The 57,671-nt window shown below is 61.5% G+C and carries 54 protein-coding genes (1 of these 54 only partly in view); 11 read left to right on the top strand and 43 right to left on the bottom strand.

Going from position 1 to position 57,671, the window contains the following annotated elements:
- Positions 1–480, top strand: partial view of a 2-dehydropantoate 2-reductase gene (locus HDE80_RS15895; protein ID WP_184672490.1) — the 3' end only. It extends 537 nt beyond the left edge of the window; 480 of the gene's 1,017 nt are visible here — the last part of the coding sequence; its start codon lies beyond the left edge, outside the window; the stop codon is at positions 478–480.
- Between the two features lie 288 nt (positions 481–768).
- Here the strand turns inward: HDE80_RS15895 and HDE80_RS15890 are convergent, their stop codons facing one another.
- Positions 769–1,956, bottom strand: a complete 1,188-nt coding sequence (locus tag HDE80_RS15890) for an alpha/beta hydrolase (protein WP_184672488.1) — start codon at positions 1,954–1,956, stop codon at positions 769–771.
- A gap of 436 nt (positions 1,957–2,392) precedes the next feature.
- On the opposite strand from HDE80_RS15890, the gene HDE80_RS15885 reads away from it, so the two are divergent.
- The 4 genes from HDE80_RS15885 to HDE80_RS15870 all read left to right on the top strand — a co-directional run bounded on the left by HDE80_RS15885 (position 2,393) and on the right by HDE80_RS15870 (position 5,224).
- On the top strand, positions 2,393–3,910 hold the full coding sequence (locus HDE80_RS15885; protein WP_255483838.1) for a serine hydrolase domain-containing protein: 1,518 nt from the start codon (positions 2,393–2,395) through the stop codon (positions 3,908–3,910).
- Positions 3,911–3,973: 63 nt separating this feature from the next.
- A complete protein-coding gene (locus HDE80_RS15880) occupies positions 3,974–4,336 on the top strand; it encodes a DUF6249 domain-containing protein (RefSeq protein WP_184602842.1) in 363 nt (120 codons plus the stop codon).
- Positions 4,329–4,904, top strand: a complete 576-nt coding sequence (locus HDE80_RS15875; RefSeq protein ID WP_184672486.1) for an RNA polymerase sigma factor — start codon at positions 4,329–4,331, stop codon at positions 4,902–4,904. Before HDE80_RS15880 ends, HDE80_RS15875 begins: the two co-directional genes overlap by 8 nt.
- A complete protein-coding gene (locus tag HDE80_RS15870; protein ID WP_184672484.1) occupies positions 4,901–5,224 on the top strand; it encodes a hypothetical protein in 324 nt (107 codons plus the stop codon). Before HDE80_RS15875 ends, HDE80_RS15870 begins: the two co-directional genes overlap by 4 nt.
- Positions 5,225–5,455: 231 nt before the next feature.
- Here HDE80_RS15870 and HDE80_RS15865 read toward each other — a convergent pair whose 3' ends face one another.
- On the bottom strand, positions 5,456–6,424 hold the full coding sequence (locus HDE80_RS15865) for a zinc-binding alcohol dehydrogenase family protein (RefSeq protein ID WP_184672482.1): 969 nt from the start codon (positions 6,422–6,424) through the stop codon (positions 5,456–5,458).
- A gap of 31 nt (positions 6,425–6,455) precedes the next feature.
- Positions 6,456–6,617, bottom strand: a complete 162-nt coding sequence (locus HDE80_RS15860; RefSeq protein ID WP_184672480.1) for a DUF1427 family protein — start codon at positions 6,615–6,617, stop codon at positions 6,456–6,458.
- Positions 6,618–6,716: 99 nt separating this feature from the next.
- On the opposite strand from HDE80_RS15860, the gene HDE80_RS15855 reads away from it, so the two are divergent.
- A complete protein-coding gene (locus HDE80_RS15855) occupies positions 6,717–7,496 on the top strand; it encodes a helix-turn-helix transcriptional regulator (RefSeq protein ID WP_184672478.1) in 780 nt (259 codons plus the stop codon).
- Positions 7,497–7,646: 150 nt separating this feature from the next.
- On the opposite strand, the gene HDE80_RS15850 is transcribed toward HDE80_RS15855, so the two are convergent.
- From HDE80_RS15850 to HDE80_RS15835, 4 genes are all read right to left on the bottom strand, one after another.
- Positions 7,647–8,012 carry a hypothetical protein gene (locus HDE80_RS15850; protein ID WP_221437622.1) on the bottom strand — a complete coding sequence of 122 codons (366 nt, stop codon included), beginning with the start codon at positions 8,010–8,012 and terminating at the stop codon, positions 7,647–7,649.
- A gap of 268 nt (positions 8,013–8,280) precedes the next feature.
- Positions 8,281–9,570, bottom strand: a complete 1,290-nt coding sequence (locus HDE80_RS15845; RefSeq protein WP_184672474.1) for an MFS transporter — start codon at positions 9,568–9,570, stop codon at positions 8,281–8,283.
- A 156-nt stretch (positions 9,571–9,726) separates the two neighbouring features.
- A complete protein-coding gene (gene zapE, locus HDE80_RS15840; protein WP_184672472.1) occupies positions 9,727–10,845 on the bottom strand; it encodes a cell division protein ZapE in 1,119 nt (372 codons plus the stop codon).
- A gap of 69 nt (positions 10,846–10,914) precedes the next feature.
- Entirely contained in the window at positions 10,915–11,598 is a 684-nt protein-coding gene (locus HDE80_RS15835; protein ID WP_184672470.1) for an alpha/beta fold hydrolase, read from the bottom strand.
- Positions 11,599–11,713: 115 nt separating this feature from the next.
- Here HDE80_RS15835 and HDE80_RS15830 point away from each other — a divergent pair, with 115 nt between their 5' ends.
- Entirely contained in the window at positions 11,714–12,304 is a 591-nt protein-coding gene (locus HDE80_RS15830; RefSeq protein ID WP_184672468.1) for a DNA-3-methyladenine glycosylase I, read from the top strand.
- A 69-nt stretch (positions 12,305–12,373) separates the two neighbouring features.
- Here the strand turns inward: HDE80_RS15830 and efeB are convergent, their stop codons facing one another.
- The 5 genes from efeB to HDE80_RS15805 all read right to left on the bottom strand — a co-directional run bounded on the left by efeB (position 12,374) and on the right by HDE80_RS15805 (position 19,008).
- Positions 12,374–13,660, bottom strand: coding sequence for an iron uptake transporter deferrochelatase/peroxidase subunit (gene efeB, locus HDE80_RS15825; protein WP_184672466.1), 1,287 nt, complete (start codon positions 13,658–13,660; stop codon positions 12,374–12,376).
- A complete protein-coding gene (locus HDE80_RS15820; RefSeq protein ID WP_221437621.1) occupies positions 13,657–14,826 on the bottom strand; it encodes a hypothetical protein in 1,170 nt (389 codons plus the stop codon). The genes efeB and HDE80_RS15820 overlap by 4 nt, the downstream gene beginning before the upstream one ends.
- A 23-nt stretch (positions 14,827–14,849) precedes the next feature.
- Positions 14,850–16,298 (bottom strand): carbohydrate porin, encoded by a 1,449-nt coding sequence (locus tag HDE80_RS15815; protein WP_221437620.1) that lies wholly within the window; start codon positions 16,296–16,298, stop codon positions 14,850–14,852.
- Between the two features lie 590 nt (positions 16,299–16,888).
- The gene (locus HDE80_RS15810; protein ID WP_184672462.1) at positions 16,889–18,334 is read right to left on the bottom strand and encodes a histidine kinase dimerization/phospho-acceptor domain-containing protein; all 1,446 of its coding nucleotides are present in this window, start codon (positions 18,332–18,334) and stop codon (positions 16,889–16,891) included.
- 8 nt (positions 18,335–18,342) lie between these two features.
- On the bottom strand, positions 18,343–19,008 hold the full coding sequence (locus tag HDE80_RS15805) for a response regulator transcription factor (protein ID WP_184672460.1): 666 nt from the start codon (positions 19,006–19,008) through the stop codon (positions 18,343–18,345).
- A 507-nt stretch (positions 19,009–19,515) separates the two neighbouring features.
- On the opposite strand from HDE80_RS15805, the gene HDE80_RS15800 reads away from it, so the two are divergent.
- Positions 19,516–20,490 carry a glycosyltransferase family 9 protein gene (locus HDE80_RS15800; protein ID WP_221437618.1) on the top strand — a complete coding sequence of 325 codons (975 nt, stop codon included), beginning with the start codon at positions 19,516–19,518 and terminating at the stop codon, positions 20,488–20,490.
- A 27-nt stretch (positions 20,491–20,517) separates the two neighbouring features.
- On the opposite strand, the gene HDE80_RS15795 is transcribed toward HDE80_RS15800, so the two are convergent.
- The 6 genes from HDE80_RS15795 to bioB all read right to left on the bottom strand — a co-directional run bounded on the left by HDE80_RS15795 (position 20,518) and on the right by bioB (position 27,265).
- Positions 20,518–22,143, bottom strand: coding sequence for a glucosyltransferase domain-containing protein (locus HDE80_RS15795; protein ID WP_184672458.1), 1,626 nt, complete (start codon positions 22,141–22,143; stop codon positions 20,518–20,520).
- A gap of 425 nt (positions 22,144–22,568) precedes the next feature.
- Positions 22,569–23,447, bottom strand: a complete 879-nt coding sequence (bioC, locus tag HDE80_RS15790; RefSeq protein ID WP_184602816.1) for a malonyl-ACP O-methyltransferase BioC — start codon at positions 23,445–23,447, stop codon at positions 22,569–22,571.
- Positions 23,444–24,244, bottom strand: a complete 801-nt coding sequence (bioH, locus tag HDE80_RS15785; protein ID WP_255483833.1) for a pimeloyl-ACP methyl ester esterase BioH — start codon at positions 24,242–24,244, stop codon at positions 23,444–23,446. Before bioH ends, bioC begins: the two co-directional genes overlap by 4 nt.
- Positions 24,241–24,984, bottom strand: coding sequence for a sulfurtransferase (locus HDE80_RS15780; protein WP_184672456.1), 744 nt, complete (start codon positions 24,982–24,984; stop codon positions 24,241–24,243). Before HDE80_RS15780 ends, bioH begins: the two co-directional genes overlap by 4 nt.
- A gap of 60 nt (positions 24,985–25,044) precedes the next feature.
- Complete coding sequence (gene bioF / locus HDE80_RS15775; protein ID WP_345776466.1) at positions 25,045–26,238, bottom strand: 8-amino-7-oxononanoate synthase; 1,194 nt, start codon at positions 26,236–26,238, stop codon at positions 25,045–25,047.
- Positions 26,216–27,265 carry a biotin synthase BioB gene (gene bioB / locus HDE80_RS15770; protein WP_184672454.1) on the bottom strand — a complete coding sequence of 350 codons (1,050 nt, stop codon included), beginning with the start codon at positions 27,263–27,265 and terminating at the stop codon, positions 26,216–26,218. Before bioB ends, bioF begins: the two co-directional genes overlap by 23 nt.
- A 59-nt stretch (positions 27,266–27,324) precedes the next feature.
- Between bioB and HDE80_RS22230 the strand changes: the two genes are divergently transcribed.
- Both HDE80_RS22230 and HDE80_RS15765 read left to right on the top strand, forming a co-directional pair.
- Entirely contained in the window at positions 27,325–27,456 is a 132-nt protein-coding gene (locus HDE80_RS22230) for a hypothetical protein (RefSeq protein ID WP_255483832.1), read from the top strand.
- A gap of 17 nt (positions 27,457–27,473) precedes the next feature.
- Complete coding sequence (locus HDE80_RS15765; RefSeq protein ID WP_184672452.1) at positions 27,474–28,202, top strand: ComF family protein; 729 nt, start codon at positions 27,474–27,476, stop codon at positions 28,200–28,202.
- Between the two features lie 24 nt (positions 28,203–28,226).
- On the opposite strand, the gene HDE80_RS15760 is transcribed toward HDE80_RS15765, so the two are convergent.
- The 19 genes from HDE80_RS15760 to HDE80_RS15670 all read right to left on the bottom strand — a co-directional run bounded on the left by HDE80_RS15760 (position 28,227) and on the right by HDE80_RS15670 (position 49,309).
- A complete protein-coding gene (locus HDE80_RS15760; RefSeq protein ID WP_184672451.1) occupies positions 28,227–29,483 on the bottom strand; it encodes a histidine-type phosphatase in 1,257 nt (418 codons plus the stop codon).
- 75 nt (positions 29,484–29,558) lie between these two features.
- The gene (locus HDE80_RS15755; protein ID WP_184672449.1) at positions 29,559–32,072 is read right to left on the bottom strand and encodes a TonB-dependent receptor; all 2,514 of its coding nucleotides are present in this window, start codon (positions 32,070–32,072) and stop codon (positions 29,559–29,561) included.
- A gap of 130 nt (positions 32,073–32,202) precedes the next feature.
- Positions 32,203–33,354: a FecR domain-containing protein gene (locus HDE80_RS15750; RefSeq protein WP_184672447.1), complete on the bottom strand. Its 1,152-nt coding sequence runs from the start codon at positions 33,352–33,354 to the stop codon at positions 32,203–32,205.
- Entirely contained in the window at positions 33,347–33,865 is a 519-nt protein-coding gene (locus tag HDE80_RS15745; protein ID WP_345776465.1) for a sigma-70 family RNA polymerase sigma factor, read from the bottom strand. Before HDE80_RS15745 ends, HDE80_RS15750 begins: the two co-directional genes overlap by 8 nt.
- 137 nt (positions 33,866–34,002) lie before the next feature.
- Positions 34,003–35,031, bottom strand: a complete 1,029-nt coding sequence (ubiA, locus tag HDE80_RS15740; protein ID WP_184672445.1) for a 4-hydroxybenzoate octaprenyltransferase — start codon at positions 35,029–35,031, stop codon at positions 34,003–34,005.
- A gap of 137 nt (positions 35,032–35,168) precedes the next feature.
- Positions 35,169–35,321 carry a hypothetical protein gene (locus HDE80_RS15735; protein ID WP_184672443.1) on the bottom strand — a complete coding sequence of 51 codons (153 nt, stop codon included), beginning with the start codon at positions 35,319–35,321 and terminating at the stop codon, positions 35,169–35,171.
- A 102-nt stretch (positions 35,322–35,423) separates the two neighbouring features.
- Positions 35,424–36,998 (bottom strand): threonine ammonia-lyase, biosynthetic, encoded by a 1,575-nt coding sequence (gene ilvA / locus HDE80_RS15730; protein WP_221437653.1) that lies wholly within the window; start codon positions 36,996–36,998, stop codon positions 35,424–35,426.
- Between the two features lie 26 nt (positions 36,999–37,024).
- On the bottom strand, positions 37,025–37,306 hold the full coding sequence (ilvN, locus tag HDE80_RS15725) for an acetolactate synthase small subunit (protein ID WP_184602796.1): 282 nt from the start codon (positions 37,304–37,306) through the stop codon (positions 37,025–37,027).
- 10 nt (positions 37,307–37,316) lie between these two features.
- Positions 37,317–39,119, bottom strand: a complete 1,803-nt coding sequence (ilvB, locus tag HDE80_RS15720) for a biosynthetic-type acetolactate synthase large subunit (RefSeq protein ID WP_184672623.1) — start codon at positions 39,117–39,119, stop codon at positions 37,317–37,319.
- Positions 39,120–39,302: 183 nt separating this feature from the next.
- The gene (locus HDE80_RS15715) at positions 39,303–39,659 is read right to left on the bottom strand and encodes a hypothetical protein (protein ID WP_184672439.1); all 357 of its coding nucleotides are present in this window, start codon (positions 39,657–39,659) and stop codon (positions 39,303–39,305) included.
- Between the two features lie 96 nt (positions 39,660–39,755).
- Positions 39,756–40,778 carry a ketol-acid reductoisomerase gene (ilvC, locus tag HDE80_RS15710; protein ID WP_184672437.1) on the bottom strand — a complete coding sequence of 341 codons (1,023 nt, stop codon included), beginning with the start codon at positions 40,776–40,778 and terminating at the stop codon, positions 39,756–39,758.
- Positions 40,775–42,511 (bottom strand): dihydroxy-acid dehydratase, encoded by a 1,737-nt coding sequence (ilvD, locus tag HDE80_RS15705; protein WP_184672435.1) that lies wholly within the window; start codon positions 42,509–42,511, stop codon positions 40,775–40,777. The genes ilvC and ilvD overlap by 4 nt, the downstream gene beginning before the upstream one ends.
- A 123-nt stretch (positions 42,512–42,634) precedes the next feature.
- Positions 42,635–43,726 carry a 3-isopropylmalate dehydrogenase gene (leuB, locus tag HDE80_RS15700; RefSeq protein WP_184672433.1) on the bottom strand — a complete coding sequence of 364 codons (1,092 nt, stop codon included), beginning with the start codon at positions 43,724–43,726 and terminating at the stop codon, positions 42,635–42,637.
- Positions 43,723–44,310, bottom strand: a complete 588-nt coding sequence (gene leuD / locus HDE80_RS15695; protein WP_184672431.1) for a 3-isopropylmalate dehydratase small subunit — start codon at positions 44,308–44,310, stop codon at positions 43,723–43,725. Before leuD ends, leuB begins: the two co-directional genes overlap by 4 nt.
- Positions 44,307–45,716 (bottom strand): 3-isopropylmalate dehydratase large subunit, encoded by a 1,410-nt coding sequence (gene leuC, locus HDE80_RS15690; RefSeq protein WP_184672429.1) that lies wholly within the window; start codon positions 45,714–45,716, stop codon positions 44,307–44,309. The genes leuD and leuC overlap by 4 nt, the downstream gene beginning before the upstream one ends.
- On the bottom strand, positions 45,713–46,714 hold the full coding sequence (locus HDE80_RS15685) for a branched-chain amino acid transaminase (RefSeq protein WP_184602783.1): 1,002 nt from the start codon (positions 46,712–46,714) through the stop codon (positions 45,713–45,715). Before HDE80_RS15685 ends, leuC begins: the two co-directional genes overlap by 4 nt.
- A gap of 35 nt (positions 46,715–46,749) precedes the next feature.
- Entirely contained in the window at positions 46,750–48,342 is a 1,593-nt protein-coding gene (locus HDE80_RS15680; protein WP_184602781.1) for a 2-isopropylmalate synthase, read from the bottom strand.
- Positions 48,343–48,450: 108 nt separating this feature from the next.
- Positions 48,451–48,588 (bottom strand): hypothetical protein, encoded by a 138-nt coding sequence (locus HDE80_RS15675; protein WP_184672427.1) that lies wholly within the window; start codon positions 48,586–48,588, stop codon positions 48,451–48,453.
- Between the two features lie 136 nt (positions 48,589–48,724).
- The gene (locus tag HDE80_RS15670) at positions 48,725–49,309 is read right to left on the bottom strand and encodes a TetR/AcrR family transcriptional regulator (protein WP_184672425.1); all 585 of its coding nucleotides are present in this window, start codon (positions 49,307–49,309) and stop codon (positions 48,725–48,727) included.
- 91 nt (positions 49,310–49,400) lie between these two features.
- Between HDE80_RS15670 and HDE80_RS15665 the strand changes: the two genes are divergently transcribed.
- On the top strand, positions 49,401–49,976 hold the full coding sequence (locus HDE80_RS15665; protein ID WP_184672423.1) for a hydrolase: 576 nt from the start codon (positions 49,401–49,403) through the stop codon (positions 49,974–49,976).
- An 84-nt stretch (positions 49,977–50,060) separates the two neighbouring features.
- On the opposite strand, the gene thrC is transcribed toward HDE80_RS15665, so the two are convergent.
- The 6 genes from thrC to HDE80_RS15635 all read right to left on the bottom strand — a co-directional run bounded on the left by thrC (position 50,061) and on the right by HDE80_RS15635 (position 57,423).
- Positions 50,061–51,356 (bottom strand): threonine synthase, encoded by a 1,296-nt coding sequence (gene thrC, locus HDE80_RS15660; protein WP_184672621.1) that lies wholly within the window; start codon positions 51,354–51,356, stop codon positions 50,061–50,063.
- Positions 51,357–51,394: 38 nt separating this feature from the next.
- Positions 51,395–52,384: a homoserine kinase gene (locus HDE80_RS15655; protein ID WP_184672619.1), complete on the bottom strand. Its 990-nt coding sequence runs from the start codon at positions 52,382–52,384 to the stop codon at positions 51,395–51,397.
- A gap of 53 nt (positions 52,385–52,437) precedes the next feature.
- Complete coding sequence (locus tag HDE80_RS15650; RefSeq protein ID WP_221437651.1) at positions 52,438–53,529, bottom strand: homoserine dehydrogenase; 1,092 nt, start codon at positions 53,527–53,529, stop codon at positions 52,438–52,440.
- Between the two features lie 153 nt (positions 53,530–53,682).
- Positions 53,683–53,844 (bottom strand): hypothetical protein, encoded by a 162-nt coding sequence (locus HDE80_RS15645; RefSeq protein WP_184672419.1) that lies wholly within the window; start codon positions 53,842–53,844, stop codon positions 53,683–53,685.
- A gap of 153 nt (positions 53,845–53,997) precedes the next feature.
- The gene (locus HDE80_RS15640; RefSeq protein WP_184672417.1) at positions 53,998–54,858 is read right to left on the bottom strand and encodes an energy transducer TonB; all 861 of its coding nucleotides are present in this window, start codon (positions 54,856–54,858) and stop codon (positions 53,998–54,000) included.
- Between the two features lie 360 nt (positions 54,859–55,218).
- Positions 55,219–57,423: a TonB-dependent receptor gene (locus HDE80_RS15635; RefSeq protein ID WP_184672415.1), complete on the bottom strand. Its 2,205-nt coding sequence runs from the start codon at positions 57,421–57,423 to the stop codon at positions 55,219–55,221.
- Positions 57,424–57,671: the final 248 nt, after the last annotated feature.

Genomic DNA, 57,671 nt, shown 5'->3' with positions numbered 1-57,671 from the left:
ATGGCCGCCGTGCAGCGCGCCAAGTTGTTGCTCAACCTCAACAACGCGATCAACGCGCTGTCCGATCTGCCGTTGCGCGATGAGTTGTCACAGCGTGGCTGGCGCCATTGTCTCGCACTGGCACAACGCGAGGCGCTCGATGTCTTTCGGATCGCCCGATTGCCGATCGCCAAGCTGACGCCACTACCGCCGACATGGATGCCACGTGTGCTGGCATTGCCCGACGCGTTGTTCAGTCGTATCGCCTCGCGCATGCTGGCGATCGATCCACTGGCCCGCTCATCGACCTGGGATGACCTGAAAGCCGGCAAGCGCACGGAGGTCGACTACATCAATGGCGAAGTCGTGAAATTGGCCGAAGCACAGAATCGACAGGCGCCGGTCAACGCGAAGCTATGCGCCTTGATTCACGAGGCAGAAGAAACGCCACGATCATGGACGGATGCGGCGCTGCTGGCGGAACTGCGTACGGCGATATAGCAAGCTATGAGCGACGCGTCGCTCGTCGCATGCGTTGCGAAGTGTTCGTTGTGTCCATACCACGATAACGCACGTTACGAGATTGCCGTTTGGCCGTCCTCGATGCAATGCCTGTTGTCAGCAAGAAGTGGGCATTAGCGCAGGAAGAACAGAAGAGTGCCCGCATGGGCCCTGGCGAACTGATCGCCCAAACAACTTGGCAAGCACGGACTTTTCTGCACTCCACATGCCGAAGATGGATACAGCAGTCGTGATGTTCGTGGACGTGCAAGCACAGCCCGCGCTGTGTTAGTGATCGCGGGTGATTTCCGTTGGCGCTGCGTCCCCTACATTCTGTGCGAACGGCAAGACATCGGTCACCAGATGCATCAAGAACCGGCCCGGTTGTTCCTGCATGATCATGTGGGCCGAGTCGGCAAACCTCACCAGTCGCTTCGAAGGTGCCTGTATATCGCCGAACCACTTTTCCGTCAGCTCGTGCGCCGTGGTGTAGTCGTGCTGCCCCATGAACACGATCACCGGGCAATCGAAATGTGTGGTGTTGTCGAAATCGACCGCCAACAGCGGCTGCAGCAGATGATTCAGCGAAAACAGGCTGCCCTTGCTGATCGCGGCGAGGTCCGCTTTGCTGTAATCGGGCGACAACGATTCAGCATCGTCTTCGAACTGGTAATCCTGGCGACCATAGGCGAGACCGCCGTAATACATCTCCCATTTGCTGCGCATGCCGATGTTGTCGAGGGTCAGTTTCGGGCCAGGGTAGGGTGCCATGGCTTTTAGTTCGCGCACGGCCTGAGCATTGCCTTGCGCTGTCGCTTCGCGGAGGGCGAAGGCGTACCCGACCTCTTCGTTGTGGCGCCCGTTCACGACCTGGCCTACCGAGATATAGGCGTAGAACCAGTCCGGATGCAGCTGGGCCAAGTGAACGCCCAGCACCGTGCCCCAGGAATGTCCCAGCAGGAATATTTTCTGCTTGCCATAGTGCTGACGCAGGTACTCAGTCACCTGTGCGGCATCGTCCGTCATACCTTCGATGGTCATTCGCGACACCATCGCCTGCTCGGAGTTGGCCGCATAGGTTTTGCCAGCGCCACGCTGATCCCACTGCACCACGGTGAAGTAGTCCTCCCAGGGTGTCTGGAATGTATAGGCTTCAGGCATCGCCGGAGAGGCAGGGCCACCATGCAGGAACAGCAGGATAGGATTGCGTCGATCCTTGCCGCGAATCGACAGCCATTGGTCGATGCCACCGATACGTACTTTGACCATCTCGTCGATGCCATCGGGTGAGACGATCTTGCGATTACTCGCGAGGATCCGGGTGATCTCGTCACGCGACATCAGTGGTGATTTGTCCTGCGCTGGAGTGGTTGCCGCGCTGGATGCGCCAGCCGGCGTCGCCGCCGAGGAAACATGGATCGCAGCCATTCCAACGGCCAGTGCCAACATGAAAGAAAGAATGGTTGTGCGAAACATAGTCAGCAAAGCTCCTGATACGGATATTTGGTAATCCACTGTGCTCAACGAGCCAAGCGAAGTGCGAAAGGCTGCAGTCTGTGGACGGAAGCGAACGCGGCAGTTGTATTCGGACACAGCAAACCCTGTGCCAGCGGGAGATTCACGGCTGAAGCAAGTCAATTCAAGAGTTTGCTGGCCGGCGGTGGATACGTGTCACCGTCCGCGGACAGATTCGCGGACGTTCGGCCAACGCCACGCCAGCAGACGTCGAGTGCCTATTGGGTCGATAGCCACGCCGCGCTTGTTGGCTGCCGACCCATGTTGAATCCATTTACGTCCATCGGCGCATCCAAGCCTCAGACACCGTGAGCACCGCGGTCCAGCAAGGTCTTTCCGAACCGACGAGTCGTCCGTCTGCTATCGAGAGGGGCGGATAGGCACAGGAGCGCAGCCGATGAACCATTCCATCCAGATCGAAAAATACGTAATCCGCAAATGCTTTCTCGTACCCATACTTGTACTTGGCACCCTCCTCTTGGCTTCCACAACAATGGCTGCGTCCACGGCACCGAGCTTGCCGAACACGCCGGTCGGCAAGCTCGGCAGTGAGCTGATCCACCGCATCAATACCGACACTCCCGCACAGATCAGGCAGTGGGCACCCACCATTCTTTCCTTGGCCATCGATGCGGACGACAAGGCGGATTTCGTAACTGACCTGGTTTCGGCGGCTCGTGATAGCGGCGGCCTGGACGTATTCGATGTGCGCACCGATCCGCACCAGCCGGGACTGCTCGAAGTCGCCGTCAAGGGACGTCACAGCTCGCAGGCCGCCCTGTTCTGGCTGACCGCCGACCCGACGCATCCGGAGCTGCTCGCCCAGGCGCACCTGGTCCCGATGGACAATCCGCTTTATGCCGACTGGCCCAAGGGGCTGGTGCCGCATGCGGAGCTGGGAAAAAAGATACACGTCGTACTGGACCGACTGGTAAGCGTGTCCGACTTCTCCGGTTGCGTGACCGTTTTCGATGGCGGCGAGACCGTGTTCGACGAGTGCCGTGGTCTTGCCGAACGTAGCTTCAATGTGCCGGTCGATCAGCAGACGAAGTTCCGCATCGGCTCGGTCGGCAAGATGTTCACCGCGGTCGCCATCGCGCAACTGGTCGAGGCCGGCAAGCTGTCGTGGAACGACACGCTGGCGAAGCTGGTTCCGGAATATCCCGACCAGGCGATGGCGAAGAAGGTCACGGTGTGGGAACTCCTGCACCATACCGCGGGCCTGGGCGACTTCATGGTGCCGGACTATTTCGAGCACTCCGAACGCTACGTCAATCCGGTGGACTATCTGGCGCTGATCGCCCGCCAGCCCAAGGTGGGCGAGCCGGGCAACGGGTTGAGCTACAGCAACGCCGGCTACGTACTACTCGGTCGCATCATCGAGAACGTCTCCGGCGAAAGTTACTTCGACTATATCCAGCACCACGTTTTCGAACCTGTGCAGATGGCATCCAGCGGCTTCGACAGCGAGGACGAGATCGTGCCCGGGCTTGCGGTCGGCTACTACCACGACGATGGGGTGTTCTCCCATACGTGGAAGGCAAACTGGGTGCAGGGCATCTACAAGGGCAGTCCCGCAGGTGGCGGTTATTCCACCAATGCCGATCTGCTGCGGTTCGCCAATGCCTTGCACGGGGGCAAACTGGTCAAGTCCACCACGCTGGCGAAGATGTTCGACGACGAAGTGCCGAACGACGGCCCCGGTGCCATTGGAGCCGGCATCGACGAACGGCTCTCACACGGTCGCCATATTCGAGGCCATCAGGGCGGCATCGAGGGCACGACGTCAGACCTGGAGATGGTTTGGGAAACCGGCGCGGCCGTGGCTCTGACCAGTAACGAAGGGCCGTCGCAACACTGGTTGCTGGCCGAGGAGATTGCCGACTTGCTTGCCGCCGAAGGCGCGAAACCCTGAGGGCTCAACCGGGCATCAGGCTAATCATCCACCATCCGTGTAACTCAACTCTGGAGCAAGATAATGGAACCTGCAGCGCTATTTATTCCCTTCATCGTGATGCTGGCCCCCGTGCTGATCGTCCTGATCACGCTGCGGTATCGCTATCAGCAAACGCAGGCGCGCTATCAAATGCTGTTGCAGCTAGCCGACAAGGGTGTGGATCTTCCCGCGCAGCTGCTTATCGAGCCGCAAGTGGCCTACAGCGAACGTCGCCGGGGACTGGTGCTGATCAGCACCGGCCTTGGGCTGATGGCGATGCTGCTGGCCTTGCCCATACAGCTCGACAACGGCCGGAGCATCGGCGGCTTGTGGGGCCTGGGCCTGTTGCCGCTGATGATCGGCTTGGGTTATCTCGCCAGCTGGTGGCTGAACCGGCGTGGCTGATAGCGCCGTCGAAGCGCGTATTGATCGAGCGCTGGTAGCTCGAGCGTTGCTGGATGGGGATCGCCGCGCGTTCGAACAGTTACTGCGCCGTCATCAAGGCATGGTGCGCGCGCAGTTGCGTCGTCTGCTGCATGGCGATCACGCCATGGCAGACGATCTGGCGCAGGAAGCATTTTTGCTGGCGTGGCGGAAACTGGATCAGTTCCGTGGCGAAGCGCGATTCTCCACCTGGCTTTACCGCATCACCTATTCGTGCTTCCTGCAGGCATGCCGTAAGAAGCCTTGGCCCTCTGGCCATATCGATGACGACGCGGTTGATCAACTGCCAGCACTGCCAGACGCGGTCGATCTACAGCTGGATCTCGAGCGTGCCATGCAGCGCTTGTCTACCGCTGAGCAGACCGTGTTACTGCATTGTGTGCAACTGGGCCTGAGTCAGGAAGAGACGGCCTATGTACTGGTCATGCCGCTGGGTACGGTAAAAACTCATGCGACACGCGGCAAAGCAAAACTGAAAACATGGCTGGCACCTTGGCGTGAAACCGCCGATGAGGAGCGAACATCATGAGTCATCAACACGACGATCCTATCGACGCACTGCTGCAAAAGCAGTTCAAAGGATCGGTGCCCGACGACGGGTTTTCCGAACGCCTTATGCAGCGTTTGCCACCGCGTCGCCACCGCGTCGCTTGGCCGTTGTGGGTCGGTCTCCTGGCAGGAGCGGGGGCGTGCTGGCTAAGTCTCCTGGCCATGCCGCTGCTGCACCTTGGTTGGAGCGACTTGATGGGTGGCGAGCTGTCAGCATCGGCCATCACGCTGTTATTGGCGATAGCGGGCGTTTCGCTACTGACTTGCTGGTGGACCATAACCGAGGCCGATGATCGCTGAAGCGAAGAAGCTATCTGTATGGCCGGCTTCGTAAACCGTGGTCAGCAGTTGCCGAGAGGGCGAAGCAGCACGGGCGTCGTGGATTGCCAGAACAAACGACCCACCATGATGGCTACGCGGCGCACATCGCTTCCCTGAGAAAATCCGGTCAGTGGATTCAACACCGGATGCAATGCTCCAGGGAAGCGAAAAGTCACCGGTGGTGTCTTCCATGTCTTCGTTGTTTCGGCCCTACCCGGAAACCGGCACGATCACCTGCCGGCCGCCTTCACCGTTCGCCACCTGCTGATAGGCGCGGATGGCCTCGCCGAGCGGTACGGTTCGTTGCACCGTCGGCGGATGCAAGGTGGCGTCATCGAATAGCGGCCCCAGCCGATCGAGCAGGTGGGCGGTATCGCCGGCGCCGAGCTTGAGCGAATCCGCGCCGAACAGCTGCGTTTCGTTGTGATAGAAATCGCGCAGGTTGAAGGTCACGTCGCTGGCGCCGACGGCGCTGATCTCTACCAGCCGGCCGCGATGGGCCACGCACTGCAGCGCGGGTGCAAACATCACGCCGCCGACCGCGTCATAGACGACCTCGGCGCCGCGACCGGCGGTGAGTTCACGCACGTGCCTGGGCAGATCATGGTCGGATAACGTCCACGCATCGAAGGTCGCAGCCTCTGCCGCCGAAGGCGCATCGCGTACTACGCCGATCACGCGACACCCGCGCCAGCGAGCGAGTTGGCAAACGGCTTGGCCGACGCTGCCTGCCGCACCGATCACGACCACGGTCTCACCGCTTTGGGCGTTGGCGTAGTCGATCAGGCCGAGCCAGGCAATGGTGAAAGGCACGCCGACGCTGGCCGCAGCGACAAAATCGAGGCTGGCTGGTTTCAGCGCCAGCGCGTCCAGCGGCACCTGCAGGTATTCGGCGTGCGATCCGTCGTGGGTAAACCCGAACTGGCCACCGCTGCCCCAGACTTCCTTCGCCAGCCATTCGGCGGGACCATCAACCACCACACCGGCAAAGTCGCGCCCCGGCGTTCGCGGCAGCCTCGTCTGGCTCATCAGTCCAGCCGCGTTCTTGACGTCACTGGGATTGATTGGTGCGGCACGCACTTCAACCACCGCATGACCGTCACTTGCCAATGGCTTTTCGACATCATCGATAACTAGTTGATCGGGTGTGCCGAAATGCAGGATGCGCAAGGCTTTCATGGATAGTTTCCTCAAGGAGCCTGATGAAAGGTCATAACCATGGCCGGATCAGCGCCACGAGGCGCTCGCCGACGAGCATGGCCGCCAGGCCGAGCAGGGCGATCGGTGGCGGTGCGGGCGACCGCGTGCGCAGTACGCCGTAGAGAATGCCCACAACCAGGCCAATGGTTATCGCTACGATGACATCGCGCATGATCGCTGTTTCCAGTGACGGGGTAGTTCATGATGCGCCCTACGGCGCCTTGGGGTTATCCTCAAATTTGCCATCTTCTTGTGAAATTTTGCCAACGCCATGTTCGGTAAAAGCGAACACCGATCCGACTATCAGCGCACGGCCAGGCCGGTGGTGGCGATGGCGCGCAGGCTGCAACAGGGCGAGCTGACATCGCCGCATCGGCATCGACGTGCACAGCTTATTTACGCCGCCAGCGGCGTGTTATCCGTCGAGGCACAGGACGGTGTTTGGGTGGTGCCACCGGAACGTGCGGTGTGGATACCTGCCATGATGCGGCATGGCTTGCGTGCGGCCAGCAACGTCGAACTGCATAACGTTTACGTCGAGCCCGCGCTGACACAGCGCTTCCCGGCACGTTGCGCGGTGGTAGCCGTTACACCTTTATTGCGCGCCCTGATTGGCGAGGCGGTGATCCTGCCTGCACGGCATGCGCCGGATTCGCGCCATGCACGGGTCATGGCGTTGTTGCTGGAATGCATCGAGGTCAAACCGATTTCGGCGTTGACCTTGCCCATGCCGGAGGATTCGCGTGCCCTGCGCCTCGCCCTGCAAGTGCGTGCCCAGCCCTCGATCAGCCACGGCCTTGCCCAGCATGCTGACCAGACCGGCGCCAGTCGGCGCACGCTCGAACGGCTGTTCCGCGAACAGACCGGCATGCCATTCGGACGCTGGCGACAGCAGGCGCTATTGATGCGCGCGCTTGAACTGCTGGCTATCGGCACGCCGGTGACGCATGTCGCCAGCACCTTAGGCTATGCCGAAGTCGCGGCCTTCAGCAGCATGTTCCAACGAGCCTTGGGTACCGCGCCATCGCGGTATTTTTCTTCGCAGGTCTGACTGGAGCGTGGATGGAACGATGGCTACTGCCTGCGCTGGTTTGGCGTAGTTTGTTGATCTGGATGTCTCCCCGCGCAGCCTGCACTGCTTTATCGGCAGGGAGCGCAAATTTGAAGCGCCCTCCAAGATCAGAAAGCACCGAACATCGACTCAGTGCCTTCCGCTGTCACCACCGCCGCCGCCGACATGGCCTCGACCATCACGCATTTCGTTGCCATGAAAGTTGGCCGCTCGACCAACAGGTCTTGCCGGGTCGCGCCTGTCGCCACGATTCGGAAATGGACCATGAAATCCGTTGCGGCGATCGAAACGGTTGTCGACGTGGCCATTGAACTCCCGTCGTCCATGAAACCACGGCCCGGCACCGATAAACACGTCACCTTCAAACCATTCCGGGCCGTAATAGCCGTAAGGTGCGCAGCTATAGGGCGCGTAATCGTAGTATCCATACGGGCATTCAGGCGCCGCGCCGAAGCCAGCTACGATTTGTGCCTCGGCGCGGGGTATGGCGGCCATGGAGCAAACGCCCATTGCAGCGACCAGAGTCATGCATGCCAACCGGTTCATAAAGCGCCTCGCAACTTTCGGGGACTTGAGCGTATCCCTTGCCTGTCGTTTCCGCGTGACGGGGAGCCGCTGCCGGCTGGCTCCGGATCGCCTTCCAGTACCTCACGCGAATGACTGCAGTTCGGACAAAGTCCACGATAAGGTTTGCTCAGAGGTGTCAAGCATGTCTGCTTTGATCGGGAACACACCTTAGTGAGTGCAAACGAATCGCAGCGACCTACGCCCGATGCATTTCCCGCCGTTTTGGATCGCGATACACGAGCACTGTTGCCATTAGGCCGCATAGTGCTGCAAACGACAGCCACAGTCCCGGCGCGGCGTTGTTGCCGGTGAGGTGGATCAGCCACTGCGAAATCGCCAGGCTCGATCCGCCAAGCGTGGTGGCGAGACTGTAGGCGAGCGAGAAGCCGGCGGTGCGCACGTCCGCAGGCATTATTTCGGTAAGCGCGACCACCAATGCGCCGTTGTAGCTGGCGTAGATGAAGGACAACCATAGTTCTACGCCCAACAGTCGACTGAAACCCGGGTCGGCCACCAGCCAGTGCAGTACGGGATATGCGGTGAGCAACGCGAGCACGGTACATGCGAGCAGCAACGGCCAGCGGCCAATGCGATCGGACAAGGTGCCCATCAACGGCAGCCAGATCAGGTTGGATAGGCCGATACATAGCGTGACGACAAACACATCCGACGACGACAGCTTCAGCACTTCCTTGCCGAAGGTGGGCGTGTACGCGGTGATCAGGTAGAACGACACCGTCGTCATCAACACCATCGCCATGCCGAGTAACACGATGCGCCAGTTGGTGATCATCGAGCGATAGATTTCGCCGGCGGCCAGGCGATGCTTGCGCGCGAGAAAGGCCTCGGTCTCCTGCAGCGAGCGGCGGATCAGGAACACGAACGGCACGATCAAACAGCCGATGATGAAGGGGATGCGCCAGCCCCAGTCGTTCATCGCCTCCGCCGGCATCCAGCGCTGCAGCAGCAGGCCAAGCAGCGCCGCAAACATCACCGCCACTTGCTGGCTGGCCGATTGCCAGGAACAATAGAAACCGCGATGCCCCGGTGTGGCAATTTCCGACAGATACACCGATACACCGCCCAACTCCACGCCCGCCGAAAAGCCCTGCAGCAGCCGACCGCCGAGTACCAGCAGCGGTGCGAGAATACCGATGGTCGCGTAGCCCGGCACTGCGGCCACCAGCAGCGTGCCCACCGCCATCAGCGCCAGCGTGACGATCAAACCCTTGCGGCGGCCGTGATGATCGATATACGCGCCCAGCACGATCGCACCGATCGGCCGCATCACAAAGCCTGCGGCAAACGTCAGCAGCGTCAGCAGCAGCGACGCATACGCGTTGTGGCTGGGGAAATACGTGCGTGCAATGGCCGAGGCGTAATAGCCATAGACCATGAAGTCGTACATCTCCAGAAAATTGCCGCCGACTACGCGAAAGATGGCCTTGACGCTTTCGCTGCGCGAGCGGGGTTCGGTATGAGTCACGGAACGTTGCCTGATTTCTGCAAGGGGATAGAGATTCGACACATGGCACTGGATGCTAGCAGCGTGCAGTGTAGGTTGGTGGTGAGCGCAGCGAACCCCAACATATTGCGCATCAAAAGTTGGAGTTCGCTGCGCTCACCACCAACCTACAAGGGCTTAGTCCGCCCGATGCTCAAGCGCCAGATAATCCTTGCTCTGCATTTCGATCAGGCGGGATTCGGTGCGGCCGAATTCGGCGCGCAGGCGTTCGCCGTCGTAGAGCTCGGTGATCGGTGCGGCAGCGGAAAGCACCAGCTTCACATGGCGGTCGTAGAACTCGTCGACCAGTTGCACGAAGCGCTTGGCCGCGTCGTCGCTATACATGTTGAACTGCGGCACGTTGGCGACGATCACGGTGGGACCGGCCTTGGCCAGCGCGATGTAATCGGCCACGGCACGCGGGCCTTCGCACAGCGCTTCGAATTCGAACCAGAGAACCTTTTCTGCGCGCTTGTGGAAAGCAATGTTGCGCCCGTTGATAACGATGGCGCCATCCTGCTCGATAGTGCCGCTGGCCTGGCTGGCAAAGATGCGCTCCAGCGCGCGATGGGACTCTGCACCGGGTGGTGTGAGATATACCGGTGCTTGCGCCAGCGCACGCAAACGCCAGTCGTGTGACGAGGCCATCTCCACCACGTGGCAGTACTTTTCGATCAGGGCGATGGCGGGCAGAAAGCGCGCGCGCTGCAGGCCGTTCCTGTACAGGTCGGCCGGTGCGGTATTGGAGGTGGTGATCAGAGTGACTCCGCGCGCAAACAACGCGTCGAGCAGGCCGGCGAGAATCATCGCATCGCCAATGTCGTTGACCAGAAACTCGTCCAGGCACAGCACGCGACACCGAGCGGCCAGGCCAGCCGCTACTTCGATCAACGGATTCTGCCGGTTGCCCAGTGCGCGCAGACTTTCGTGCACCTCGCCCATGAAGCGGTGGTAGTGCCGACGCAGCGCCGTGCCTTGCGGCAAGCTGGAAACAAATAGATCCATCAGGAACGTCTTGCCGCGCCCGACGCTACCCCAAAGATAAAGTCCGGGCACAGCCGCTGCGGGCTCATTGCCGAGCAGCGACTTCAGCCGTCCAAACAATCCGCCGCTGGCGTCCGGTTGCACACACAGTGCCGTATGCATGCGATCGAACTCGGGCAGCAGCGCCAACTGCGTGGGATCGGATTCCCAGCGATGCGCGGCGATGCCTTCCTGGTATCGCGCGCCAGGCGCAAGTTGCGGAGATTCACTCATGAAGCGGAAAGTCTTGGTGTGGGTGGATAAGGGCCGAGCGACGGATAGGCAAAGACGGACAAGCGATGCTCAACGCGCCAGTGGGAGCCAGCCGCGTATGGTGTGCTTGATCGCGCCGCGCAGATCCATCAATCGACGATGGAAAAAATGGCTGGTATCCGGCATGCGCACCAGCTCGGGCTTTTTCTCCAGTGCATCGATCCAGTCGAACACCGCCTGCGGCTCCACCACTTCATCAGCCTCGCCCTGCACGACCAGCCACGGACAGGTCGGCACAGTCAGCTCACCAAAGGCCCAGCGGCCCACCGGTGGTGCGATGCTGATCAGCGCATCGGCGTGCAGTTGGGCGGCGCGAGAAATGGTCACGTAGCTGCCGAACGAGAAGCCGGCCAGCCACAGTGCATCGTCGGGACGCATGCGTCGCACCCATGCAACCACGGCAGCCAGATCGTCGCCTTCGCCTCTGCCGTTGTCGTACTCACCGGGCGAATTGCCGGTGCCGCGAAAATTGAAACGCACGGTGTCGAGTCCGGATTCACGCAGCGCGCGCTCGGCCATCGTCACCACCTTGTTGTGCATGGTGCCACCCTGCACCGGGTTGGGGTGGCAGATCACCGCCACGCCGCGGCGTGCGCCGGCGTGCTCGGCGACATCGGTGATGGTTTCGAGCTTGCCGGTTGGGCCATCCAGCATGAAACTGGCGGCCTGGTCCGGAAAACGATCGGGATCGGCGGGGAGCACGGTGGGGTTCATGCCTGCGATGATAACCGGCCTCGGCAGATGCCTGCCGATCGGGTCGGTTTCACCCACTCCGGGCCGACCGCCACCCACCCATCAAACGCAATGCCACGCCCATCGAGGCCAATCCATGACGAAAGCTGCTGAACGCCAACGCTGTCCCTGGGGTGCGACTGATCCGCTGTTGCGGGACTACCACGACACCGAGTGGGGTACGCCGCTACACGACGACCAGCAACTGTTTGAGTTTCTCTGCCTGGAGGGCGCGCAGGCCGGCTTGTCGTGGCGCACCGTGCTGGCCAAACGCGACCACTACCGCCGCGTGTTCCATGATTTCGATATCGCCCGTGTCGCCGCGATGAAAGATCGTGAGCTGGAAAAGCTTCTGCTCGACCCCGGCATCATCCGCAACCGCCTGAAAGTCTTTGCGACACGCGATAACGCGATAACGGCGCTGAGCGTGATCGCAGAGTTCGGCAGTCTGGACAACTACCTGTGGTCCTTCGTCGACGGCAAATCGCTGGTCAATCGCTGGACGGAAAGTGGCAGCGTACCCGCAAGCACGCCCTTGTCCGATGGCATGAGCAAGGCGATGAAAAAGCGCGGCTTCCGCTTCGTCGGAAGCACCATCGTCTACTCGTTGATGCAGGCGACGGGGATGATCAACGATCATCTGCTGGGATGTTTTAGGCACAAGGCGTGCATGGCAAAAAAGACATAAGCGCCGGGAATACGCCGCTTCCAACGCTTGCGCCAACGAGTATCGTTTTTTACTAGCCTGCTTCTGCTGTTAGGCCAGATCAAACAACGGCTGCCCGATAAAGCCACCCTCTTTCGCACCCGGCGGGCAGGCGAACACGCCGCCGCCGACGTGGGTGACGAACTGGTTCATCATGTCGAACTTGGACATCTTGTCGAAGATTTTCACGAAGCCGGTGCGTGGGTCGCGCTGGTAGCTGATGAATAGCAGGCCGGCATCGAACTCCATGCCTTGATGCCACGGTGGCCAGCGTTCGGCGATGTAGCTCAGGCCGTTGTCGTAGGAATACGAACGCCGCAGTATCTGCGCGCCGTCGTTGTTTTCCGGCGCGCCCAGGCGCACGTGGGCATTTTCCGGAATGATCGGGTTGCCGTTGGCGTCGTTCGCATCGAGAGCGAGGCTGTCGTTTTCGTGCTTCTGGCCGAGCGGTGCGCCGGAGTGCTTTTCGCGGCCCATCACCTGTTGCTGGAAGCTGAGCTTCATGCGGTCCCAGTGTTCGAGCGCGATGCGGATCGGCCGTGCAACCATATAGGTGCCGTGCTGCATCCAGCCGCCTTCATCGCCGGCCCAGATGTATTGATTCATGGCGGCCTCGGCGCGAATCGGCACGTTCATGCTGCCGTCCTTGAAGCCCATCAGGTTGCGCGGTGTGCTTTTGTCTTTCTGTGCGGCCATGAAGCCACTTTGCGCCCAGCGGATATTGGCAGCGCCATAGGCGATGCGCGTGAGTTGGCGCACGGCATGAAAAGCCACCTGCGGATTGTCGGCGCAGGCCTGGATGCAAAGATCGCCGCCGGTACGCTCGGGTACCAGCTGGTCGCCGTTGAAGCGGGGCAGGTCGGCCAGCGCGTCGGGGCGGTGTTTGGCCAGGCCGTAGCGATCCTTGCCGTCCTTGGTGAACATCCCCGGTCCGAAGCCGAAGGTGAGCGTGAGTCGGTCGGTCGCCAGCCCTGTCGTTTCGTACGAATCGAGTTCGGGCGTAGCGGGATCGTTGGTCAGCAAATCCGCGGTCTGACCCTGCGTCAAACGCGCAGAGGCCGCCGTCCACGCACGGAGCAGGGCAATGACGTCATCGCGTTTTTCGGCGATGAGATCGAATGCGGCGAAATAGACGTTGGTCTGTGGCGTGGTGGCTACGCCGGCTTGATGGGTGCCGAAGAACGGTTCGCTGTCGCTGCCGGTCTCGCTGGATGCAGACGATGCGCGTGCATGTGCCGTCGCCGCTACAGGCGCCGTGGCAGCAACGACGGCAACGGTCGCCGCCGACGCCAGGAACCGACGCCGGCCGCGCAAGCGCAGATCGTCTGACTCGTTCATTTGCCGGCTCGCATCAAGGTGTTCATGTCGTCTTCGACGTAATAGAAGCCGTCTCCATTGGGCGTCATGGCGATACCGAACAGGTCGCCGTTACCCGGGGGCGACTGCGCCTGGTCGGAGTCGATCCACTGACTGTAGATCTGCTTACCGGTGACAGTATCAACCTCCACCAGCTGGCCGTCCTTGCCGTTGCAGGCGAGCAAATGGCCGGCCGATGTGTAGACCATCGCCAGCGGCCAGTTGAGCAAGCCACCTTGGGTCACCACCTTGCCGGTGCCTGCGCTGGTGGTGCGATCGAGCGCATCGGGTATCGCGGTAATGATGTTGTCCAGGCCGTCGGTTACATACAGCGTGTGGTCCGGGCCAAGCGCCAGGCCCGTCGGCCCGAGCAGGAAGTTGTCGCGGTCGGCGCGCTGCGAAAAGCCATCGCCCACGACCGTCTGGCTGACCAGCACGGGCGGCTTGCCCTGTGGAATCTGCAGCTGCAGACGCAACACGGTGGCCTTCTTGATGCGCACCGGGAACTTGGTCGCCGGATCGATCACGTCTGGGCTCTGCAAGCCAAAACCTGCCATGCTGATGAACAACGTCGCGCTGTCGCCGTTATCGATCACCGCCATGTTGCCCCACGGATCGTTGATGGTCGGCCCGGACCACGCTGCGACCATCTGGCCGTTGGGATCCAGCACCAGCACGCAGCCATCGCCCTTGGTAGCCGTGGTGCCGTCGGTGCTCGGCGTGCTGCCGACGATCACCCAGCCGGACTTCAGCATGGTCATGGCCGTGGTCAGGCCCACGCCACCGGGGCATTGCGCCAGTTTCTGCGGCAACTTGGCAAACAGCGTCGTCTGCTTGGTGGACGGTCGGTAATCCACGATGGTGGTGCCGGTGCCCTGCAGGTTGGAAAGGTTGTTGAAGTTGTCGACCAGCACATCGTCCTTGACGATCTTGCCGGCCGAAACGGGTGCAACGACGATCGCGTAGGGATTGAGATCACCGTTGTCGGTCACGGTGGAGGTCAGCGTCACGTGGCGATGCACGGTTTCGAGAAAGCCGGCCGGTGCCTTGTCGGCAAAGGCGGCGCTCGTGCCGAGAACGGTGATTGTAGCAATGAGCGCTCGAATTAGCTGGCGGCTTCCAGCCTGCTGGCGGTGGGTCTTCATCATGGCATGGCTCATGTAAATCACTATCAGAAAAGGATGTTGGTACGCAGGCCGAGCACCAGCTCGTTGCCGACGCGTCGTGTGGGCTCATTCGGATTGACGATGCCGCCGCCGGGATTAAAAACGTACTGCACGTCAGGTTGCAGCTGCCACCATGGGCGCAGCTGATACTGGTAGGTGGTTTCCACATACGTTTCGGTGTGGCGCACGATGTTGAGGCTGCCGGGGTCCACGATGGCCGCGACGTTTGCGGCATCGCGATCCAGTCCGGAGACGTTGCTGCCGACCTTTACATAACCCATGCCGACGCCGAAGGTGTCGTCGGCGCGATTGCGGAATGGCTCGTGATAGACGAAGCCCGCATTTGCGCTGAAGCGGATGAAGTTGCGATCGTTCTGCGGTGTGCCCATCACGCGTAGGAAGCCGCTTAGCGTATTGTTCGGATCATCCTGATTGCGCCACAGCATCTGGTCAGCCACGGCATATAGCGAGAAATCACCGCGGTGATTCGCCGGTACGCCATTGCTTGCGGGATTGGCCAGCGAGAGGCCGTTGCTGTCGTAGCGTTGATCAGCAAAACTTTCGGTGTCGTACCAGGCGCCGAGCCGATAGGTGCGTGCCAGCGGCGCCGACTCACCCGGGTAGACCATGCTGCCCAGCGCGGGATAGGCGTATTGGACTTCGGCCATGATCAGCCGACCGCCACCGAGCGGGAAGCTGGTGCCCGAAGAATTCTGCTTTTGCGGGTCGCCGGTGTTGTTGCTGGTCGGGCTGCCGTTGAACACCCCGAGCAGCACGTTGATCGAGTCGATGGGTCGATAGCGCAGGCGCACACCGAGCGCCGAGAGGGGATACGCCGGTCCGCCGCCAGGCATATTGTACGAAGGCAGCGCCGGCCAGCCAAACATCGTGTTGACGAAGTAAAGGGCATTGGTGCTGACCATGAACTCCTGGTCGACGCTCTGCTGTCCCACTTTTATGTCGAGCCGGTCTTCCTCCAGAAATTTCTGGTCGTACCAGAGCTCCCACAGGCGTGTCGCGCGATCGGCCTCGATGCCGCTGGCCGTCTGGATCGTGCCCAGATTGTTGGCACTGAAATTCTGCCCGTGGATCTGCAGCGCGCTGGCGTTGAACAGGCCGCCGTAAAGGCCGAAGGCGCGTTGCGTATTGACCTGCAACACGAGCTGGGTCAAGCCGTCGTACTGGGCACCCTTCTGGATTCCGCCGACGGGATTTCCCAGCATCTCGCTGGTCTCCTGTGCCGCGAGGGAAATGCCGTACTTGCTCAGAAATGTGCGTAAGCCGAACAGGTCGCCGAGCAGAAAATTGGTGCGCTTGAGATCCCCGAGAAAGGTGGTCTGGTCGGTCGATTCACCGTTCGGCGATTGCTCCGAACTGATCGGTACCGATAGTGGTGGCGGGGCAGCCAGCGCGGCAGTGGTCACCATCAAACCGGCAATGCATGTAGGCACCATCAAAATACCGCGCCGGTAATTCCAGAGCCGGTGTATTGCTATTCTCATAAATCCCCTTCATTCGATTTGATGGTGCAGACGTCATATCGCAGCACGCTGTGACCAGCCTTGATTCCGAAATATCGTGATGCGAATCATTATCAAATGCAATCACAAAGTGGCGTTGTAGCGTGAGTACGGCGGCGTTCGATCAATGACGCGCCCCGACATTTCGCATTATTTTTCGATGACGGTGAAAGGTCGGCCAGGATTATGCTGATGTTGTCTCGTTTCAGTTTGGATTTGATGGGAGATTCGCAATTTATTGCGCCAATGCATACCATTCAAGACAGGTAATGCGCATGCTCTTCCATTGCGGCAGAGCGTCAAGTTGACGCGTGTGCGACGCATCGATCTGCCCGCCGCTTGAAAGCCAGGTAACGGGGCGAGTCCGCTGTCTGTGTCAGCCGGAAAGTCGGTGTTGTTACATCGACAACGAACTGCCATGCCCGCAGATAACGGCATCGTTTCCGGATCGCCACCTCCCGGTGGGGGGCTCCGATGACGCGGGAAAGCAGCAAGAAAAATGAGTACGCACTGGAAACCGGTTTTCAGGACTCGATGGCGAGATTCTTCGACGATGAGCTGCCAATAGCCTCCAGGTCACTCGGCGTCGGTGCCGAGGTGCTTTTATCGGTACTCACCGCCGCATGGATTTGGCCGTTGTCGAATGTCAGATTCAAACGCATCGACTGGACACTGGCGGCTGCCGTGACCAGCGCCAGGCCGAGTCCGGTGTGCACGCCGGCATCCTGGCCTTTGCGCCAGAACCGCCGATGCATCAGCGCCACATCGTTGCGGTCCAGGTCTGGGGCGTCGTTCTTCAGCCACCAAGTGCCTGATTGGTAACCGAGTGTCAGGCGGCTGCCGGCTGGGGCATATGTCACGGCGTTGCTTACAAGGTTACTCAGCATGACTTCGAGTAGCGTGGGATCGGCTTGCCAGATCAGCGTACCCTGCGTGTAAATGCTTAAATCGAGGTGCTGTTTTTTAATGTCACCGCAATATCGGTCCAGCAGCTTGTGCGTCAACGCGTCGATATCGACCGACTCATATTGCACTTGCTCGATACCCGCTTCGATACGCGTGAGTAACAGCAGCGCGGTAACCAAACGCTCCATTTCGATGCCAATGACACCGAGATCGGCCAACATGGTTCGTGGATTGCGCTCACTGGGGTAACGCAATTCCACTTCGATCATGGTGCGCAATTCGGCCAGCGGTGTGCGCAATTCATGCGCGACGCCGCTGGCGAACTGGCGCTCGCGCATGAGGCCTTCTTCCATGCGCGAAAGCACCTCGTTGAAGCGCATGATCAATGGCCGCAACTCGGCCGCACTGTGGCTATCCAGGCGCCGCTCGGGTGACTCAGGCCCGATGAGTTGTACGGCTTCAGCGAGCCTGGACAGGGGCTGCAAGCCACGCCGGATCAGCAGCGGCGTGAGCAGTACAACGATAAGGATGGCGATCAGGATGCACCAGTAATCGATGCGGTCCATTGATCTCTGGAAACTTCTTACCGCATTGAAATCAACCGCCAGACCGAGGTTGCAGCTGGATTGAGATGAGGCTGGCGCATTGTCGTTTCCGCTTGCACGCGAGGCAGGCAGAAAACTCATGGCTACTCCCCGCAGTTTGGTACCGAGCGAATCCGACATGTTGGCAAAGGCAGGCTTTCCCGCCGTTGGCGTCGGCCACGTCAGCACTGCCGCTGCAGGAGATGAGAGTATGTATTTGCCTTGGCACTGGATTTTGAAATAGATAATTTTGTCATCGGCCAGAAACTCAGGCACATGGTCGAAGCCGAGTGTTGGTTGATCGCCATTTGGCGGCATGCGGAAAATATCGGAGAGCGCCTGAGCGCGCTCGAGCAGATTCGTGTCGGCTTGCAAGGCCACTTCGTTGTCGATACGCGAATCAAGCAGCCAGGTCGCTGCGCCCAACGTAAGCACGATCGTCACTACCAGAAATAGCGTGATACGCAGCCGTATCGACATGACGCGAATCATGGAATGAGATAGCCCGAGCCACGGCGCGTTTCGATCACGTCGGTGAGGCCGGCCTGAGCAAGTTTCCGGCGCAGTCCGAACACGACAACCTCGATACTTTTGTCGGAAGCATCGGACTCCGTGCCCGACAAACGATCCAGGATTTCGGTACGTGTAAAGACCCGGCCGCGATGGCGCAGCAGTAACTCAAGCAGTGAATATTGACGAGGCGTCAGCAGTAGCGGTACCCCGCCAACATCGACCTGACGAGCCTGCGGATTGAGGTTGAGCGTTCCGACCGAAAAGGAAAGCAGTCTCGCTTCCTGCGGGCGCCTGGCCAAGGCGTGCAGTCGTGCCACGAGTTCGTCGAACGCAAACGGCTTGACCAGGTAATCATCTGCGCCCTTGTTCAGCGCACCGATCCGGTCTGATACCTGGTCGCGTGCCGAGAGCACCAGCACGCGCGGGCGCTTGCTGCGATGGCGTAGATGATGGAGCACGGCGAGGCCATCTTTCCGCGGTAAGCCGAGATCGAGAACAACCTGTTCGTAGCCGAAGCTGTCCAGGTGATGGCAAGCCGCCACACCGTCGGCGGCCAGATCGACAGTGAAGCCGGCGGCAGTGAGTCCACGAGCCAGCGAATCACGAAGACGCACCGAGTCTTCAACAATGAGCACGTTCACGATCAATCTCCAGGCTGGTTATGGCGATGCGCGTCGCGCGTCATCGGAGAAAATTACGTCTTGGCCATACCTGGCAAAAATCGAAAGAGCTAAGTGGCGTGGAGTTCCCCTGCAACTCATTGGACGGCGGCCAAAACCTGAGGCCGTCCTAGTGTGTCAAGCCAAGCTAGCAGCAATAAGAAAACAATTTTCGATAAATGTTCCTCAAGTCAAAAATATCCACACGGAAATTCCGTTAACAATTCTTAACTGTATTTACGGTGATTAATGGACGGGCATCAACAAATAAATAACAACTACTAATCATCAGCAAAGTTTTAGGTGTCACACTGAAATCCGAAAAGAAGTCATGATCAGACTTCGATATTCATCGAAATTTGCGCTAGCGCGCCAGCAGCTTCGGGGTTATGTGTGAACTTACTTTCTCCCTGTCACGGGGTTAACGCCATACCCAGGAACGAGATTTATCGCATCCTGGTCTGCCGGCCGAATCATCGGCTCGGGAATATGATTCTTGTCACGCCACTCATTGCCGAGCTCGGACGGCTCTACAAAGGTGCTGAAATCGATATCGTGGCGGAGGGCGATGTCGCCGCTGATATATTTCAAACATTCTCAAGCGTCAGAAATATTTACTGTCTTCCGCGTAGAGGGTTCAAGCACCCTTTCGTTTTTCTTTCAAAAATATTGAAAATACGAAAAACGCACTATGATTTGATAATCGATCCCTGTCTTGGGTCGGGTTTCAGTCGCGCGCTGACGAGAGTATTCAAGGGTCGTCGCAAGTTGGGTTTCGACGATGCCGGCCGTCGTCGCGGAATGACACATCTGGTGCCAAGTTCCATGGCACCGCATCACATGGCGAAACGATCCGTGATGCTTGCACGGTGGTACTCATCGCCACACATGGACGACGTCGAAAATTTCCCGGTCCTCGATATCCGCTTGACGGATGTTGAGAGACAACTGGGTGAGCGGCTGATACGTGACATTGTAGTCACGTCGGAGCAGCTCAATACGGGCGGCGTGATCGGTTTATTCGCCGAGGCCACGGGGAACAAGCGCTACTGCCAGGAGTGGTGGAGCGACTTTGTTTCTGCCGTCAGGCTCGCCAGCCCCGATTGCAGCATTGTTGAAATCATCCCGGTGCATGGCCGTTCGATGCTGGATTCGAAGTGGCCCGGCTACTACTCCACCAGCATTCGACGGATGGCATCTGCGATGGCTGGCGTCGACATGATGATCAGCGCAGATTGCGGTGCCATGCATTTGGCGGTGGCATCGGGTACGCCAACCATCGGCATGTTTTCCGTCACGGACGCCAAGATTTATGGCCCGTATGGATCACACAATGCCCATCTGGTTACTCAGGGCATGACGCCGCAACAAGCGGCAAAACGAGCGGTCGATCTGTATCGTGAGTCGTTCTTTGGCAGCGAAGAATTGCAAATCACTCCTCGTCTGGAAGCGACGCTGCTTTGAAAATGCTCGGCGTAGTCGGCACGTGCATCATTGCTGCTTCGTAGCGTGAGAACGGCCAATGGCCGGACGATTGGCCGCCGCGTACGCCTGCGCAGGGGCTGAGTGGAGTGTAACCACGGCAATATTGTCGACGACTCGCAAACTGTACCCGCTGGTAGCGCGGACGACTGCAGACTGACGGGCCTTGGCCAGAAGGTCGGATTGGGCGTGCAGGTTTGCGGCATCGGTTTGCCGGCCCACGTTGGTGATGCCGTCGACGTAGTACATCAAAAATTCGTTGGTATGAAATCTGTCCGCCGAGGCGATGTACGGTGAGATCAGCTTATTGATCATCGGAAACTCCTCCGCCACGTGACCGGTTATCGGCGAAAACCCGATGTTGCCATCGAGCAGGAAGCCGTGGATGCCTTTGGCGGCTTTCAGATCGGCAAGATCGTCGGCCATGCCGGCAGCGATGTGGTCCTCGTAATTCTTTTGTTCACCCAAGGCGTTGCCATAAGCGCTGGCCAGCGAGCACATGCCAACCGCCAGCATGCATCCCGCCGCAAGCGTCCAGCGTGGAGACCTATGCCACTGCGCCAGCGTTGCCTGCATGACGATCAGTGCGGCAACCAGCAGCGCACCCACACCCATCAACACGCGTGGCTCAAATTCTGGCGTGAGCAAGAGCAACATGGGACCGGCGATACAGAGCAATGCTGCCAGAGGCAATACAAGGCTGATGAGGATCAATGCCGCGTTGATCCATGCTGCATGCGAAGCGCGCCGTGTTGTTGCGTATTGGATACCGATGGCAACGGGAAACACGGCAAGCATGATCAGCAGCGGCAGAAAATAGGTCCACCACTGCTGGTCGAAGCTGTTGCCGATAAGCCGGTAGAAGCCACCAATATTCGTGGCGATCAACGGCAGCTGGCTCAAGTTGTGGATCTTTCCGCTCTCTCGCTCGACCCAGCCATGAATGTGGATGCCTATGATCAGCTGATACAAAAGCATTGCTACACCCACTTGCAGCACGCGCAAGAAGAACTGCTTTATCCAGCTGGGTATTGGCTCGTCATGCAACTGGGCCAGCACAACCTCCAGAAGCATGAAAATCAGATAGACGTTGACCGCCGGCTGATAAAAATTGAGGCTGGCAAACAGTGACAGCACACCCAGCCACCAGCCGCGCCGGTGATTTGCGATGGTGAGAATCGGCAGCAAGGCCAGCAGTATCGCGATGCTCATGCTCAGCGCATCGAACTTGTACGAGAGATTTTCCAGATAGAACGGTTGTGCACCGAGCGGGAATGCGATCAGTGTGGCCATCCACGGTGAACGCAGAGCGTAGCGGCGCGCGATCAGTACACCGGTCCATGCCAGCACCGCAATGGCGCCAATCTGTGTCAGCGGCGAGATGTCGACCAACCCGCTGTCGTAACACTGCAGCAACTTCATCAGCAGCGTGGTCAGCGGACGACCATTGGAATCCCAGCCGGTGTGACCGATGAGTGCGCGCTTCAGATCATCGTTGTAGTAGCGATTCGCCCGCAGGATCGGATACAGGATGAGAAAATACAACGCCAGAAGAATGGTGAAAACCCTGCCTTCGTCACGCCGTGAAAGGTCGCGTGCGTGGTTCGTGTGGCTGTGCGGAATAGAAAAGCTCACGTTTTAAATCTCTGGGATGCGCAGCTAATGTAATGTCAGGCCATCGATCGATCGGGCGAAAGAGCCTGCGCAACATGGCGGCACACCGGGAACGCAAACCTGCCCCTCTGGGATGACCTTGACCTCGAAACGCCTTCTGACCATCCGTATCAGGACCCGAGAAAGTGTGTGTGACCAGCGCCGAAAGTACTAAGCAGCACCCGATGATTGACGATGGCTTTCAGGCGAGTAGCCCACGCAGCAAGACTTGCGCTGATCGCTGTGCGAGCTCGACCCAGGCGTTCCCGGATGAAACTTGAGCGATTCACCAACGGAATTGCTGCGCCACATGCCGTGTTCCCACGATAATGCTCTCACAAACTGATGATTTGCTTACAGCACACATCAGGTGACGCTGTTGGACCGACTCTCACTACCGCAGTTGGCTAGCGCCGGGTGCCGCGCAGACTATCCACCGAAAAGCTGGCGATTTCGCTGCCATCGGTACCGCGTCTTCCCTGACCTTGTGGCGGCCCCCAGGCATGTGCAGTGACGACCTCCCAGGTGGCGGGAATGCGGCCATCGACACGCATTGTCTCGTAGGCGGCGAGCATGCGCTGATAGCGTGCCTTGCCGGTGAGGCCGCGTTCGCGGGTCTGGTCGGCATTGGTAGCACCCAAACCCTGCAGTTCCTCCAGCAGCTTGCGTGGTGCGCTGTAGGTCAGCGTGTAATGGTGCACATCCAATACCGGGTCGCGCAGCCCGGCCGCGAGCATGGCATCACCCACGTCGTGCATGTCGAGAAAGCGGCTGACGTGTGGTTGCTCGTCGGCCTGCGCCCATGACGCGCGCAGCTCCTTCAGCGTATCCGGGCCGAAGGTGGAGAACGCCAGTAGACCGCCGGGCTTCAGCACGCGCACGCATTCGCCGAACAGCGCCTTCAGGTCGTCGATCCACTGGAAGCAGAGGTTGGAGTGCAGCACGTCGACGCTGTGATCGGCCAGCGGCAGGGAAGTGGCTTCAGCGCAGACGCGCTGGAATGGCTTAAGCCAGCTGGAGTGCTGCTTGGCCGCGCGCAGCATCGGCAGCGCCAGATCGACGGCGATTACCTCGGCCTTGGCGTAGCGTTTTTTCAGCAGCGCACTGCCGCGGCCGGTGCCGGCGCCGACATCGATGATGCGGTTGGGCTCGGAAGTGTAGAAGTCCAGGCGCTCGATCAGCGCCGACTGCACTTCCTGTTGCAGGACGTCGTGCTTTTCGTAGCTGGTGGCGGCGCGGCCGAAGTTGTGGCGTACCTGCTGCTTGTCGAGATGGAAATCGCTCATGGCGCCGTATCCTGTGCAAGGCGTTCTTGTGTTTGAGCCAATAGGGGCTGCAGCGCTTCCGCCAGTGCATCGACATGACCGAAGAACGGTGCGTGGCCGGCATGCTCGATTTCGGTGAAGCTGCCGCCGCATTGCCCAGCCGACCACTGCATTGCCATGGGGGGCACCAGCCGATCGCGGCGGCCGGCGATCCACGCGCTGGGCATGGCCAGGTCAAGCAGCGCGGCGCGGCAGTCGCCATCTTCCAGAATGCGGATGCCTTCCTGCAGCACGCGCAGGTCGGGTTCGCCGCGCGCGAATACCAGGGTGCGCAGGTGGCGGAGTTCGGCGCGCGGATCGGGGCTGCCCATCGCTTCCAGTGCCATGAAGCGCTCCAGTGTGGCGTGGTAGTCGGTTTCCAGATCGGTGGCGAGATGGCGCACCTGTGTTGCGTCGCTGCCATAGGGCCAGCTTTCATCACGCACGAATTTCGGCGTGGCGCAGAGCATCGCAAGACCAAGTACCTGCTGTGGGATTTCCAGCGCCGCGGTGAGCGCGATCAACCCGCCCATCGACCAGCCCAGCCACATCGCTGGCGGTGTGGCGGCAGCAATCGCGGCGGCGCTGGTGCTTGGCTCCAGCGGTAGCGGGCAATTGCGCGAATAGCCGTGGCCGGGAAGATCGACCACGTGTATGGTGCAGCGATCCTTCAGCGCATCGACCAGTGGCGACATCACGCCACCATGCATGGCCCAGCCGTGCAGGACGACCAGGGGAATCGGGCCAGTCCCCACAATATCGATATGCAGGTCGGTCAAGGATCGGATCTCGGCGCGGGCGCGAGTGTGGGATCGACGGCGCCGCGCTCGTCAAACACAAAACAATCGCCATGCCAGTGGGCGCCATCGGTTTGTTCGAGATATCTGAGGATGCCGCCGTCGAGCTGGTAGACGTGCGACATGCCGAGGTCCTGCATGTGCAAGGCTGCTTTTTCGCAGCGAATGCCGCCCGTGCAGTACGACACCACGGTCTTGCCCGCGTAGCGCTCGCGATCGGCGGCAATCGCGTCGGGAAATCCGGTGAAGCTGGCGAGCCGGTAATCGACCGCATCGTCGAAAGCGCCAATGGCGGTTTCATATTCGTTACGGGTGTCGAGCATCAAAAGCTCGCGGCCGTCGTCATCGTGGCCTTGTGCCAGCCAGCGCTGCAGCGTGAGCGCGTCAACGGCTGGTGCACGACCGCCTTCAGGGCGCACTGTCGGCAGCCGCATGGTGATGATTTCCTTTTTCAGCCGCACACGCATGCGGCCAAACGGTGGTGCGTCGGACAAGGATTCTTTCGGCACGATATCGGCGAAGCGATGGTCGGCGTGCAGCCATGCCACGAATTCATCGATCGCCATACGGCTACCTGCCAGAAACAGGTTGATACCTTCCGGCGCCAGCAGCACCGTGCCTTTCAGCGCCAGCGCCGTGCAGTGTTCGAGCACGCGCTCGCGCAGCATGGGCAAGTCGTCCAGGCTGATGAATTTGTAGGCGGAAATATTGACGGTCGACATGCGCGGATGGTTGATAAAGCAGCGGACAATTATACGGGGTGGGATGGTGGTGCTCGGCGTTCAGCGGCTGGCAGGCGGCAGATGCAGTGCTTCCAATGCGCTCAGCAGCTTGTCGATGTGTGCTTCTTCATGCGCCGCCGACAGCGTGATACGCAGGCGAGCACTGCCTGCAGGCACGGTCGGTGGACGGATCGCCGTCACCAGCAGACCACGCCATTCCAGTGTGTTGGCAGCGTCCAGCGCTGCCTGTGCATCGCCGAGCACGATCGGCTGGATCGCCGTGGTCGATGATGAAAGCGTGAGGCCGAGCTGCGCGGCGCCATGGCGGAATCGGGCGATCAGTGCCGACAATTTTTCACGTCGCCAGGTGTCGGTCTGAGCCAGCTGCACCCCGACCAGCGCTGCAGCGGCCAGCGCCGGTGGCATGGCTGTGGTGTAGATGTACGGTCGTGCAAATTGGACCAGCCCTTCGATCAGCGAATGCGAGCCAGCGACGAACGCGCCCGCGCAACCGAGTGCCTTGCCCAGTGTGGCCATCAGTACCGGTACATCGTATTGATTCAAGCCGGTGGCCTCGACGCTACCGGCGCCATGGCTGCCGAGCACGCCCAGGCCGTGCGCATCGTCGACCATCAGCATGGCGCTTTCGCGCGCGCACAGCGCTGCCAGCTCGCGCAGTGGTGCGACATCACCGTCCATGCTGAATACGCCGTCGGTAGCCAACAGCAGACCGGCGTTCTCACTGGCCGTCAGTTGACGCGCGGCGGCATCAACATCGGCATGCGGGTAGCGCTTCAGCTCTGCGCCAGAGAGCTTGGCACCATCGAGCAGGCAGGCATGGTTGAGCTTGTCCTGCACGCAGATGTCGCCGCGCGCCAGCAGTGTCTGCAGTACGCCGAGGTTGGCCATGTAACCGGTGGAAAACAACAGGGCGCGCTCACGCCCGGTCCATACGGCCAGTGCTTCTTCCAGCTCCGCATGTTCCGTGCGGTGACCACTGATCAGGTGGGCCGAGGTACTGCCGACACCGCATTCCGATGCCGCGCTGCGCAGCGCGGATATCAGCTGCGGATGTTGCGCCAGACCCAGATAGTCGTTGCTGCAAAACGACAGCAGACGTTTGCCGCCGATCTCCAGCCATGGGCCATCGGCATGATCGATCGTGCGAATACGACGTAGCAGGTTCTCCCGTTCACGATTGGCCGTCTGGACGGCCAATCGTTCCTGCAGGTCAGGCCGCGGCGCTGCAGCCACAGCCTTGTCCACAGCTGGCTGACGCGGTTTCGTTTTCGAGAATGTCGGCGTGCACGGTGTTGTCGGCTTCGACGATCTCCAGCGGATGCAGGTCGAGCCGGCGGAACAGCGCGCGATCCTGCTCGACATCCGGGTTGCCGGTGGTCAGCAGCTTCTCGCCGTAAAAGATCGAGTTGGCGCCGGCAAAAAAGCATAGCGCTTGCACCGCGTCGTCCATCTGCTGGCGGCCGGCCGACAACCGCACCATCGAGGCAGGCATCAGCAGGCGTGCCACGGCAATCGTGCGCACGAATTCGAACGGATCGAGCGCCTCGGTACCGGCCAACGGCGTGCCTTCCACCTGTACCAGCTGGTTGATCGGCACCGACTGCGGATGCTCGGGCAGATTCGCCAGCGTCTGCAGCAGGCCAGCGCGCTGGTCGCGCGACTCACCCATGCCGACGATGCCGCCGCAGCAGGTTTTCATGCCGGCGGCGCGCACGTGTTCGAGCGTATCGAGGCGATCCTGGTACTGGCGTGTGTGGATCACCTCGCCGTAGAACTCTGGCGCGGTGTCGAGGTTGTGGTTGTAGTAGTCCAGCCCGGCGGCCTTCAGCGACTGCGCCTGGGTGTCGCTCAGCATGCCGAGCGTGGCGCAGGTTTCCAGGCCCAGGCCTTTCACCGCGCTGACGATTTCCGCGACCTTGACCACGTCGCGATCCTTCGGGCTGCGCCACGCTGCACCCATGCAGAAGCGGCTGGCGCCAGCGGCCTTGGCGGCTTTCGCGCGCTCCAGCACGGCGTCCACGCTCATCAGCTTTTGTGCCTGCACACCGGTGTCGTAGCGCGCGGCTTGCGGGCAGTAGGCGCAGTCTTCGGGGCAGCCGCCGGTCTTGATCGACAGCAGGGTGGAGACCTGCACCGCGTTGGGATCGTGATGTTCACGATGCACGCTATGCGCGCGGTACATCAGCTCGTTGAACGGCAGCGCAAACAGCGCACTCACTTCGTCGCGGGTCCAGTCGTGGCGGATCACAGCTTCGGCCATGGAAAACTCCCATCAGTAAGCCGGCGAGTGTGTGAGCAGTTTGGTCAGCAGTCAACCAGGTGAGTATATTTTCAGTTGACGTGACCTCGCCAGGTCGCTGCCGCTACCATCGCGTATCCATCCATCTGCTGGGCTGGAGCATCCACATCTGGTCGATCATCGATGCGGCCCTGTTCGAGCTCAGGTCCTGATCTAGGCGAATGTAATCATGAATACGCGCAGGGAAGCGCTTTCCAATCTCGGCACGCGAGTACAGCAGTGGCTGTTGCCGTTGCGTTGCTTGCTTTGCGGCGCATCAGGTGCCGATGGCATGGACCTGTGTGCGGACTGTGCGGCTGAGTTGCCACGCAATCTTTCCTGCTGCGCGCGTTGCGCCCTTCCATTGGCAGTGCCCGCGGCACTGTGCGGCGAATGCCAACGTCGAGCACCGCCGTGGGATGCCGCCTGGGCGCCGTTTCGTTACGCGTGGCCGCTGGACCGGCTGGAGTCACGTTACAAGTTCGGTCGTGATCTGGCTGCTGGGCGGGTACTGAGTTCGTTATGGCAGACCGAGCCGCGCGCCGCAGTCCTGCCTGAACTTATTCTTCCCGTGCCGCTGCACCGCAGCCGCCTGCGCCAACGCGGCTACAACCAGGCGCTGGAACTTGCCAAGCCACTGGCGCGCGCTTTCGACGTTCCGTTGGAGCACGATCTCCTGCAGCGTCAGCGCGCGACCCCAGCGCAAACTGAACTCGATGCCGTTACCCGTCGCCGCAACGTGCGCGGCGCTTTCGTCCTGCGCCCGGGCATCTCGCTGCCGGTTCACGTGGCGATCCTCGACGACGTGATGACTACCGGTGCCACGCTCGCCGAATGCACCCGCGTGCTGAAGCGTGCCGGCGTGCAGCGGGCGGACGTATGGGCACTGGCGCGAGCGCCTTCGCCGGGAAGGCGATAGCACCTCAATGAAAGTGTGATCGGCTTATTGCACCGCCGGCTCGTTACCCGTACCGGAAACGATAGCATTGGCTTGCACGGTCTTTGCCACCAGCGCCTGAAAGGCTGCCAGCGGGCAGGTGTTTGCACCCTGGCAGCCAGGCAGGTGCAGTGATGCAACGTGCATGGCACCGATGGTGCTGACATCGCCGGCGCGTAGCGCGGCTAGTGTGGGCAGGGCGATCTGCAGGCGCACAGCGTAACGGCCGTGTGATTCGATCAGCTGGTAGATCAATGCGCCACCGGGCGGATAGTCATCGGGTTGCTCAGTGTTGTGCCAGTTCAGCCCGAGCAGACCAGCCTGACTGGCGAGGTCGGTGTCGTGACCGAGCAGGATGACGGCCTTGTCGCTGGCCGGTGCCAGCGGCGGCAGCTTCGTGGACTGTCCGGCGGCGGCGGTCAGGGTGGCGGCGATATGGGCCAGCATGTTGCCGCCACGGGCGTTGGCGGCGGCGGATGTCTTTTTGGCCAGCGCGAACTGCAGATTGTGGAGCGTGATGACATGGCCGACGCCGGCCGCATCGAGCCTGCCCCAGCCGACCTGTGCCAGTGGCAGGCCCTGGGCATATTCCAGCATCAGGTTTTCCGACAGCGTGCCGGCGCTTTTCAGCGCCTTGGCTGGCGCCATCCCGAGCAGCACTTTCTTGCCGTTGGCCTGCGCATTTGCCAGACACGCGGCGTCATGACAGTTGAGCAGCACCTGCTGCAGATCGGTCAGTGCAGGCATCGGAGGCGGATGGGTGATGGGCGCGTCGGCATCCTCGTCATCGCTGCCGCGAAACAGTGGGTCCGGCTGATTCGGCGCAAAAGCGAAATAGCGGCGAGGGCATGACGGCGACAGACCAGACTGGAATGCGGCGGCACTGTCGCGGTTGCGCGGTGTGCTGTCGGCGATCAGTTTGATATTGGTTGCTGAGCTGCAGGTGCTAGGCACGATACCGGATGACACCAGCGACTGGCGATACCACGCGCCGAGCGAACGCATCAGCTCGGCACCATGCGGTGTGAGTTGTCCGGGATCGACCGGCCACACTGGCCACAGTTCGGATGCATAGACGGCCAAAGCATCCGGCGCCGCGGTGGGCGAGCGGATGCCGTGACGGATCAGCACGATCTGCTGTACAACCCGCTCGTCCTGCGCAGCGTGCGCTGGATTGGCGCCTATGGCCGACGAGGACAGTACGGCGACCAACGCCAGCGCCACGCAGTACAGACGAGTTGAACGGATATGGCAATGAGGCACGATGATTCCTTGGAAAGCTGCGGTGATCAGGGTGGCGCTGCGAGCAGCATGCGAAAAGTCGAATGACGTCGCACCTTAAAGTTTCATCGATACGTCGAGAAACACGCCGCGTCCCGGCAGGCCGAAATACAACGCATCCCCACTGACCGACTGCGTGCCCGCATAGCCGGTCAGCTTGTGCACGTTGAACAGGTTATTGACGTCCACGCTGATTGAATAGCCCTTGTTCGAAACGCCGCCGTGCGTGGAGCGGAAGCCCAGCGCCGCGTCCACCGCGACATAGCCGCCGAGCCGCGCGCTGTTGGCGAAGACGGTGTTGCCGCTGTCGTCGGTGGTGTTGTCCACCCCGTATTGCTTGCCGATGTACTTGCCCATCAACGAACCGTAGTAGCCGCGCTCGCTGCTGTAGAGCAAGCCAAGCGCCGCGGTGACCTTGGGTGTGGCGGCCACCTGCACGCTGCTGTGCTTGTAGGTGGCTTCGTTGTAGCTGGCGTTGCCGTAGAGGCTCCACTGATGCGTCAACGCATAGGTGCCTTCCACCTCGGCCCCCTGGTAAATCGCGCCACCGCCATTGATGTAGGTCAGCTCGTTACCTTCCGCCGTGGCCACCTCGGTTTCGGTGAGGTAGTTGGTGAAGTCGATGTAGTAAACGTCCGCACCGAAAGTAAGGTTGCGCGAGGCGAAGCTGGTGCCGAGCTGGTAGTTGGTGGTCTGCTCCGGCTTGAGGCCGCGGGAGGCGTTGGTCTCGATCACGTCGATCGGCGGAGCCAGAAAGCCTTTTGCTGCCTGCGCGTAAGCCGCCCATTGATCGCTCAGCTGATCATGCACGCTCAGCGACGGCAGAGTGGAATGGTAAGTTGCCTCGGCATTCAATGGCACCGGCGATGTCTTGTTCAGCTGTGCATCGATCGATCGCGTCACTTCCGAATAGCGTATGCCAGGGCTTACGGTGATCTGGTCGCTGACTTTCCAGTCGTACTGCAGATAGGGCTGCACGGTGTCGGTGCGGTCACTGAACAGGTAATTGTCGAGAAAGCCGTACTTGGTGCCGGTCTGCTGGTCGGTGGTGAGGTCGAGCGGATACTGGTAGCGCGCGTCGATGTTGCGTTCCAGCCACGCACCTGTCTGTAGTGTGCCGGGCCCGAGATCGCGGCTCAGCCGAAGTACGTCACCGAACGCGTGAAAGCCGGAATCGGCCAGTTTACCGGGCACGTCATCGGCGGCCTTGGCGACCTTTTTGCCGGCTGCGTTGTAGAACGTCACGCCGTTGTCGGCCGGGTCGTTGTCACTGGCATCGGTGGTCTTGCGCGCCCAGTGGTCGAAGCTGTTGTAGTAGACCTTGTTGTCGATATCCCAGTCGCCGATGCGGCTGGTGAGACCGAGGTAGTTGAAGCTGGAGTAGTACGCCGCGTTGTTATAGCCGCTGTAGCTCTGCAGCGCGGGATTGTCGGACAGCCCATAGCGCCAGCCGAATTGCGCGATTTCGCTTTTTGTCGCGCCCTGCACGGTGTTCTGGTGTTCTTCGTTGTAGCTGGTGACAAAGGTCAGTGTGGTGTCGGCGTCGAGATCGGTGATCGTCTTCAGGAAGATGTGATTGCGCTGATCGTCGGTGCCCTTGAGATAGGTGTCGCTGGCTTCCTTGGAGACATCGGCGAATACCTGGGTATGCGCACCGAGCTGGCCGTCCGCGCTGACGCCGCCGGCACGTGTGCCCCAGCTACCCAGCGTGAGGTAGGCGGTGACACCCGGCACACTGCTTGGGTCGCGCGAGCGCAGACCCACAGTGCCGCCGAAAGTGGCGTTGCCGATGGTGCTGCCGCCGCCCGGACCGCGGTCGATCTCGGCTTGCCCCAGCACGTGATTGTTGAAGTACGCCGAAGTGGTGTGGTGCAGGTCGCTGGCATCGCCGAACGGAATGCCGTCGAAGGTGATGTTGAACTGGCCATCCTGAAAGCCACGGATGCTGATGCCCTCGTTCTTGCCCAGGCCCGGACCTTCCGGCGAGGTCACTGTCACGCTGGGCGCGTATTTGATGATGTCGTCGAAGTTGGCGTTGAAGCGCAGCCCATCGCGGATGAAACGCTCATCGATCACCGAGGTTGGCTGGATTGCGTCCAACGGTGCTGCACTGGGCGCCAGAGTGTCCACCACATTGGCGCTGACACTGACCGGGGCCAGGTCGTGCGGCACACTGGCCGCTGCTGCAATCGGCGGGATGCCGCGCGAAGTCGGTGTGTCCTTGGCGGGGGCGTTTCCCGCATGTTGGTCCGGCACAATCGTCACCGTGGTGGGTGTGACAAAACGGTAGTTCAGTCCGGTGCCGCGCAGCAACTGCTGCAGCTGCCGCATCGGGCTCAGGCCGGCGGCCGCGCCTGAGCTGCGCACGGTGTTCGCGACGTCGGACTGATAGACCACCTGCAGACCGCTGCGTTGGGCCAGTACATCGAGCGCCTCGGTCAATGGCATCGCGCCGATCGCCTGATCCTGTCGGGAATCTTGCGGCGACGCTGGCGCAGTCTGCGCTGCGGCAATCAGGGGCAGGGCGCCGCCGAGCAGCAGCGCGATGTGGATGGCGAGTTGTTTACGCATGGCGATGACCTGTGATGGTTGGATTCATGGCTGGCGACAGACCCGTGCGGTACGCACGGTTTGCCGCCACATGACCATCTACGAGTGCCCGGCGAGCGAACCGGGTACCGGTCATTTGATGAATTTTTTCTTACAGCCGATGGTGTGCGGGCTTCGATCCGGTCGTCGCGGCGATTACTTGCACGCGGTCATTGCCACGCTGTATTTGCACGCCGGGCAAACTGCCCAGATACGCCACAAACGCATCGACGTCGTGCGCGTGGAACAGGCCGTTGATCCGCTTGGCGGCGATCTGTGGATCGTCGATTGCCAGTGGTGTGGTGGTGTACGCGTTGAAGCGACGCGCGACCTCGCCCACCGTGGTGTTGTGAAACTGGATAATCGAAGGAAGCCAGACAGTGGCCTGGGCGATATCCGCATGCTTGCTTGATGCGGTCACTGCACCGTCCGCGCCGATTATCACCTGCTCGCCGGCGCCAAGATCGGCTACCACGTTGTCGGGCGTGGATGGACGGCCCAGCCGGCGCGTCAGTACATCCAGCCACGGATGCGTCGGCGACAGCACATTGACCCGGCCGCTGACCACGGTCACCTCGTCGCCGGCATTGTCGCGTCGTACCGCGAATACCGTGCCGATATCGCGCAACATGCTTGCGCCAATCTGCACCTGCAGCGGCCGGCCCGGATCCTTGCCGACATCGAACAGGGCGCTGCCGTGCAGTAGCTCGATGCGGCGGAATTGTGCATCAAAGTTCACTGCAATCGCGCTGTCGCGATCCAGTTGGACCAGGCTACCGTCGGGCAGGTTGAGGCTGCGCCCCTCGGTGATGGTCGAGGCATAGACGTCAGAGCGCGGATGGTCCGGCGTGAACAGCAGCGCGCCAGCCGCAAAAAGCCCGATTACGGCGACGCTGGCCGCCGCCAGCCAGAGCCGCGATCGACCGCGTCGAGGTGCCTCGTTGCGCTGCCTTCGCGCAGTGGGAACGAACAGTGCCTCACGCTCGCCATGCAGCGCCACGACGGCGGGCTCGCTCGCCGCCAGGGTGCGTAGCTGTTCGGCACTCATCGTCTCCATTGCGGTCGCGGCTTTGAGATCACCGTGCAGCCGGGCGATGGCGAGGTACTCGCCCACATGCACCGGCGACTGCTTTAGCCAGATCAGAAACGCTTCCTGGTCAGTCGCCGACAATCCTTCGCGCTGGTCGAGATACCAGCTGGCTGCCTGCTCGGTCGCGCGGCGCGCGTCGGCGTTGGAAAAATCCCGGTTCGGTCGATCAGTCATAGCGACCCATTCCCTGGCGGCAGACGGTGAGTGCCTTGACGATGTACTTCTTCACCATGCTGGCGGAAATGAGCAATTGCTCGCTGATCTCGCGATAGCTCAGCTCGTCGCGGTAATGCATCACCAGCACCGCGCGGCACTTGGGCGACAGTCGGCCAATCAGCTGGCCCAGCCGCTGGCGGCGCACCTCGCGATCAACCCCCGCCGCCGCATCGCATGGCGTGGTGAGCCGCTCGATGATTTCCCCCAGACCGTCACTTCCGACAGGTGTATTGCGCCGCATCACGGCGTGCTTCTTCATCAGGTTGGCGGCGATGGTGTAGAGGTAAGCTTCCGGATTACGGATGTCATCCGCACCGTGCTGATCGGCGGCAAGCAGCCGCAGATAGGTTTCCTGCACCAGATCCTGCGCGTCCCAGGCATGCGCGGTCCGCTTCAGGAAATAGCTATTGAGCGGAGCACGCTGCTCGGAAAACAGGCGCAGCAGCCCGTGGGCATGGTCGGGTTTCACTAGCATGTCCACATGGGCGGCGTGCAGCAACGGAAAGTTCTTGAATCCGCGTCCGACTGTAGTCAGCCTTTATGACAGCCCTATGAAATGCCGGCCAAGCTGGGCGACGCGACGCCAGCATTCGCCATAAAACCTGGTTAGCGAACTGCCAGTGCCAGCACGATGCCTATCCAGAGCGTCAGGCCGAGCCAGTTGTTGTGGCGGAAGGCGGTGAGGCAGGCGTCCTTGGCGCGATGGCGGATCAGCCATAGCTGATAGCCGAACAGGGCGGCGGCTATCAGCACCCCGATCCAGTATGGCCAGCCCAGCGTGGCACGTTGGCCAACGAACAGCATGGTCAGCAGAAAGGTGCCCATCAGCACGCCGAGGATCGGCAGATCGGCATCACCGAACAGGATCGCGGTGGACTTGGCGCCGGCCTTGATGTCGTCCTCACGATCGACCATCGCGTACTCGGTGTCGTAGATCACCGACCACAGGATATTGCCGATAAACAACAGCCACGCCACCGGCGGCACGTTGCCCCCAACGGCCGCGAAGGCCATCGGGATCGACCAACCAAATGCCGCACCCAGCACCACCTGCGGCATGTGCGTGTAGCGCTTGCTGAACGGGTATGCCGCTGCCAGCGCTGCGCCGATGAACGACAGTTTGATGGTCAGTGCGTTGGTGAACAGCACCAGCAAGAAGGCGAATACGAGCAGCACGGCGAAGACGATCAGCGCCTCACGTGGCGTCACCCGTCCGCTGGCGATGGGCCGGCCGGCAGTGCGTGCAACCTGCGGATCGAGCTTGCGATCGGCGTAGTCATTGATCGCGCAGCCGGCCGCACGCATCGCGAACACGCCGAGAGTGAAAATAATCAGCGGCTTCCACGGCGGAAAATCACCGGCAGCCAGCCACAGCGCCCACCAGGTCGGCCACAACAGAAGCAGGGCGCCGATCGGGCGATCCATGCGAGTCAGCACGAGATAGTCGAGCGCCTTTTCCCGATAGCGTGGCGGCAGGTTTTGCAGCAGCCAGTCAAGGACTCGGGTTGCGCGGGTGGAACTGTCGGCGGGCCGTCGCGGTTTTTGCTCGGCTACCCTCGGTGCACCGGCACGCGAGCGCCCCGAGGGTGAAGGTGCTGTCTTGCGCGGCTGGCGTTTGCGAGGTGGTGGCGACATGCCACCAGTCTAACGCGAGCCTTCGACCTGTCGATTACATCAAGCCGTTGGCCGCGTCACGTTCCGGTGGATCGGCGTGGTCGATCGCGTTGGCTGTGACCGGGGGCCGAAACATCAAGCTGGTAAACGATCAGGTCTCAGAGCAGGTCGTCGTCGCGATCGGGTTGCAGCGGCTCGGGGTCTGCATCACGCGCGGGATGGGCGTGTCCCGGGCTTTCAATCTCGCGTTCGGGCAGGCCTTTGCCGGGTTCGGCAAACGGCGGTTGCGGGTTCATGGGGTTGGTTGGCATTGGAATGCTCCACGTTTGCTGGTGAGCATCGAGAGTGGCGGCGCAGACGTTAACGGCATGCGATAGCCAGGTGAGGGCGGTGATGACCGCTACATGGGCGAACTATGCATCTACCGAAGCGGAGTCGCTATCGCACAGCAGCAATCGGTAGGCCGGATTATCGCTTTCGTTGGAATGTGGATAACCCAACGTGCCGAGAAACTGCTGGAATATCGCCCGCTCGTGCGGTGGCACCTGGATGCCGACCAGAATGCGGCCGTAGTCGGCGCCGTGATTGCGGTAGTGGAACAGGCTGATGTTCCAGTCCGGGTGCATGTGTTCGAGAAAGCGCAGCAGCGCGCCGGGCCGCTCGGGAAATTCGAAGCGATACAACTGTTCGTCGTGCGCCAGCGTTGATCGTCCGCCGATCATGTGGCGCAGGTGCAGTTTGGCCAGTTCGTCGTCGGTGAGGTCGAGCACGCCGAAGCCTTGCTCCTTGAACGCAGCGAGCAGTGCGTCGCGGTCTTCGCGCTTGGTGATCTGCACGCCCACGAAAATATGTGCGGACGACGCATCGCCGATGCGGTAGTTGAACTCGGTGACACTGTGTTGGCCCAGCGCGGCGCAGAAGCGTTTGAAGCTGCCGCGTTCTTCGGGCACGGTGACCGCAAATACCGCTTCGCGCTGTTCGCCGATGCTGGCGCGCTCGGCAACGAAACGGAGGCGATCAAAATTCATGTTGGCGCCGGATACCACCGCCACCAGTGCGCCCTCGCAGGGACCGTGCACTGCTACATACTGCTTGAGCCCAGCCAGGGCCAGCGCGCCAGAGGGCTCCGCCACGCTGCGGGTGTCCTGATAAATGTCGCGGATCGCTGCGCAGATCGCGTCGGTGTCCACGCGCAGCATGGTGTCGACATGGCGGCGACACAGTTCGAAGGTGTGCACGCCAACCTGTTTTACGGTGGTGCCGTCGGCGAACGGACCCACTTCGTCGAGCGCGACACGTTCGCCGGCTTCCAGCGACTGTGCCATGGCATCGGAGTCCGCCGCCTGCACACCGATCACCTTGACGTTGGGTCGCAGCGCCTTGATGCAGGTTGCGATGCCTGCCAGCAAGCCACCGCCACCCACCGGCACGAAGACGGCATGCAGTGCCTCCGGATGCTGACGAAGGATTTCCAGGCCGACGGTGGCCTGTCCTGCGATCACATCGATATCGTCGAAGGGATGCACAAACACGCTGCCGTGCGTGTGTTGAAGCTGTGCCGCTTCGACCTGCGCATCGCTGTAGGAATCGCCAGTCAGCACGACCTGCACAAAGTCACCGCCGAAGCGGTGCACGGCATCGATCTTCACCTGCGGCGCGGTTACCGGCATCACGATGGTGGTCTGGATACCGAGCTTCGCCGCGGCCAGTGCCACGCCCTGCGCGTGATTGCCGGCAGACGCCGCGATAATGCCGCGCGCGCGCTGTGCGGCATCGAGTTTCACCATGCGGTTGTAGGCACCGCGCAGCTTGAATGAGAACACCGATTGCTGGTCTTCGCGTTTCAGCCAGATATCGCTGCCGAGCTTCGACGACAGCAGCGGTGCGAATTCCAGCGGCGACTCGCGTGCCACGTCATAGACGCGCGAAGACTGTGCGCGCGTCAGGATCTCGGCATCGCTTGGCGTGCCTGCGCTTTCCGCAAGCAGCGACTGCTTCTCATCGACGACGGCATTCACGGCGGTGCAGTCATCGCCACGAGTCGACCCGATTCACTGCCGCTCAGGGACAGCGTGGAAACATCGAGCACGTCGATCAGCTTACGCGTCTGCCGCACGATCTGTTCCAGCGTGGCTTCGTCGCCATGCAACACCAGCGTGAGTTGCGAGATCGCCGGGTCATGCGTGGCGGCCACGGTCAGCGTGTCGATATTGCAGTGGCGCGCGGCGAACATCCCGGCCACGCGCAGCAGCGCGCCGGATTCGTTCTGCAGAAGAATGGAGAGTGTGTGGCGCATAAGTCGGTACTCAGAACATGTCGACGAGGGGAGTGGAGGTCACCGGTGGCGCAGCGCTGGCATCGCGCGCGGCGATGTGATCGCCGGTGATCATCTGCGCGTAGGTGGCACCGGGGCCGACCATCGGATAGACGCCGGCATCGGGGTCGATCATCACTTCGAGAAAAGCCGGTCCGTCGAAGCGGAGAAAATCGGCAATAGTCGCCGCCATGGCTTCCTTGCGGTCCAGCCGCTGGGCGAACTTGAAACCATCGGCCTGCGCCGCCTTGACGAAATCCTTGCTGTGCAGGCTCTTGTCCGACGCGGCGAAGCGACCCTTGAAGTACAGCTTCTGCCACTGCCGGACCATGCCGTCGCCGAGGTTGTTGAACACCACCACTTTCACCGGCAGGTTGTAGGTGGTGCAGGCTTCCATCTCGCCGATGTTCATGCGGATGCTGGCATCGCCGTCGATGTCGATCACCAGCGCGTCGGGCCGGGCGAACTGCGCGCCGATCGCCGCCGGCAGGCCGAAGCCCATCGTGCCCATCGAACCGGAGGTGAGCCACTGCCGCGGCTCGCGGAACGCCGAGTATTGCGCCGCCCACATCTGATGCTGGCCCACGCCGGTGCTGATGATCGCGCGGCCCTGGGTGTGCTTGTTGATTTCCTCGATCACCGCATAAGGCTGGATCAATTCGCTGTCACGGTCGTAGTTCATCGCATGTACACGCTTCAGTTCGGCGATGTGCGTATGCCATGCGTCGAGCTTCGGTCGCTTGCCGTGCGCGATGCCGTACTCGGTCAGTCGCTCCAGCGTACGCACCATCGGACCGCAGTGATGCCACTGGATGGCCTTGACTTTGCCGAATTCGGCCGGGTCGATATCGATCTGCGCAATGAACTTGGCTCGCGGCGCAAACTTGTCCGGCACGCCGGCCACGCGGTCATCGAAGCGCGCACCGAGCGCAAGAATGAAATCGCAATCCTCTACCGCGTAATTGGCGTACGCCGTACCATGCATACCGAGCATGTGCAGCGCCAGTGGATCGCTGGTGTCGAGCGCACCCAGGCCCATCAGTGTGGTGGTGACGGGCAGACGGAACGCATCGACAAAGGTACGCAAGGCATGCGACGCCTCGGCCGCGATCACACCGCCGCCGGCGTAGATCAGCGGACGCTGCGCGGCATCCAGGGCAGCGAAGAACGCGGCGCATTCGGCGTCATCCAGTCGTGCGTCATTCACCGCACGCAGGCGCGCGCGATAGCCGGGAATGGGCAGACGTGACTGGCCGTCGAACCGCAGCGCAGTGTTCTGTACGTTCTTCGGAATATCCACCACCACCGGACCGGGGCGGCCAGTGCGTGCGATCTCGAACGCCGTGCGCAGCGTGGCTTCCAGCATCTCGGCGTCGGTGACCAGGAACACATGCTTGGCGCAGGCGCCCATGATGTTGCTGACCGGTGCTTCCTGGAATGCATCGCTGCCCAGCGAGGTGGTGGCGACCTGGCCGCAGATCACCACCATGGGTGTGGAGTCGGCCATGGCGTCGCGCACCGGCGTGACCATGTTGGTGGCGCCAGGGCCCGATGTGACCACCGCCACGCCAACCTTGCCTGACGCGCGCGCATAGCCCGACGCCATGAAGCCGGCACCCTGCTCATTGGCCGGCACGATCAGCGGCATCGGTTCGGTGCCGTCGGAGCGCGCGTGTTCGGCGTTGTAGCGAAACAGCGCGTCGTACACCGGCAGGATCGCGCCACCGGAATAACCGAACATTACGCTGACGCACTCGTCGGCAAGCACCTGTACCACCACTTCGGCACCGCTCATCGGTGTACCGGTGAGTGGATGCCGTGCATCGTTGATGCTAATGGACGGTGTCGGCTTGTGTGCTTTCAGCAGTTGCGTAGTCACAATGGATGTCCTGGGTTTGCCGCGAGTCGGCTGCTTACGGAATGTCTGGTGATGGCTGGCGCGCCCGCAGGTTGCACCACGCTATTCATATTTGGACGTCTAATTGCGGATTAATTCGACCGCATCCATGTTGATGCCCACCATGGCGTAGGTAGGCTCGCCGTAGATCGACTCGATCAGCGCCTCCTGATCGGTGGCGGAAAAATTCTCCCATTCGATGCCGTTGGCATCCTTGGAGATAGTGAAGCCCTTGGCCTCGTCGTCCTCGAAGCCGATATGGCGAACCTGACCGGCCTGCTCGGGGAGTTCGTTGATCGAGAAGTTCAGTTGTCGGGTGCGCCACAACGCGTACTTGTCCTGAACCACGAGCTGCGGCGACTGGCCAAGGCGCGCGCTGTAGTCGGCGATGGAGTCATCGAGGTTGCGCACAGCCAGAGCGATATGAAAACGTTTCATGAGCATTCTCAGATGAAGTTAACTTGATGAGATGGATCGGTTAGGGTCAATGGCCGCCACGCGGATGGAATCGCGTGGCGGCCATTGGTTCAGGGCTCAGCCCACTTTCTTCAGCGGTTCGGCTGCCGGCGTTGCAGCGGCTTTGCCGGCCTGCAGCCATGGCATGCGCGCGCGCAGCTCCTTGCCGACCTTCTCGATCGGATGATCGAGATCGGCCTGCTTGAACTTTTTGTAGTTCGGCAGGCCGGCCTTGTATTCCGCCGTCCAGTTCTTCGCGAAGGTGCCATCCTGGATATCGGTGAGCACGGCCTTCATGCGCTTCTTGGTCTCGGCATCGACGATGCGCGGACCGCTGACGTAATCGCCGTACTGCGCGGTCTCGGAGACGAACTCCAGCATGCGGGTGATGCCGCCTTCGTAGAACAGGTCGACGATCAGCTTCAGCTCGTGCATCACTTCGTAGTAGGCGATCTCGGGCTGGTAGCCGGCTTCGACCAGCGTCTCGAAGCCCTTGATCACCAGCTCGCTGGCGCCGCCGCACAGCACGGCTTGCTCGCCGAACAGATCGGTCTCGGTTTCTTCCTTGAAGTCGGTCTGGATCAGCATCGCGCGACCGCCACCGATACCGTCGGCATAGGCCTTGGTGGTTGCTTCGGCGTGACCGCTGACATCCTGGTGCACGGCCCAGATGCACGGCACGCCGCGGCCGCGTTCGTATTCGCTGCGCACCAGTGCACCCGGGCCCTTCGGCGCGACCAGGATCACGTCGATGTCGTCGCGCGGGCTGATCTGCTTGAAGTGGATGTTGAAGCCGTGGGCGAACAGCAGCGCAGCACCGGGCTTGATGTTCGGCTCGATCACGTCCTTGTACAGAGTTGGCTGCACCATGTCCGGCGTCAGCACGGCGACCAGATCGGCACCGATCACGGCGTGCGCGGGTTCGACCACGGCGAAGCCGTCGGCCTCGGCCTTTTTCCAGGTCGGGCCGCCGGGACGCAGGCCGATCACCACGTCGAGGCCGGAATCCTTCAGGTTCAGGGCGTGGGCGCGGCCCTGGCTGCCGTAGCCGAGAACGGCGATGCGCGCCTTGGCGAGAGTGTCGTTGGTGGTGTGGCTCATGCGGTGGCTCCTGGGTTCGATTGGGTTTGAGTCGCTTGGGTGGAAGAGTTTTTGGACGTCTGGATGGCTGGACGACCGGATGCATTGATTGGCTGAGTGGTGGCGCCATCGGAGGCGGAACCGACCAGCAGCGCGTATTTGGCTAGCGCGCCGTGGGTGACTTTGGGTGCTGGTGGATGCCAGTCGGCACGGCGGCTGGTCAGGTCGACACTGGTGCGCAGCTCGCGCTTTTCCGCATCGATGATCACGCTGTCGCCTTCGCGCAGCAGGGCGATCGGACCGCCGCGCGCGGCTTCTGGTGCGATGTGGCCGACCATGAATCCGTGGGTAGCGCCGGAAAAGCGACCGTCGGTGATCAGCGCCACGTCGTTGCCCAGGCCGCGACCGATCAGCGCCGCAGTGACGCCGAGCATTTCGCGCATGCCGGGGCCGCCCGCCGGGCCTTCGTTACGGATCACGATGACGTCGCCGGCGTGGATGTGGTCGCCCTGCACGGCGGCGAAGGCTTGCTCCTCGCTCTCGAACACGCGGGCTTTGCCTTCGAACTGACCACTTTCCTTGCCGGCCAGCTTGAGGATGCAGCCGTCCGGCGCGAGGTTGCCGTAAAGGATGGAATAGCCGCCGCGGGGCTTGAGCGGGCGGCTGACCGGATGCACCACGTCCTGCTTGTCGGCACGCGGCGCGGCGGCAGCTTCCTCGAACAGGCTGCGGCCGGTAATGGTGGGTGCGTCATCCAGCATGTCGACCGCAATCAGCTCCTGCGCTACGCGGCCGCTACCGCCCGCACCGAACAACTCGACCGCGGTATAGCGGCCGGCCGGCAGCAGGTCGGCAATCACCGGGGTATGCACCGAGGCCGGCTCGAAATCTTCCAGGTTCCATTCGATATCGGCTTCGCGGGCGATCGCCAGCAGGTGCAACACGGCATTGGTGGAGCCCGCGGTTGCCGCGACCATGCGCGCGGCATTGCGGAACGAGGTGCGGCTGAGCAGGTCGAGCGGCTTGCGGTCCTGTTTGAAGCATTCCATCACCAGTTCGCCGCAGCGAAATGCGGCCTGACCTTTGGCCGGATGCGTGGCCGGAATGTCATTGAAGCCCATTGGCGACAGCCCCAGCGTGGTCAGCACCATCGCCATCGTGTTGGCAGTGAACTGGCCGCCGCAGGCGCCAGCGCCGGGGCAAGCATCTTTTTCCACTGAGGTCAGTTCGGCATCGCTGATCTTGCCCGCACCGTGCGCGCCGACGGCCTCGAACACCTGCTGGATGGTGATCGGGTGATTGTCATGCGTGCCGTGGGCGATGCTGCCGCCATAGAGCGCGACGGCGGGGATATTCAATCGTGCCATCGCCATCGCGGCGGCCGGAATGGTCTTGTCGCAGCCGCACAGCACCACCATCGCATCGAGGCAGTGGCCGTCGACGGCCAGCTCGATCGAGTCGGTGATCACTTCACGGCTGATCAGCGAGGCGCGCATGCCTGGGGTGCCCATGGCGATGCCGTCGGTCACGGCGATGGTGTTGAACTCGATCGGCGTGCCGCCGGCGGCGCGGACGCCAGCGGCAGCATGCTCGGCCAGTTCGCGCAGGTTGAGGTTGCACGGGCTCACGTTGGACCATGTGTGCACGATGGCGACCAGCGGTTTGGCGATGGCTTCATCGTCCAGCCCGGTGGCACGCAGCATCGCGCGAGCAGGGGCCCGATCGGGGCCGGTCTTGATCTGATCACTACGCATGGGGGATTCCAGTAGTTTTGAATGGCACCGGTGTGGAAGGCATCTGCTGAGGCGGCGATATAAAAAAACTGGACGCGTCCCTGTGTCCAATCGGGGAACTGCAAATACGTTGAGGAGCGGGTTTCATGCGCTGGCGCCGGCGAACGAGGTTTCGGCGGCCTCGACGTGACGGTCGATCGCGCGCAGCACCGCATCGCGCACCGCATCGGTGCCGGCGTCGCCGCCGATGTCGCGGGTATGCGGGCCCTCGCGCAACACCTGGTCGACAGCCGCCTCGATCGCGGCGGCTTCGGCATCCAGCTGCAGCGAGTGACGCAGCAGCATCGCGGCGGAAAGGATCGTGCCGATCGGGTTGGCCACGCCCTTGCCCGCGATGTCCGGTGCTGAGCCGTGGATCGGTTCGTACAGTCCTTTGCTGCCATCGCCCAGCGAGGCCGATGGCAGCAGGCCGAGGGAACCGGCAATCGCGGCGGCTTCGTCGGTCAGGATGTCGCCGAACAGGTTCTCGGTCACCACCACGTCGTAATGCGAAGGCTGGGTCAGCAGCAGCATCGCCATCGAATCGACTAGCTGATGCTCGACAGAAATATCCGGATACTCCGGCGCGATGCGCTGCACCGTGCTGCGCCACAGCCGCGAGGTTTCCAGCACGTTGGCCTTGTCCACCGAGGTGAGATGTTTCTTGCGGCCGCGTGCCAGATCAAACGCACGACGCACCACGCGTTCGATCTCGTGCACGGTGTACTTGCACTCGTCGGTGGCGGTGTCCTCGGTGCGCGTCTTGGCGCCGAAGTAGGTGCCGCCGGTGAGTTCGCGCACGAACAGCACATCGACGTTTTTCAGCTTCTCGTTTTTCAGCGGCGACAGGTTGGCCAGTGCGGGATGCACTTGCAACGGGCGCAGGTTCGCGTACACGCCCAGCGCCGCGCGCAACGCCAGCAGCCCCTGCTCGGGGCGAACCTTGGCATTCGGATCAGACCACTTCGGTCCACCGACCGCGCCCAGCAGCACGGCATCGGCGCGTTTGCAGGCCTCCAGCGAGGCGGCCGGCAACGGCTCACCAAAAGCGTCGATGGCGGCACCACCGATCGCCTGTTCTTCAAAAGCGAAAGTATGGCCGCCATGTTTCGCGATGGCGTTGAGTACAGCCACCGCGGCAGCGGTGACTTCCGGGCCGACACCGTCGCCGGGGAGGGTAACGATATGTGCCTTCATGCGGCCTGGTCCTTGTGCTGATGTTCGTAAGCGGTGATCGCGTCGTTCTGCTGCAACAGGTAGCCAAGCTGGTCGACACCGTTGAGCAGACAGTGCTTGGCAAACGGCTCAAGCTCGAAACCGATGCGGCTGCCGTCGGGCACCGCCACGAACTGCTCGCGTACGTCGATGCTCAGCTCGATACCGGGTTGTTCCAGCAGGCGGCGATGCGCATCCGCTGGCACCACGATGGTGAGCAGGCCGTTCTTCAACGAATTGCTGCGGAAGATGTCCGCGATCTCCGACGAGATCACCGCCTGCAGGCCGAAATCCAGCAGCGCCCAAGGTGCGTGTTCGCGCGAAGAGCCGCAGCCGAAGTTGTGGCCAGCCACCAGGATGGCGCAGCCTTTCGTTTCCGGTTTATTGAGCGGGAAGTCCGGGTTGTCGCTGCCGTCGGCGCTGTAGCGCCAGTCGTTGAAGGCGAATCTGCCCAGCCCGGAGCGTTCGGTGGTGGTGAGGAAGCGCGCCGGGATGATGCGGTCAGTGTCGATGTTCTCGAACGGCAGCACGGCGGTGCGCGAGCGGATCTGTGTCAGCGGCTTCATGCGGCCTGCTCCAGAAACGTGGATGGGTCGGTGATCTGGCCGGTGACGGCAGCAACCGCTGCTACCAGCGGGCTGGCCAGCACGGTGCGTGCGCCCTTGCCCTGACGGCCTTCGAAGTTGCGATTGCTGGTGGACACCACCAGCTGGCCCGGCTGGGCGATATCGCCGTTCATGCCGATGCACATCGAGCAGCCGGCTTCGCGCCATTCGGCGCCGGCGGCACGGAACACTTCGTCCAGGCCTTCCGCCTCGGCTTCGCGCTTGATCAGCACCGAGCCGGGCACGATCAGGGCGCGCACGCCGGGCGCGACCTTGCGGCCGCGCATGACATCCGCTGCCTCGCGCAGATCGGACAAGCGCGAATTGGTGCAACTGCCGACGAAGACCACGTCGACCTTCTCTCCGGTCAAGCGCTGGCCGCCGCTGAACTGCATATAGGCCAACGCCTTTTCTTCCTGGGCATCACGGGCAGCGGGAATGGCCGCACCGATAGGCGTGACCATGCCCGGATGGGTGCCGTAGGTGATCGTGGCGCCGATGTCGGTGGCGTCGATAAACACCTCGTTGTCGTACGCCGCCCCGTCGTCGGTGACCAGCGATTTCCAGTGCGTCACGGCGGCGTCCCACGCGGCACCTTGCGGTGCACGCGGACGGCCCTTGAGCCAGGCAAAGGTAGTCTCGTCCGGGGCGATCAGGCCAGCGCGGGCGCCCGCCTCGATCGACATGTTGCACACCGTCATGCGCTGTTCCATCGACAAGGCCTCGATGGCACTACCGCGGTATTCGATCACCTGGCCGGTGCCGCCGCCCACGCCGATTTTTCCGATCACGTGCAGGATCAGATCCTTCGCGCCGACGCCAGGCTTGAGCTTGCCGTTGACGTGGATGGCCAGCGTTTTGGGCTTGCGCTGCAGCAGGCACTGCGTGGCCAGTACGTGACCGACTTCGGTGGTGCCGATGCCGAACGCCAGCGCGCCGAACGCGCCATGCGTGGCGGTGTGGCTGTCGCCGCAGACGATCGTCATGCCCGGCTGCGTAGCACCGTACTCGGGGCCGATCACGTGGACGATGCCACGGTGGTCACTCCCCCAGCCGTTCAACTCGATACCGAATTCGGCGCAGTTCGCTTCCAGCATCGCCACCTGCTGCCCAGCTTCCGGCGTGACATAGGCATAGTTGCCTGCCGCATCGGCCGGGGACGTTGGTGTTGAATGATCCAGCGTTGCCAGCACCTTGTCCGGGCGGCGCACGGGCAGCCCCCGCTGGCGCAGTTCGGTGAAGGCCTGCGGCGTGGTCACTTCGTGGATCAGGTGTAGATCAACGTACAGGGTTGCCGGGGTGTCGTTGGTTTCGGCCACCACCTCGTGGGCGTCCCAGACTTTTTCGAATAGTGTCTTCGCAGTCACGCCGCGATCTCCTTGGTTGACGGCTCTATGTGAGGAGTGCGGCCATGGATGGCCGCTTCTTGATCTTCGCGGTCAGCGATGGGCGCACTCACATAATTCAGCCAACCGCGACTGTCTTCGGTGCGGCCGTCGAACAGGCCAAAGAAGGCTTGCTGGAGCGCGCGGGTGATTGGGCCGGGCTCGCCCTTGCCGACGGGTTTACGGTCGACCGAGCGCACCGGTGTGACTTCGGCCGCGGTGCCGGTCATGAAAATCTCGTCGGCCGAATAAAGCGCCTCGCGCGGCATGTCGCGTTCTTCCACGCGCAGGCCCATGTCCTCGGCCAACGTGATGATGGTGTCGCGGGTGATGCCGGCCAGGATGCCGGCGCTGGTGGGTGGCGTGAACAGCCGGCCCTTGCGCACCAGGAACAGGTTTTCGCCGGCGCCTTCGCTGAGCAGGCCGTTGTGGCCCAACGCGATGCCTTCGTCGTAACCGCCGCGTCGTGCTTCGAACGCAATCAGCTGGCTGTTCAGGTAATTGCCGCCGGCCTTGGCCCAGCTCGGGAAAGTATTGGGCGCAGCGCGGTTCCACGATGACACGCAGACGTCGGCGCCCACCTCCAGTGCATCACCCAGATACGCGCCCCAGTCCAGCGCCATGATCGACACGTCCACCGGCGAGCCATCCTTCGGCAGCACGCCCAGGGCGCCGGCGCCGCGAAACACAATCGGCCGTACATAGGCCGAGGCCATCTGGTTGACGCGGATCAGCTCGATGCAGGCGGCGTTGATTTCGTCTTCGGTGTAACCGACGTCGATCTCGTACATGCTGGCCGATTCGAACAAACGGTGCGTGTGATCGGTCAGGCGGAAATACGCCGGCCCGCGGTGCGTGGCATAGACGCGCTCGCCCTCGAACACTGAGGAGCCGTAATGCAAGGCGTGGGCGCTGACGTGGACGGTGGCTTCGGCCCAGGGCTTGATACTGCCGTTGTGCCAGATGAAAGGTGTGGTCATGACAAGTTCCGAATGAAGTAACGAATGCGTAGTAGTCAGAGATGGGCGACGGCGACGCGCTGCATGGCTGGCGTCTGACGTTCGATGCGGTTGACGATGTCCAGCGCTGCTAGTGCGGTGGCTTCGACGATGTCGGTGCTGACACCGTGGCCGCGCCAGTCGCGTTCGTTGTGGCGCACGGTGAGCTGGGCCTGACCCTGCGCATCGCCGCCTTCGCTGACCGAGCGCACGGCGAAGTCGGTCAGCTTCAGTTCGTTGCCCGCAGCGCGTTCGATTGCGCGCAACACGGCGTCGACCGGGCCGTCGCCGATCGCGGTTTCGCTGGCTTCCTGACCGTCGTCGTGCGCCAGCTTGACCGAGGCCGAGGCGCTGCCGCCCAGGTGCGTGGTGGTGTTGAGCTGCACGATCCGCCACGGGCCAGCGGCATCGGGATCCAGACCCATCGCGATGGCTTCCAGATCCTCGTCGTGGATTTCTCGCTTTTTGTCGGCCAGTGTTTTGAAGCGCGCAAAGATGTCGTCCATCGCGGTCTCGTCGACCTTTTGGCCCAGACTTTCCAGGCGCTGGCGCAGCGCGGCGCGGCCGGAATGCTTGCCCAGCACCATGCGTACCTCGGGAATGCCGACGTCTTCCGAACGCATGATTTCGTAAGTGCCACGATGTTTCAGCATGCCGTGCTGGTGGATGCCCGATTCGTGCGCAAACGCGTTATCGCCGACGATGGCCTTGTTGCGCGGCACGGCCTGGCCGGTGATCTGGGTCAGCAGGCGTGAGGTCGGATGCAGCTTGCGTGTGTCGATGCGGGTATCGACGTCGAAATAGGGCGCGCGCACCTTCAGGGCCATGACGATTTCTTCCAGCGACGCGTTGCCGGCACGCTCGCCGATGCCGTTGATGGTGCACTCGACTTGACGCGCGCCGGCGCTGATCGCGGCCAGGCTGTTGGCCACGGCCATGCCCAGATCGTCGTGGCAATGGCTGGAGAAGATCACCTTGTCGGCGCCTTTGACGTTCTTGCGCAGGTAAGTGAACAGCTCGAAGATTTCCGATGGCGTCGTGTAACCGACCGTATCCGGCGCGTTGACGGTGGTGGCGCCCGCAGCAATGGCGGCGCTGAACACCTCGACCAGAAAGTCTGGTTCCGTCCGTAACGCGTCCTCAGCGGAGAACTCCACTTCATGGCACAGGCCGCGGGCGCGCTCGACGGCCATCACGGTCGTGTCCAGCACTTGTGCCTTGCTCATGCGCAGCTTGTGCTCGCGATGCAGCGGGCTGGTCGACAGAAAGACATGAATGCGCGAATGGTTGGCTTTTTCCAGTGCTCGGCCGGTGGTGTCGATGTCGCCGGTCTGGCAGCGCGCCAGGCCGCAAACGGTGGTGGTCTTCAGCAGCCGGGCGATGTCGGCGACGGCAGCAAAGTCATCCGGCGAGGCTTGCGGAAAGCCGGCCTCGAGCACGTCGACGCCAAGTGCCTCTAGCGCCTGCGCCATGCGCAGCTTGGCGCGGCGGTCCATCGAGAAGCCGGGCGCCTGTTCGCCATCGCGCAAGGTAGTGTCGAAAATACGCACGTGATCGGCCGCTACGTCGCTGATGCCGTCGTCAGATTGCTGGTCTTGGTTTTTCATCATGGCTCCGCTGTGTGTGCGTTGCCGATGGCATTAAAAAACCCCGCTCCGTTGCCGGTGCGGGGTTCTTTGGGAGTCTTCAGGTTTTTCTATCACCCTGGACACATGCCCTCAGCCCGCACCTCCGTTGGTAATAAGGAGTACGAGTACAAGGGTAACGAGAAGCTTGCCGCGCAGCTGCAGCAGGGCATCGACCGAGACGAGGCGGCTGGTCGGAGTACGGCTGCGGTGGCTTGTGCGTTGCGACATGTGGTTGACCGTAAGGCACCTTGGTAAAGCCTGTCAACCTTTTTCTGAAGTAGTTTCCTTGGTAACTTTTTTGTTGCGGGCAAATCCGCATTTGGACGGCTGGCCGTCCAGATGTTCTGCCACGCGTTTGCGCTGGCTATGAAAGGATCGAACGCAGATACAGTTGCAGCGCGCGCTCCAGCTGGGCGAGTGCGTTCTTGCGATCGGGGAGGCCGGGCTCCGCATTTATTGCCAGCGCGGCCTTCATCAGTTGCTGGACGACTATCGTTGCCGCCTGCAATGTGACGAGGGGCATGCTGGGTGACTTCTGTCGCAAGATTGCCTGAAGCTCGGCACGCAAGCGCTTGCGGATGGTGGTGCCATGGCTTGCGGGAAGCGATGCCGATTCCGCAAGCACGGCAAAGGCCGGATAGCGCCGACGAAAGAGCACCAGAAAGCCGATCAGCTGCGTACCGAGCTGATCGATGTCCCATGTTCCGGCTTGTGCGACGAGTGTTGCCAACCTCGCATACAACGCTTCGGTGTATTCGGCCAGCAGCGCCTGTACCAGCGCTTCCCTGCTCGGGAAAAACTGGTAGAGCGAGCCGATCGAGGCGCCTGCGCGGGCAGCAATCTCGGTCAGTGTGACCGCATCGTAACCCTTCTCGACAAAGCAGCTGGCGGCCGCGTTCAACAGCGCGGCGACGCGCTCGTGCCCCCGTTTGCGGGTGGGTTCGCGCATGGCTTGGCTTGCTTTTTGTGAGGTCATCCTCATAAAATCCTAAGTGAGCGTATCCTCACATATATGCTTGAACTATGGTTTGGAGGCTATTGTGGAAAACTTGAATCCGCAGAATACCGCGCTTGTTCTGATTGATCTGCAAAAGGGCATTGCACCCTTTGCCGGCGGGCCGCACAGCTCGTCCGACGTGTTTGCACGGGCTGGCGCGCTGGCATCGCGCTTTCGCGCCTTGAAGGCGCCGGTGGTACTGGTGCGCGTGGGCTGGTCGGCTGATTTTGGCGATGCGCTCAAGCAGCCGGTCGATCGTCCGGCGCCTGTTTCACCGAATGGTTTGCCGGCCAACTGGCTCGAGCTTGCCGATGAACTCGCGACCGAACCGGGCGATATTCTTGTCATGAAACGCCAGTGGGGTGCTTTTTACGGCACCGATCTCGACCTGCAACTGCGCCGTCGCGGCATCACGCAGATCGTGCTGGGCGGCATCTCCACCAACATCGGTGTCGAGTCGACCGCGCGTTCTGCGTGGGAGCATGGCTATGCCGTGATCTTTGCCGAAGACGCGATGAGCGCAGCGAATGCCGAGCAGCACCGCTTCGCGATCGACAACATCTTTCCGCGGCTGGGTCGGGTGCGATCGACGGCTGAGATTCTCGGGATCTTGGCCTGAGATCTGGGTCCGTGGCATCGAATCTGTCATTAGCACGGCTAGACGCTTTTGAAGGCATCCATCATTTGATACGCGTTGGCTATGCTAATGACTGAGCAGCCAGGCCTTGAGCGCTTGGTCATCCGCCGTCAGCGGCTCGGCGATGGCCGGGCGAGCCAGCATGGCGGAGAGTGCGTCCGGTACATCGACAGGGTGTCCGATCAACGGCTCGACCACGCTGTCGAACTTGGCCGGATGGGCGGTGGCAACCACGGTCCATGACGTGGTGTCGCCGGCGGCGCGCAGCTGGTCGAGCCGGTGCACGGCGGTCGCGGTATGTGGGCAGAACACCTCGCCGTGATCGCGGGCGTGGGCGGTGATGGTTGCTTGAATCGCTTCGTCGCTGACGCTGTGCGCTTGCAGTAATTGGCGCATCACGTGCTCATCGGGAAAGGTCCAACGCAGTCGTTCGACGTTGCTCGGCGCGCCTACGTCCATCGCGTTGGCAAGCGTGGTGATCGCCGCGCGCGGCTGGTAGTCGGCACCGGCGAAATAGTCGGATAGGGTGGTGTTGGCGTTGCAGGCGAGCTGCACCTGGCCGATCGGTAAGCCCATTTCGCGCACCCACAGGCAGGCCATCGCGTTGCCGAGGTTGCCGGTGGGCACGATGACATTGAGCGGTTCGCCGTGTTCGCGCCACCAGCCCAGCGCGGCGTGCGCGTAGTAGCTCATCTGCGGCAGCAGGCGCCCGAGGCTGATGCTGTTGGCCGAGGTCAGCGGCACGGTGGCCTGCAGCTTCGTATCGCTGAGCGCCGCCTTGACCATGCGCTGGCAGTCGTCGAAACGGCCGTCTATACGCAATGCGTGCACGTTGTCGCCGAAGCAGCCCAGCTGATGCGCCTGGCGTGGCGACACCTTGCCATCGGGATACAAAATCACCACGCGCAAACCGGACTGGTGGTGGAAAGCCGCGCCCACGGCAGCACCCGTATCGCCAGAGGTAGCGACGAGAATCGTCAGCGGCCGCGCATCGGCACGCGGCAGCCTTCGCATGCAGGCAGCGAGGAAGCGCGCGCCGATATCCTTGAAGGCGGCGGTCGGGCCGTGGAAGAGTTCCAGCACGTGCGCGTTGCCCCGCGGCAGTGCGCGCATCGGCGTGTCTAGATTCAGTGATTCGGCGCAAATCGCAGGTAGTTCATCCGCCAGCGCATCGCCGGCGAAGAACGGCGCCAGAAGGGTGGCGGCGGTATCGGCGAGCGTGCCGTGTGGATCGAACGCGGACGCATCGAGTCGCGGAAGCGCCTCGGGCGCGTATAGGCCACCGTCGGGCGCCAAGCCGGCGGCAATGGCGGCGCTGATCGACACGGTCGGGCTGCCGCCACGCGTGCTGACATAGTGCATCGCGGCCGCCGTCGCGGCGGCTTTCAATATGGCTGCCGTCATGCGCCCTCGCCGGCCGGAGCCTTGATCCAGGTATTTTCGTCTATGGCATCGATCAGCCGCGCGGCTGGGCCATCAACGGGTGCGACATAGGTGTCGCTATCAAGTCCGGCGTCGGCGAATGCGGCGCGCATGGACGCAGCGGCGGCCTCGGCATCGGCCCGCTGCTCGTACCAGCCGAATACGCTGGGGCCGGCACCGGAGATGCTGGCGCCCATGGCGCGATGATCGAGCGCAGCCTGCTTCACTCGGGCGAAGTTCGGTACCAGCGAAGCGCGGCGCGGTTCCACCAGCACGTCCTTGAGGCCTTCGCGCACCAGCGCAGCGTCGCTGCGATAGCAGCCAGCCAGTACCAGGGCGAGGTTGGCACTCTGCGCCACAAACGCGCTCAGCGGATACTCGCCGGCCAGCGCTGCGCGGGCCTTGCGCGTTTCCAGCACGTAATGCGGATGCACCAGCGCGCAGTGCCACGCGGCTGGGACGGGAATGCGCAGCAGGCGATCATGGGTTGCCAGAACCAGGCCACCAAGCAGCATCGGGCCCAAGTTGTCGCCGTGCCGGCTGCCGCTGGCGACCGTTTCGCCATCGAGCGCAAAGCCATACAGTGATTCATGCGGCAGCGGCTTTTCCAGCAGTGCGTTGGCGGCGATCAGCGCGGCCACGCACGATGCGGCCGATCCGGCCATGCCGGAACCCAGGGCGATGCCCTTGTGCAGCACGATTTCAAAACCATGGCGCAGACCGAGCGCCTTGCGCAGCGATATCAACGCGGCGCCGGCCGTATTGCCCTGCGCGTCGGTGGGCAGATCGACCACGCTGCCGTGGATTGCCGAAATGCGCACCACGGGTTCCTCGATGCGGCGCACGTCGGCGCGGTCACCGGCGCCAGCCATGCTGTGGCCGAGGATGTCGAAACCTACCCCCACGTTGCCCACACAGGCGGGGGCAAAGGCGAGAGCACGGCGGGCACGTTGCGGAGCGGACTTCATGACTTCCTGCGGCTGACTGTTCGGTTGTGCAGCATTGTTCTGCGGTAGCGCGCTCATGCGTGCACCTGCAGCGATTCGGCGATGCGCAGCAAGTCGGCAAACACGCCGGCAGCCGTCACTTCCGGTCCGGCACCCGGGCCTTGCACCAACATAGGATTATCGCAGTAGCGGCGGGTACGAAACTGCACCACGTTATCGGTCAGCCGCGTATGGGCAAATGCGTGCGAGGCCGGCAGCACCATCAGCCGCACGCTGGCGTGGCCGGCATGGTCCAGATGGGCGACGTGGCGCAGCACACCATTGCAGGCGCGTGCCTCGGCCAGCTTGGCCGCCATCGGCGCGTCCAGCTCGTCCAGTCGCTGCATGAATTCCTCACGCGGCAGCTCGTCCAGTGCGGCCGGTACCAGGCTTTCCACCGATACATCATCCAGCGACAGCGACCAGCCCGCTTCGCGTGCCAGGATCACCAGCTTGCGCGCCACGTCGGTACCGGAGAGATCGTCGCGCGGATCGGGCTCGGTATAACCCAGCGCATGCGCTTCGCGCACCAGTGCCGAAAATGGCTGCGCGCCGTCGTGGCGGTTGCACAGCCACGCCAGCGTGCCGGAAAACATGCCCTCGGCGGCCAGCAGCTCGTCGCCGGTATCGAGCAGATCGCGCAGCGTCTGTACTACCGGCAGCCCGGCACACACCGTGGCTTCGTAGCGAAAGCGCGAGCCGTCGGCACACGCGCGCTGGATGGCCTGCCAGCGATCCAGCGGACCGCTGCCGGCCAGCTTGTTCGGGGTCACCACATGCAGGCCGGATTTGAGCCAGGCCGGGTAGCGCGAGACGATGTCGTCATTGGCGCTGCAGTCGATCAACAGTGCATGGCGGCCGCCGCTGCGCACGTGCTCGGCAAAAGCATCCAGGTCATTCGGCCGCCAGGTCTGCGCGCCGCCGTGGCGGCCGTTGAGTTCGGCGTCGTCGCAGTCCAGCCACATGCGCTTGCTGGCGACCACGCCGCGCAGTTGCAGGGTCAGTCCGCTGTCCCGCAGCAGCCGTGGTTGTGCTGCACGCAGCTGATCCAGCAGGGCGCTGCCGACCCGACCGGGACCGATCAGGCCAACGGCCAGCACCCGCTGACGCAGCGACGGTGGCGCCAGCGGGAAGGCCGCGCGACGTTTGAGGGGTTGTTCGGCGAGTTGGGGTGCACAGATGTTCACAGTAGCCTCCGGATGAGGCCCCGATCTCTGTGGCGGGTCGGTGTGTGCCGGCTCGCCTCTTGGAGGGCGGAGCCGTTGCGCGTTTGTTAGAACCTATTCGCGCACCGACTCCCACCCCGTACCAGTACCGGTCGTGGTGGTAATCGTAATGGTGGACGAGGAAATGCCGGTCGGCGCTATGCCTACCGACGATGGCATGACGCCGGCGTTAACCGGTGCGAAATGCATGCGTGCTGGCAGGAAGGTCGATGACATGGCCTGAACATAGATGCGATGCAGCAACGGCGTCAATAGGTGCAATTGAAACTTTTTACACGGATAAAGCCCGCTATAAACCACTTGGACTTTGGAAAAAGACTTAAAAATGAGGTGCGAGGAAAAGCTCGGGTCGACCGGTACGGATGTTATTTAGGAGCCACCAAGTGGCGTCACCAGATGCAACCCCTGATCGGCAAGGGAGATGCTTCCATCCGGAAGTGCATCTATATCGCGATCCGCTATTCGGCTTTGGCTATCCCAAGGGTTTTGTTCTACGGGGCCAGGCACGTAGATATCCCACTTGCCGTACTCGGGTGTCGGACGCTCAAGGGAGTCCGCAATGCTGAAGTTTATGGGTACTCGTGCGTACCAGTAGCCATCCATGGAATGATCGTTTGATCCAGGGGTAGGGAATGTCCATTTGCGAACAGCATCAAGAGAGGCATTGGCAAGGAGGGACCTCCACCTTTTCATAGTCGACTCGGAAGGCATACCACCTGGTTGGGCATCCAGGTTGACTTGTTCGGCAAAGGCATCGACCGCCTGCCCCTGCTTATTCACTCGAACTAATAAATACACCGAGCCGGCAACACGATCCCGGATTGCCGAAGCAGGATACGTTGGAGGAATTCGGTTTGCATATAGGGAGCCTTTGGCATTCGTATTTTGATCGAATTGGGCTCCGCTCATCCGAAGAACGTAATTTCCGTTGTCTTGAGGCTGGGCAATAACGCGGACGTTCATTTTTGCCGCTGCGGCGACTGGCTGGCCGTCACGCTTTGTCGGCGCAAATCGCCATGATGGAACGCCCTTATTCATCAGATCCACAACAGCGCTGGGAAGCTTGCTGGTTTGGTCCAAGGTAAAGCTGCGAACGGTCCCGTCGGGCGCCACGATAATGGAGCCTGTAACGAGCATGCTCGCCTGGAACTGCTTTTGTGAGCTAGCCGCTGCGGTGAGCGCTGTGCAAGACAGAACAGCGAGAAATAGCCAAGACGTTAAACGATTCATCCCTGATCTCCCTTATGACTTGTTTCAAGTCTATCCAGTTTCTCTTCGCATTTGGGTTAAAGCTAATGCAGGATGAATCTTAGTCAATCATGGTCTTTTCGCGAACGGTCTGTCAGCGCGCCAGGGCGTAGCTCAACTAATTCGATAATTAAATAAAACACTTGGCAAATTGCGGTGCGTTCGTTGTGCCCGCTCGATGAGAACCACTTTTGATTTGACGAAAGGCCGTCTCACCTCAGCAAGTGGCATTGGCTACGCTTCTCGTGCGCCATAAGCGCTGGCCTGGTGACAGGCCAGCATGGTTACGTCTGTAATTTTGCTGCGTTACCGCAACGAACGAGGCGAGCTTTTTGCCATCCGTCAAAGCTTCGCCGAAAACGTGAGTTCATAGCTGCGCTCCGGTATCGTGAAATACAGTGGAGTGCTGTCTTCCGCGGTGTAGCCGGACAGGTAGTAGATGCTCTTGTTGTCGAAGACGTTGTTGACCTGCACGCCGACCTTGATGCTCTTCAGTGCGCCAAAGCCTTCGGTAAACGTATAACTCGCCGCAAAGTTGGTGATGGCATAGCCTCCGAACGGCTGTTGCAGGCCGGTATCGCCATAGCGATGGCCGACGAATTTGTCGATCAGCGAGGCGTACAGCGGCCCGCTGCTGTAGATCACGCCCAGCGCGGCGGTCTTGCTTGGCGCGTTCGGCAACCACTGGTTGGTAGCGTTGTCGATAGCGCGGTTGAGCGAGCCATTCGCGTATACGCTGAAGCCGTTGCCGAGCAGATAGGTGCCCTCGGCTTCCAGGCCTTTGTAGACGGCGCCGCCGGCGTTGTAGAACGTGGTAGTGCCGGCAACGGTACGGCTTTCGATCTTGTTGTTGAAATTGATGTAGTAACCGTCAGCCGAGACTGTGAGACGGCCATCGGTCCAGGTGGTGCCGAGTTGTTTGTTGATGGTCTGCTCGGGTTTGAGCGTGTTGTCCTGCGGCGCGGTGGTATAGAAAGTATTGAGGTTGGGCGCCAGGAAGCCCTTGGCGACCTGCGCATAGGCGGTCCAGTTGTCACTCAGCTGCCAGTGCAGTGCCAGCGATGGCAACAGCTTGGTGAAGTCCTTGGAGTACTGCAGCGGATCGCCAGTTTTCTGGTTGACGGTTGCGTCGAGGTTGCGCTTGAAGTCGGCGTACTTTACGCCGCCGGTCAGTGACACCTGGTCGGTGATGTTCCAGTTGTATTCGAGGAATGGCTGGAAAGTGGTCAGCGTATCGGTCATGTAGCGATCGGTAGCCTGGGAAGGCGTGCCGTTGAGCGCGAAGTCCTGGCTGTCGTCCACCTCGTACTGCCAGCGCAGGTTGTTCTGATGGTCGTACCAGAAGCCGGTGCGCACTTCACCGGGTCCAAAGTCCTTGCTCAGGCGAAAGATATCGCCCCACGACGTATAGGTATTGCGCATGCGCTGACCCGGCACATCGGTCGGACTGTAGACCGTGCCGTTGGGGGTCTCGCCATTCGGATCTTCGCCGTTGTAGCCGAAGTGGTTGTAGGAGTACGTGTAGAGCTTGTTGTCGATGGTCCAGCCATCGAACGCCGAGTGCAGCCCGATGTAACCCATATAGGTACTGATGTCGTCGAAGTTGTAGCCGTAGTAATCCTGACTGTCGGGGTTGTTGGTCAGGCCGTAGTTCGGGCCATAGGCGTTGATCTGTTCGCGTGTAGCACCCAGTGGAACGTCCTGGTGGATCTTGTTGTACATGCCGACGAAGGTCAGGGTCGTATTGTCGCCGATCGGTTGCACGACCTTGGCGAAAATATTCTGCCGGCGCTGTCCGGAGTAAGTCAGATAGCCGTCCGAACTGGCGTTCTCCACATTGATCAGCGCCGTGGTACCACCGGTCTGCTGGATCACACCGGTATCGAGCTGAGCGCCTTCGACCCAGGTTCCAAAGCTACCGTAGGTCAGATAGGGCTCGATGCCGAAGGTGTTGGACGGCGTGCGCGAACCCACCGCAATGGTGCCGCCGAAGGTGGCGTTACCCAACGTGCTGGCCGTGCCCGGGCCGCGATCGACGACGATGCTGCCGGTGTCCTGGTTGGTGAAGTACGAGGTCGAGTGATGGGTGAAGTCGTTCGAGTCGCCCCAGGGAATGCCATCGAATGTCACGTTGTATTCGCCGTCCTGGAAGCCGCGCATGGTCACGCTCTGGGCTTCCATCAGGCCCGGACCGTTTGGCGCGACAGTGGAGACGCTCGGTGCGATGGAAATCGCGTCGCTGTAGTCGCCGGTCGTCGCCACATTCTCGCGCAGGTACTGCTCGCCGATGATCGACTGCGGCTGTACTGCAATCATCGAACCCTGCGTCGGTGCAATCTGATCGACGGTGACGGCGGCACCGGTGACTTTTACCGCATCCAGATTTTGCACTTTCTTGGTTGAATCCGTTGTGGCATCACCGGTCGTCGTTGGCGCAGAGACGGCCGGAGTCACGTCGCTGGCGCGACTGGCCAGCGGCAATGCTGCAGCCAGACACAAGGCAAGGTGAATGCTCTTGAAAAGGGTAGTGCGACTTATCCGCTTCATGGTTATCCAGAAAGAGTGGTTAATGACCTAACGACCACTATTTCTAGTTTCAAACCATGACAATTTGATAACCAAATTGTCGTTATGAAGACTATTTTAAAAATACCAAAATAATACTTAAATACTAAGCTGAAACTAAGCATGCATAAGAAACAAAGCGCAAATTTTTACGGTGAAATTGCTGCCTGTTTTTTGCAAATTTCAGCCCGTTTAAGTCACAATCTGTACCAATGCATCGTGGAATTCAA

The sequence above is a fragment of the Rhodanobacter sp. A1T4 genome (assembly GCF_014207185.1).
Classification (GTDB): Bacteria; Pseudomonadota; Gammaproteobacteria; order Xanthomonadales; family Rhodanobacteraceae; genus Rhodanobacter.
Note: the sequence above shows the minus strand (reverse complement) of the source record. Positions and strands in the feature narration are given on the sequence as shown.

Excerpts from the sequence above, each read along its gene's own strand:
- HDE80_RS15890 (WP_184672488.1), bottom strand. The coding sequence starts at position 1,956 with ATGTTTCGCACAACCATTCTTTCTTTCATGTTGGCACTGGCCGTTGGA.
- HDE80_RS15885 (WP_255483838.1), top strand. The coding sequence starts at position 2,393 with ATGAACCATTCCATCCAGATCGAAAAATACGTAATCCGCAAATGCTTT.
- HDE80_RS15880 (WP_184602842.1), top strand. The coding sequence starts at position 3,974 with ATGGAACCTGCAGCGCTATTTATTCCCTTCATCGTGATGCTGGCCCCC.
- HDE80_RS15870 (WP_184672484.1), top strand. The coding sequence starts at position 4,901 with ATGAGTCATCAACACGACGATCCTATCGACGCACTGCTGCAAAAGCAG.
- HDE80_RS15865 (WP_184672482.1), bottom strand. The coding sequence starts at position 6,424 with ATGAAAGCCTTGCGCATCCTGCATTTCGGCACACCCGATCAACTAGTT.
- HDE80_RS15860 (WP_184672480.1), bottom strand. The coding sequence starts at position 6,617 with ATGCGCGATGTCATCGTAGCGATAACCATTGGCCTGGTTGTGGGCATT.
- HDE80_RS15855 (WP_184672478.1), top strand. The coding sequence starts at position 6,717 with ATGTTCGGTAAAAGCGAACACCGATCCGACTATCAGCGCACGGCCAGG.
- HDE80_RS15850 (WP_221437622.1), bottom strand. The coding sequence starts at position 8,012 with ATGGCCGCCATACCCCGCGCCGAGGCACAAATCGTAGCTGGCTTCGGC.
- zapE (WP_184672472.1), bottom strand. The coding sequence starts at position 10,845 with ATGAGTGAATCTCCGCAACTTGCGCCTGGCGCGCGATACCAGGAAGGC.
- HDE80_RS15835 (WP_184672470.1), bottom strand. The coding sequence starts at position 11,598 with ATGAACCCCACCGTGCTCCCCGCCGATCCCGATCGTTTTCCGGACCAG.
- HDE80_RS15830 (WP_184672468.1), top strand. The coding sequence starts at position 11,714 with ATGACGAAAGCTGCTGAACGCCAACGCTGTCCCTGGGGTGCGACTGAT.
- efeB (WP_184672466.1), bottom strand. The coding sequence starts at position 13,660 with ATGAACGAGTCAGACGATCTGCGCTTGCGCGGCCGGCGTCGGTTCCTG.
- HDE80_RS15820 (WP_221437621.1), bottom strand. The coding sequence starts at position 14,826 with ATGATGAAGACCCACCGCCAGCAGGCTGGAAGCCGCCAGCTAATTCGA.
- HDE80_RS15815 (WP_221437620.1), bottom strand. The coding sequence starts at position 16,298 with ATGGTGCCTACATGCATTGCCGGTTTGATGGTGACCACTGCCGCGCTG.
- HDE80_RS15810 (WP_184672462.1), bottom strand. The coding sequence starts at position 18,334 with ATGTCGATACGGCTGCGTATCACGCTATTTCTGGTAGTGACGATCGTG.
- HDE80_RS15800 (WP_221437618.1), top strand. The coding sequence starts at position 19,516 with ATGATTCTTGTCACGCCACTCATTGCCGAGCTCGGACGGCTCTACAAA.
- bioC (WP_184602816.1), bottom strand. The coding sequence starts at position 23,447 with ATGAGCGATTTCCATCTCGACAAGCAGCAGGTACGCCACAACTTCGGC.
- HDE80_RS15780 (WP_184672456.1), bottom strand. The coding sequence starts at position 24,984 with ATGTCGACCGTCAATATTTCCGCCTACAAATTCATCAGCCTGGACGAC.
- bioB (WP_184672454.1), bottom strand. The coding sequence starts at position 27,265 with ATGGCCGAAGCTGTGATCCGCCACGACTGGACCCGCGACGAAGTGAGT.
- HDE80_RS15765 (WP_184672452.1), top strand. The coding sequence starts at position 27,474 with ATGAATACGCGCAGGGAAGCGCTTTCCAATCTCGGCACGCGAGTACAG.
- HDE80_RS15755 (WP_184672449.1), bottom strand. The coding sequence starts at position 32,072 with ATGCGTAAACAACTCGCCATCCACATCGCGCTGCTGCTCGGCGGCGCC.
- HDE80_RS15750 (WP_184672447.1), bottom strand. The coding sequence starts at position 33,354 with ATGACTGATCGACCGAACCGGGATTTTTCCAACGCCGACGCGCGCCGC.
- ubiA (WP_184672445.1), bottom strand. The coding sequence starts at position 35,031 with ATGTCGCCACCACCTCGCAAACGCCAGCCGCGCAAGACAGCACCTTCA.
- HDE80_RS15735 (WP_184672443.1), bottom strand. The coding sequence starts at position 35,321 with ATGCCAACCAACCCCATGAACCCGCAACCGCCGTTTGCCGAACCCGGC.
- ilvN (WP_184602796.1), bottom strand. The coding sequence starts at position 37,306 with ATGCGCCACACACTCTCCATTCTTCTGCAGAACGAATCCGGCGCGCTG.
- ilvB (WP_184672623.1), bottom strand. The coding sequence starts at position 39,119 with ATGAGCGGTGCCGAAGTGGTGGTACAGGTGCTTGCCGACGAGTGCGTC.
- HDE80_RS15715 (WP_184672439.1), bottom strand. The coding sequence starts at position 39,659 with ATGAAACGTTTTCATATCGCTCTGGCTGTGCGCAACCTCGATGACTCC.
- ilvC (WP_184672437.1), bottom strand. The coding sequence starts at position 40,778 with ATGAGCCACACCACCAACGACACTCTCGCCAAGGCGCGCATCGCCGTT.
- ilvD (WP_184672435.1), bottom strand. The coding sequence starts at position 42,511 with ATGCGTAGTGATCAGATCAAGACCGGCCCCGATCGGGCCCCTGCTCGC.
- leuB (WP_184672433.1), bottom strand. The coding sequence starts at position 43,726 with ATGAAGGCACATATCGTTACCCTCCCCGGCGACGGTGTCGGCCCGGAA.
- leuD (WP_184672431.1), bottom strand. The coding sequence starts at position 44,310 with ATGAAGCCGCTGACACAGATCCGCTCGCGCACCGCCGTGCTGCCGTTC.
- HDE80_RS15685 (WP_184602783.1), bottom strand. The coding sequence starts at position 46,714 with ATGACCACACCTTTCATCTGGCACAACGGCAGTATCAAGCCCTGGGCC.
- HDE80_RS15680 (WP_184602781.1), bottom strand. The coding sequence starts at position 48,342 with ATGATGAAAAACCAAGACCAGCAATCTGACGACGGCATCAGCGACGTA.
- HDE80_RS15675 (WP_184672427.1), bottom strand. The coding sequence starts at position 48,588 with ATGTCGCAACGCACAAGCCACCGCAGCCGTACTCCGACCAGCCGCCTC.
- HDE80_RS15670 (WP_184672425.1), bottom strand. The coding sequence starts at position 49,309 with ATGCGCGAACCCACCCGCAAACGGGGGCACGAGCGCGTCGCCGCGCTG.
- thrC (WP_184672621.1), bottom strand. The coding sequence starts at position 51,356 with ATGCACTATGTCAGCACGCGTGGCGGCAGCCCGACCGTGTCGATCAGC.
- HDE80_RS15655 (WP_184672619.1), bottom strand. The coding sequence starts at position 52,384 with ATGAAGTCCGCTCCGCAACGTGCCCGCCGTGCTCTCGCCTTTGCCCCC.
- HDE80_RS15645 (WP_184672419.1), bottom strand. The coding sequence starts at position 53,844 with ATGTCATCGACCTTCCTGCCAGCACGCATGCATTTCGCACCGGTTAAC.
- HDE80_RS15640 (WP_184672417.1), bottom strand. The coding sequence starts at position 54,858 with ATGAATCGTTTAACGTCTTGGCTATTTCTCGCTGTTCTGTCTTGCACA.
- HDE80_RS15635 (WP_184672415.1), bottom strand. The coding sequence starts at position 57,423 with ATGAAGCGGATAAGTCGCACTACCCTTTTCAAGAGCATTCACCTTGCC.